We start from the raw sequence: 56,329 nt of genomic DNA, 5'->3' as shown, positions 1-56,329 counted from the left end.
GAACGCAGTTGCTGCGCGACCTGAAAAAGCTGCGCGACGCCACGAAAAAGGCCCAGGCTCCCGCTGAAGAAGGCGTGCTCGGTCTGATCGGCGGCACCCTGTCCAGCTTCGAAAAGCAGTTCTCCGGCGCCGACAGCCCGATCAATCGCTGGTCGAACGAATTCGACCAGGCCAAGGATGAACTGGCAGACCTGATGCTGCCGGCCAGCGAATGGCTGCCGATCATCTTCGCCTTCGCCCTGATCCTGATGGTCTGGAGCCTGCTGGCCGCCGCGCTGATCTGGCTCAGCCACCGCGTCCGCGAGCGTTTCGGCCTCACCGACGAACTGCCGCAACATCCCAAGACCTGGGACCTGCTGCGTTTCGCCCTGCGCAAACTGGGCCCGTGGCTGATCGCGCTGATCATGACCGTGTACATGACCTACAAACTGCCATCGTCCCTGGGCAAGGACCTGGCCATGGTCCTGGCTTATGCGCTGGTGGTCGGCACCTGCTTCTCGGCGATCTGTGTGATCGCCTTTTCCGTGCTGGACGGTCCGAATCGCCACCGCGCGCTGTACATCCTGCGCCGCCAGGCCTTCCGGCCGTTGTGGCTGATCGGCAGTTTCGCCGCCTTCGGCGAGGCCTTGAGCGACCCGCGGCTGATCGCCAGCCTGGGCAGCCACCTGGCGCACACGGCAGCCACCTTCGCCAATGTCATGGCGGCCTTGTCCACCGGGGTCTTCATCCTGCGTTTCCGCCGGCCGATCGCCCACCTGATCCGCAACCAGCCGCTGTCCCGGCGCCTGACCCGCCGCGCCCTGAGCGACACCATCGAAATCATCGGCACCTTCTGGTACCTGCCCGCGCTGGTGCTGGTGGGCATTTCGCTGTTCGCCACCTTCATTTCCGCCGGCGACACCAGCACCGCTCTGCGCCAGTCGCTGATCTGCACGGTGCTGCTGGTGCTGTGCATGGTGATCAACGGCCTGGTGCGCCGCCACGCCCTCAAGCCCCACCGTGGGCACAAGCGCCACGCCCTGTATTCCGAGCGCCTGAAAGGCTTCTTCTATACCCTCGCCCACCTGGCGGTATGGCTGGTGTTCATCGAGCTTGGCCTGCGGGTCTGGGGCATGTCGCTGATCCGTTTCACCGAAGGCGACGGCCACGAAATCAGCGTCAAGCTGTTCGGCCTCGGCGGCACCCTGCTGTTCGCCTGGCTGATCTGGATTCTCAGCGACACCGCGGTGCACCACGCCCTGACCCGCTCGCGCAAAGGCCTGGCCAACGCCCGGGCACAAACCATGATGCCGCTGATCCGCAACGTACTGTTCGTGGCGATCTTCATCATCGGCCTGATCGTCGCCCTGGCGAACATGGGCATGAACGTCACGCCGCTGCTGGCCGGTGCCGGTGTGATCGGCCTGGCCATCGGTTTCGGCGCCCAATCGCTGGTGGCCGACCTGATCACCGGCCTGTTCATCATCATCGAGGACTCCCTGGCCATCGACGACTATGTGGACGTCGGCGGCCACCTGGGCACCGTCGAGGGCCTGACCATCCGCACCGTGCGCCTGCGGGACATCGACGGCATCGTGCACACCATTCCGTTCAGCGAAATCAAGAGCATCAAGAACTACTCCCGGGAGTTCGGCTACGCGATCTTCCGGGTGGCCATTCCGTACAACATGGACATCGACGACGCCATCAAGCTGATGCGCGATGTCGGCCAGAAGATGCGCACCGACCCGCTGCAGCGGCGCAATATCTGGTCGCCGCTGGAGTTCCAGGGGGTCGAGAGCTTCGAGTCCGGCAACGCCATCCTGCGCGCCCGCTTCAAGACCGCGCCGATCAAGCAATGGGAAGTCTCCCGGGCCTTCAACCTGTCCCTCAAGCGCCACCTCGACGAAGCCGGAATGGACCTGGCCACGCCACGCATGAGCGTGCAAGTGGTCACCGCCGGCGGGGGGCCTGAGCAGGAAGCATAAAACGCCCTGGCGGGCGTTATCGCGAGTTCGCCCCTACAAGGAGAACGGGCTCAGACGACATCAACGCCGACATGGATGGCGTCGTGGCGCCAGAACTCCAGGTCGCAGTCGATCAGCCGCTCATGCTGGTCATAATTGACCCGGGCGATCCGCAGCCCGGGACTGCCGGCCGACACCCGCAGCGCCGCCGCGGCCTCCACCGGCAGGGAAGTCGGCACGATCTCGAAGCGCACCCGACCGTAATGCAAGTCGTAGTGCCGCGCATACAGCTCGGTGATCGACTGGTTCAGGTCGAAATCGAGAATGCCCGGGAAGTACTGCGGGTTGAGGTAGTGCTCGACATACAGCACCAGGCGCTCGTCGATACGGCGCACCCGGCAGATCTGGATCACGCTGGACAACGCCGGCAGCTGCAACCAGGCACAGACCGCCGCGGAAGCCGGCTGCAGGCGCGCGGAAATCACCTCGGTCGACGGCACCCGCCCCTGGGCACTGACCATCGCGTGGAAGTGGCTGCGCTGCATCAGGTTGTAGGCCAGCCGTGGCGGCGAGACGAACCAGCCGCGCCGCTCCTCGCGATAGATCTGCCCCTGGGCCTCCAATTGCAGCAAGGCTTCCCGCACGGTAATCCGGGTGGTGCCGAACAATTCACTGAGCTTGCGCTCGGCCGGCAGTTTGCTGCCCGGCGCCAGCAACCCGTGATCGATCTGTTCCTGCAGGACCTGCCCAATGGCTGTCACCGCCTTGACTGCCTCTTCACGCATCAACGTTACCTATCTGGACTAGACCAGCACTGTTTCAGGGCCAAACGCGCCTGAAAAAGGCACCGGCTTTTCAACCGAAAGCCTAGGCAATGCATATGACTGACAGATGACAAAGCCGTCGGATGGCCGTGCCAGGCACCTGCAATTGGCTGGCCAAGTCCTTTCATATCAGCCGTTTAGCCTTGGGCTACGCTTATCTCGCAACCTTTTGCCTGCCGCCTGTAACCGCCCAGCAGGAGCGATACCGACATCAAAGTGTCATCCAGCCGGCTTAAATTGGCTCAGGTATTGCTGACCTAGACCAACCCAACCGCAAACGTTAGATAAAAACGCAGCGTTGAACACGCCCAAAGGAGCTTCGGATGAAACAGCTTTTCCTGGCATCACTGTTAGGCTCGACCATCGCCCTGTGCACCGCCGCCATGGCCGCTGACACCGACTTGAAGACCCTCGAAGCCGCGGCGAAAGCCGAAGGCGCCGTCAACAGCGTCGGCATGCCCGACGACTGGGCCAACTGGAAAGGAACCTGGGAAGACCTGGCCAAGAACTACGGCCTCAAGCACATCGACACCGACATGAGCTCGGCCCAGGAGATCGCCAAGTTCGCCGCCGAGAAAGACAACGCCAGCGCCGACATCGGCGACGTGGGCGCGGCCTTCGGCCCGATCGCGGTCAAGCAGGGCGTGGTCCAGCCGTACAAGCCAAGCACCTGGGCGCAGGTCCCGGACTGGGCCAAGGACAAGGACGGCAACTGGGCCCTGGCCTATACCGGCACCATCGCCTTCATCGTCAACAAGAAGCTGCTGCACGGCTCCGAAGCACCGAAGAGCTGGGCCGACCTGGAGAAAGGCAAGTACAAGGTCTCCATCGGCGACGTGAGCACCGCCGCCCAGGCCGCCAACGGCGTGCTGGCCGCTGCCATCGCCAAGGGCGGCGATGAAAAGAACCTGCAGCCGGCGCTGCTGATGTTCGCCGAGATCGCCAAGCAGGGCCGCCTGTCGCTGGCCAACCCGACCATCGCCACCATGGAAAAGGGTGAAGTGGAAGTCGGTGTGGTCTGGGACTTCAACGGCCTGAGCTACCGCAACAAGATGGTCAACAAGGACGACTACGTCGTGCTGATCCCGTCGGACGGTTCGGTGATCTCCGGCTACACCACTATCATCAACAAATACGCCAAGCACCCGAACGCAGCCAAGCTGGCCCGTGAGTACATCTTCAGCGATGCCGGGCAGATCAACCTGGCGCGTGGCAATGCGCGTCCGATCCGCGCCGAGCACCTGACCCTGCCGGCCGACGTCCAGGCCAACCTGCTGCCCAACGAGCAGTACAAGAAGGTCACCCCGATCAAGGACGCCGACGCCTGGGAGAAAACCTCCAAGGCCCTGCCGCAGAAGTGGCAGGAAGAAGTGATCATCAACATGCAGTAATGCTGCATCCGTAGGAGCGAGGCTTGCCCGCGATCCAGGCGCTGCGGTCTGTACCGGAACCGCAGAGATGCCATCGCGGGCAAGCTCCGCTTCTACGGGATTGTTTTATCTTGCCTTGCGGAGTCACCCGCCCTATGAAGCACAACGTCATCCTTGTGGTGCTCGACGGCCTCAACCACGAGGTCGCGCGGCACGCCATGGGACACCTTCAAGCCTACGTCGGCGCAGGACGCGCAGCGTTGTACAAACTGGAATGTGAACTGCCGGCCCTGTCCCGCCCGCTCTACGAATGCATCCTGACCGGGGTGCCACCGCTCGACAGTGGCATCGTGCACAACCAGGTCTCGCGCCTGTCCAACCAACGCAGCATTTTCCACTACGCCAGCGCCGCCGGGCTCAGCACCGCCGCCGCGGCCTATCACTGGGTCAGCGAGCTGTACAATCGCTCGCCGTTCGAACCGGCCCGGGACCGCCACACCGACGACAAGACACTGCCGATCCAGCACGGGCACTTCTACTGGAACGACCACTATCCTGATTCCCATCTGTTCGCCGACGCCGAACACCTGCGGCGGCGCCACGCCCCGAACTTTCTGCTGGTGCACCCGATGAACATCGACGACGCCGGGCACAAGCACGGCCTCGACAGCCCGCAATACCGCAACAGCGCCCGCACCGCCGACATCATCCTCGCCGACTACCTGCAAGGCTGGCTCGACGCCGGCTACCAGGTGCTGGTGACGGCCGACCACGGCATGAACAACGACCGTTCCCACAACGGCCTGCTGGCCGAGGAGCGGGAGGTGCCGCTGTTCGTCCTGGGCGATGCCTTCAGTTTCAGCCCCGCAGCGACCCCGGAACAGACCGAGCTGTGCGGCACCATCTGCGAGCTGCTCGGCGTGCTCCACGACAAACCCGTCTGCCGGGAGCTGCTCAAGTGAACGCATTCACCCGCGGCAAATGGCTGGCAATCCTGTGCCTGCTGCCCTTCGCCCTGTTCTTCATCGTGTTCCAGATCGCCCCGCTGCTCTGGGTGCTGGTCAACAGCCTGCAATCGGAAGAGTTCGGCTGGGGCCTGGCCAACTTCAACAAGATCTTCAGTTCGAAGTTCTACCTGCAGGCCATCCAATACAGCCTGGAGATCAGTTTCTGGTCGAGCGTGTTCGGCATCGTCATCGCGATTCTCGGCAGCTACTCGCTGCGCCGGATCGACTCGAAGCTGCGCAACTTCGTCAACGCCTTCGCCAACATGACCAGCAACTTCGCCGGCGTGCCCCTGGCGTTCGCCTTCATCATCCTGCTGGGCTTCAACGGCAGCATCACCATCATGCTCAAGCAGGCGGGGATCATCGAGGACTTCAACCTCTACTCCAAGACCGGCCTGATCATCCTCTATACCTACTTCCAGATTCCCCTGGGGGTGCTGTTGCTCTACCCGGCCTTCGACGCCCTGCGCGAAGACTGGCGCGAATCCGCCGCCCTGCTCGGCGCCAGCGGCTGGCAGTTCTGGCGACATATCGGCCTGCCGGTGCTGACCCCGGCGCTGCTCGGGACCTTCGTCATCCTGCTGGCCAACGCCCTGGGCGCCTATGCCACGGTCTACGCGCTGACCACCGGCAACTTCAACGTGCTGCCGATCCGCATCGCCGCCATGGTGTCCGGCGACATCTCCCTGGACCCGAACATGGCCAGCGCCCTGGCCGTGGTGCTGGTGGCGCTGATGACCCTGGTGACCATCGTCCATCAGTTGCTGCTGAAGAGGAGCTACCATGTCTCGCGCTGAACCCGGCTCCGCCGCCCTCTATCACCGCCTCGTGGTGTACCTGCTGTTCGCCATTCTGCTGCTGCCGCTGGCCGGCACCCTGATCTACTCCATCGCCAGCAACTGGTCGGCGACCGTCCTGCCCAGCGGCTTTACCCTGAAGTGGTATATCCAGCTGTGGAGCGACCCACGCTTCCTGCATGCCTTCGGCCAGTCGCTGCTGGTCTGCGTCGGCGCGCTGATCCTGTCCGTGGTGCTGATCCTGCCGCTGCTGTTCGTGGTGCATTACCACTTCCCGCGGCTCGACGCGCTGATGAACATCCTGATCCTGCTGCCGTTCGCGGTGCCGCCGGTGGTGTCCTCGGTGGGCCTGCTGCAACTCTACGGCTCGGGCCCGTTTGCCATGGTCGGCACGCCGTGGATCCTGGTCGGCTGCTACTTCACCGTGGCCCTGCCGTTCATGTACCGGGCGATCACCAACAACCTGCAGGCGATCAACCTGCGCGACCTGATGGACGCCGCCCAACTACTGGGCGCCAGCACTTGGCAGGCAGCGTTCCTGGTGGTGCTGCCGAACCTGCGCAAGGGCCTGATGGTGGCCCTGCTGCTGTCGTTCTCCTTCCTGTTCGGCGAGTTCGTGTTCGCCAACATCCTGGTGGGCACCCGCTACGAAACTCTGCAGGTCTACCTGAACAACATGCGCAACAGCAGCGGCCACTTCACCAGCGCCCTGGTGATCTCCTACTTCTTCTTTGTGCTGGTTCTGACCTGGGCCGCCAACATCTTGAACAAGGACAAAAGCCAATGAGCTTCGTCAGCGTCCAACACTTACAAAAAAACTATGCAGGCACCACGGTGTTCGACGACATCAACTGCGAAATCCGCAAGGGCGAGTTCGTCACCCTGCTCGGCCCGTCCGGCTGCGGCAAGTCCACCCTGTTGCGCTGCATCGCCGGCCTGACCCCGGTGGACGCCGGCAAGATCCTCCTCGACGGCCACGACATCGTGCCCCTGAGCCCCCAGAAACGCGGGATCGGCATGGTGTTCCAGAGCTACGCGCTGTTCCCCAACATGACCGTGGAACAGAACGTCGCCTTCGGCCTGCGCATGCAGAAGGTCAACGCCGACGACAGCCACAAGCGCGTGCTCGAGGTGCTGCGCCTGGTGGAGCTGCACGACTTCGCCAAGCGCTACCCCCATCAGCTGTCCGGCGGCCAGTGCCAGCGCGTGGCCCTGGCCCGTTCGCTGGTCACCCGCCCGCGGCTGTTGCTGCTGGACGAGCCGCTGTCGGCCCTGGATGCGCGGATCCGCAAGCACCTGCGCGAGCAGATCCGGCAGATCCAGCGCGAACTGGGGCTGACCACGATTTTCGTGACCCACGACCAGGAAGAGGCCCTGACTATGTCCGACCGCATCTTCCTGATGAACCAGGGCAAGATCGTCCAGAGCGGCGACGCCGAGACGCTCTACACCGCCCCGGTGGATGTGTTTGCCGCCGGCTTCATCGGCAACTACAACCTGCTGGATGCCGAAAGCGCCAGCAGGCTGCTGCAGCGGCCGGTCAACGGGCGGATCGCGATTCGCCCCGAGGCCATCGAACTGCGCAGGGACGGCGAACCCGACGCGCAGATCCGCAGCCACAGCCTGCTGGGCAACGTGATCCGCTACCGGGTCGAGGCCCGTGGTGTGGAACTGGTGGTGGATGTGCTCAACCGCTCGCCGGAGGATCTGCACTCCGACGGTCAACGCCTGGCACTTTCCATCGATCCGGCGGCCCTCTGTGAGGTAGCCTGATGACTTTGACGCAAACGATTAAGAGAGAGCGGTACTAATGGCCCTGGCAATTTTTGATCTGGACGAAACCCTGATCCACGGCGACTGCGCCACCCTCTGGAGCGAGCAGATGGGGCGCCTGGGCTGGGTCGACAGCGAGTCCTTCATGCGTCGCAACAATGAGCTGATGGACGCCTACAGCCACGGCAAGCTGAAGATGGAGGAGTTCATGGCCTTCAGCCTGGAGCCGATGGCCGGCCGTACCCCGGAAGAGGTCGAGCACCTGGTCGCGCCCTGGGTCGAGGACGTGATCGAGCCGATCATTTTCAGCGACGCCTGCAAGGCCATCGCCGCCCACCGCAAGGCTGGCGACCGGATCCTGGTGATCTCGGCCTCGGGCACCCACCTGGTCAAGCCCATCGCCGAGCGCCTGGGCATCGACGAAGTCCTGGCCATCGAGCTGGAAGTGCTGCACGGGGTCTACAGTGGCAACACCCTCGGCACCCTGACCTACCGCGAAGGCAAGGTCGCCCGCCTGCTGGAATGGCTGGACGCCGAAGAGGAAAACCTCGAAGGCGCGAGCTTCTATTCCGACTCGCGCAACGACCTGCCGCTGCTGCTGCGGGTCGACTATCCGCACGTGGTCAACCCGGACCCGGTGCTGCGCGAACACGCGGCACAGGCCGGCTGGCCGATTCACCAGTGGGCATGAGCTGAACGTTTGTAGCCGCTGCCGCAGGCAGCGGTTACAGGGTTTAGACCAGGGTCTCGTCGATCACCAGCACCAACTTGCCCGACACTTGGTTGCTCGCCAGCTCGGCAAAGGCCGCTTCGGCGTCCTTGATCGGGAAGGTTTTGGCCAGTTGCGGGCTCAGGCGCCCTTCGGCAAACAGCGGCCAGACCTGCTGGCTGAGATCGCTGAACAGATCGGCCTTGAACTGCTCGTCGCGGCTGCGCAGGGTCGAGCCCAGCAACTGGATGCGCTTGCCGAGGATCTGCGCCAGGTCCAGCTGGGCCTCGCGCCCGCCCATCAGCCCGATCAGCACCCAGCGCCCGTCAAGGGCCAGCAGCTTGACGTTGTGCGCCGCATAGTTGGCGCCGACCGGGTCGAGGATCACGTCGAACGGCCCGAAATCCCGCAGGCTGTCCAGACCGTCGGTGCGTACCACGCCGCCTTGGGCGCCCAGCGCTTCACAGTAGGCCAGGCGATCGGCGGAACCGACGCTGACCCAGCACGGGTTGCCAAAGGCCTTGCACAGCTGGATCGCCGCCGAACCGACGCCACTGGCGCCGGCATGCAGCAACACCTTTTCCCCCGGCTTGAGGGCCGCCAGCTGGAACAGGTTCAGCCAGGCGGTGCTGTACACCTCGGGCAGGGCCGCCGCTTCCGCCAGGGACAACCCTTCGGGCACCGGCAGCACATGACGGGCATCGACCACCACTTCCTCGGCCATGCCGCCACCGGCCAGCAACGCGCATACCCGGTCGCCGACCTGCCAGGCCGTCCCCGGTCCCACCTCGCTGATCACTCCCGAACACTCCAGGCCCAGCATCTTGCTGGCGCCCGGTGGCGGTGGATAGAGCCCGGCCCGTTGCAACAGGTCGGCACGGTTCAACCCCGCTGCCGCCACACGAATTCGTACTTGTCCTACGTCGCACGTCGGACTCGGCTCTTCAACCCACTCCACATGACCTTCAACGCCTTGCAATGCTTTCACAGTGCCTCCATAGTGAGTCTGGACTGAGCCCGGAGCTGTAGCACCGGGCTTTTTGCATTATGCGACCGGCCCTTGTGGAACCGGCGACTTCAAAGACGGCCTAATATGCGTTATCAATTGCCCCCGCGTCGAATCAGCATGAAGCATTTGTTCCCCAGCACCGCCCTCGCCCTTTTCATTGGTTTTGGCCTGCTGCCGATGTCGACCAATACGTTCGCAGCCAATAGCTGGGACAAACTTCAGCCTGATCGCGACGAGGTGATTGCCAGCCTCAATGTCGTCGAATTGCTCAAGCGTCATCATTACAGCAAGCCCCCACTGGACGACGCGCGCTCGGCGATCATCTATGACAGCTACCTGAAGCTGCTGGACCCATCGCGCAGCTACTTCATGGCCAGCGACATCGCTGAGTTCGACAAGTGGAAAACCCAGTTCGACGACTTCCTCAAGAGCGGTGACCTGAACGCCGGCTTCGTCATCTACAAGCGCTATCTGGACCGCGTCAAGGCGCGCCTGGACTTCGCCCTGGCCGAGCTGGACAAAGGCGTCGACAAGCTCGACTTCACCACCAAGGAAACCTTGCTGATCGATCGCAAGGACGCGCCCTGGCTCAAGACCAGCGCCGAACTCGACGATCTGTGGCGCAAACGCGTCAAGGACGAAGTCCTGCGCATGAAGATCGCCGGCAAGGAACCCAAGCAGATTCAGGAAACCCTGACCAAGCGCTACAAGAACCAGCTGGCGCGCCTGGACCAGACCCGCGCCGAAGACATCTTCCAGGCGTACATCAACACCTTCGCCATGTCCTACGACCCGCACACCAACTATCTGTCGCCGGATAACGCGGAAAACTTCGACATCAACATGAGCCTGTCGCTGGAAGGCATCGGCGCCGTGCTGCAGAGCGACAACGACCAAGTCAAAGTGGTGCGCCTGGTACCGGCAGGCCCGGCGGACAAGACCAAGCAGGTCGCACCGGCGGACAAGATCATCGGCGTGGCCCAGGGCGACAAGGAAATGGTCGACGTGGTCGGCTGGCGCCTGGACGAAGTGGTCAAGCTGATCCGTGGTCCGAAAGGCTCGGTGGTGCGCCTGGAGATCATTCCGGCGAGCAACGCGCCGAACGACCAGACCAGCAAGATCGTCTCCATCACCCGCGAAGCGGTGAAGCTGGAGGAGCAGGCGGCGAAGAAGTCGATCCTCAACCTCAAGCAGGACGGCAAGGACTACAAGCTCGGGGTGATCGAGATTCCGGCCTTCTACCTCGACTTCAAGGCCTTCCGTGCCGGCGATCCGGATTACAAGAGCACCACCCGCGATGTGAAGAAGCTGCTGACCGAGTTGCAGAAAGACAAGGTCGACGGCGTGGTCATCGACCTGCGCAACAACGGTGGCGGTTCCCTGCAGGAAGCCACCGAGCTGACCAGCCTGTTCATCGACAAGGGCCCTACCGTGCTGGTGCGCAACGCCGACGGCCGGGTCGATGTGCTCGAAGACGAAAACCCCGGCGCCTTCTACAAAGGCCCGATGGCGCTGTTGGTCAACCGCCTCTCGGCGTCGGCCTCGGAGATTTTCGCCGGTGCGATGCAGGACTATCACCGCGCGCTGATCATCGGCGGCCAGACCTTCGGCAAAGGCACCGTGCAGACCATCCAGCCGCTGAACCATGGCGAGCTGAAACTGACCCTGGCCAAGTTCTACCGGGTTTCCGGGCAGAGCACCCAGCATCAGGGCGTGCTGCCGGACATCGATTACCCGTCGATCATCGACACCAAGGAAATCGGCGAAAGCGCCCTGCCCGAAGCCATGCCGTGGGACACCATCCGCCCGGCGATCAAGCCGGCGCTGGATCCGTTCAAGCCGTTCCTCACGCAGCTGAAATCCGAGCATGACCTGCGCTCGGCCAAGGACGCCGAGTTCGTCTTCATCCGCGACAAGCTGGCCCTGGCCAAGAAGCTGATGGCCGAAAAAACCGTCAGCCTCAACGAAGCCGAGCGCCGGGCCCAGCATGCCGACATCGAGGCCAAGCAACTGGCGTTGGAAAACGTCCGCCGCAAGGCCAAGGGCGAAGAGCCGCTCAAGGAGCTGAAGAAAGAAGACGAGGACGCCATCGCGGCCGCCGATCCGGAGAAGACCAAGCCGGAAGACGACGCTTACCTCAGCGAAACCGGGCGCATCCTCCTCGATTACCTGAAGCTCAACACGGCGGTGGCCAAGCACTGAAATGATGGCTATTTAATGCTGCCGCTCCCCGGAGCGTCATCAAACAGTCATCATTCTGTCGTGAAATGAAGGACCGGGCGCTGCTCTTGAATCAAGAGCAGCGCCCGGTCCTTTTTTCATCGACAGAGATCGCCATGACCACGACCGAACAGCTGAGTGCCTTGAGCTCAATCCTGGCTCAAAGCGGTTTGCACAGTCTGTTCCAGCCGATCATCTGTCTCTCCGAACGGCGCATTCTCGGCTATGAAGCCCTGAGCCGCGGCCCGTCCAACAACCCACTGCACTCCCCGGTCGCACTGTTTGCCGTGGCCCGCCAGGCCGGGCGCCTCAGCGAGCTGGAAATCGCTTGCCGCCAGAGCGCCTGCAAGCGCTTCAGCGAGCAGCAGCTGCCCGGCAAGCTGTTCCTCAATGTGTCCCCGGAATCGCTGCTGGAGGCCGCCCACCAGCCCGGCCGCACCCTGCAGCTGCTGCAGGACTTCGGTATCCCGCCGAGCCAGGTGGTGATCGAACTCACCGAGCAGACACCGATCGATGACTTCCAGCTGCTGCAAAACGCACTGCATCATTATCGCGACATGGGGTTCTCGATCGCCCTGGACGACCTCGGCGCCGGCTATTCGAGCCTGCGCCTGTGGTCCGAACTGCGCCCGGACTACGTGAAGATCGATCGGCATTTTATCGACGGCATTCACCAGGACGCCCTCAAGCGCGAGTTCGTCGGCTCGATCCTGCAAATTGCCAAGGCCTCCCGTGCCCAGGTGATCGCCGAGGGCATCGAACTGGCGGAGGAACTGGCGGTGCTCACGGAGATGGGCGTCGACCTGCTGCAGGGTTACCTGCTCGGCCGCCCCCAGGAACATCCGCCTCGCGACGGCCGCAACCTGCTACCCAAGCGCGACAACAGCACCACGACCCTCAATGACGAAGGCAGCGACCTCAGCGCCCTGCTCAACGAACAACCGGCGGTGGCGCGCAACGTCCCCACGGCCACGGTACTGGAAGCCTTCCGCCGCCAGGCCAACCTCAACTCGCTGGCGGTGCTCGACGAACAGGACCAGCCCTGCGGCATCGTGCATCGCCATTCGTTGTCCGACGCCCTGCTCAAACCCTTCGCCACCGACCTGTTTGCCCGCAAGCCCATCAGCCGCCTGATGAACGATGACTTCCTGGCGGTGGAGCTCAACCAGTCGCTGCAACAGGTCAGCCGCTTGATCACCAGCCGCGCCCGGCAACGGATCGAAGAGGATTTCATCATCACCCTCAACGGCCGCTACCTGGGCCTGGGGCGGGTGATCGATGTGCTCAAGCTGATTACCGAGCTGAAGATCCAGCAGGCGCGCTACGCCAACCCACTGACTCTGCTGCCTGGCAACGTGCCAATCCAGCAGTGCCTGACTCATTTGCTGCAACAAGGGCGGGAATCGCTGATCTGCTACGTGGACATCGACAGCTTCAAGCCCTTCAACGATATCTATGGCTACGGGCGTGGCGATGAAGTGCTGTTGTGCCTGGCGCAATGCCTGAACGACCGGGTGGACCCGAGCCGCGATTTCGTCGGCCATATCGGTGGCGACGACTTTCTCCTGGTGCTGGGCCCCGAAGACTGGCAACGGCGCCTGAACCAGCTGCTGGACGACTTCCATAGCCAGTGCCGGCGCTTCTACCGCAGCGAACACCTGGAAGCCGGCTGCTTCATCGCCCCCAACCGCCAGGGCATTCGCCAGGAGTTCGCCCTGCTGTCACTGTCCATTGGCGTGGTGCATCTGTATCCACAGGCCTGCGGGCAACTCGATGCCAGTCAGTTGGCCGAGCTGGCCTCGCAAGCCAAGCACCACGCCAAGAACATGCCGGGCTACAGCATTCATGTGATCGACAGCCGGGAAATGACCGCCGGTTTTACTGCGGATGCGACCCAGAATCCGGCGTACCCGGCTGACTCAGCTGCGCCAGCTTGATCTCGGCCAGGGGGTGCCCGGCCTTTGCCGCCAGCGCCCACCAACGGGCCGCCTCTGCCGCATCCGCCGCCTTGGTGGGCGAGCCAGCCAGGCTGATGACGCCCATCTGATAGGCCGCCTTGCCATCCCCCGCCAACCCGGCAAGACGCAACAGGCGTATGCCCTCCTCACGAGCCCCCAGACCCTGGCCGCGGAAGGTCAGGATATGGCCATAGAAGCTCTGCGCGCCGACGTCCCCCAGGTTCGCCATGCGCGCCAGTTGCCCTTCCAGCCAGTGCCAGCCCCGGGGTTGCCGCACAAACCAGGACCAATGAAACAACCGGCGGGCCAGCCAGTAACCGGCCCGCGCCTTGAGGCGCCAGTACACTCAGGCCTCCGCCGATTCGGGGTATTCGTACTCGAATACACGGACCACTTCCGAGGCATGCCACGAAGCGGCCGCCACCCCGTCGGAAGGCCCGGAAAACCGCCCAAGGCGCTCCACACACTCGAAAAAACCGGTACGCGGCAAACGGCTTGCCCCCTGGCTGATCACCAGCGAACTGCGCAGCGGCTGCTCCGCGCGCGCATCCAGCGCGGCCAGATGCTCGAGGGCCGCGGTCAGGGTCTGCATGGCGGGGCTGGGTAACTGCAAGCGCTCGAGCAGAGCGCGGTAGGTCAAAAGATGGCGTTGCCGACGGGCCTGGTCGAGTTCACTCAACAGGCCATCCCAATGTTGACGACTGATCCTTACGCTCACGATTCATCCCTCCAACCCGGAACCGTCAATTCCCAGGCCAGGCTGCGGCGTATAGCGGCGTCCGGCTGACGCTCACCGCTTTCGATCATGGCCAGATAAGACGGACTGATACCTACCGTACGGGCAAGCGCCTCGATGGCGACGCCCTTGGCTTCACGCAAACTGCGGAGTTGATCCAGACCTGGAAGCGCCTGGTCGGCTGCGGTCGCGGCAGGTTCCCTGGTCTGTCGCGGAGTTTGATCGGTGATCCCTGCTGCTTTTAACAAAGCTTGATACTGAGCCCATGGCAGCACCGCGTACTCGGGCTCGCCATCGCGTGCAATTATCTGAATATCCATTACTACCCCGTAGGACATCGACACATAACGAGTCGGACTTTTCCTTATGAAGTGTAATCCTATCAGTCACCAAGGTCGCGGGGGCATTGTCGTGTTGGATCCCGATTTATTTCAGTTGCTTTTCGGGCCTTCCAGTTGCAATTGCTCCGGGGTATCGGGCAAGCGCTCCACCACCGCCAGCTTCTCCGGGGCCTGACGATTGCGCCAGGCGCGAAATGCACTGAGTTCGTCGTCCAGGGTCTTCATGAGCCAGGCCAGGACGGCGATATCGTCGAGCATGCCGAATACGGGCAGGAAGTCCGGAATCGCATCCACCGGACTGAGGAAGTACATCAGGCCCGCGACCACCGACACCAGCGCCTTGGGGCTGATGGCACGGTACTCGCCACGCCAGTAAGCCAGGCACAGGGCCTGCAGCAGGCGCAAGTCGTCCTTGAGCTTGCCGAGCCGGCCCCCTTGCAAGGCGCCTTTGCTGGCCACGGCGAACAATAAGGTCGGCAGCCGACCGCGGCTGAGCAAACGACCGGCCAGGGGCAGGAAACGGGCAAAATTCCAGGGTGCTTTCATCGTCACTCCCACTGAAATGTTATCCACACAAATTGTGGATAACCTTGTGAACAGAGCCGCTTTTCACAGCTGAGAGCCCCGTTCTACAAGGGCCCGGCTCAGATCGGGCGTTTTTTACTCACATAAAAAACCCATTATTTCATTGACTTGGCCGCCTCGGGCGGCTACCCGCAGCGTACCCTGTTAAGACTATGCCCTATGTCGTCGGTTCGCATTTTTTCCCGGACCAACGACCAGATACGACAACGCCCCGTGAGAACGGGGCGTTGTCGTTGAACCAGCCGTAAATTACTTGGCGGCGTCTTGTTTCGCTGGATCCTTGATACCCAGCAGTTCCAGCTCGAACACCAGGACCGAGTTGGCCGGAATCGCCGGGCTCGGGCTCTGCGCGCCGTAGGCCAGGTCGCTCGGGATGTACAGCTTGTACTTCTCGCCGACGTGCATCAGTTGCAGGCCTTCGACCCAACCCGGAATCACGCCGCTGACCGGCAGATCGATCGGGCTGCCACGCTCGACCGAGCTGTCGAACACAGTGCCGTTGGTCAGGGTGCCGGTGTAGTGAACGGTCACCACGTCGGTCGGCTTAGGCTGGGCGCCATCGGCCTTTTTCAGGACTTCGTACTGCAGACCGGAGGCGGTAGTGGTCACGCCAGCCTTCTTGCCGTTTTCCTCGAGGAATTTCTTGCCGGCGGCGGCCGACTCCTCGCTGATCTTGGCCATGCGCTCTTCGGCACGCTTCTGCAGCGCCGCGAAGGCTTCGACCAGTTCGTCGTCTTTCAGCTTCTGTTCTTTCTTGCCGATGGCATCTTCGATGCCCTGGGCTACCGCTTTGGAATCCAGGTCATCCATACCTTCCTGGGCAAGGCTTTTGCCCATGTTCAGGCCGATACCATAGGAAGCTTTCTGCGCCGGGGTTTTCAGCTCCACGCTGGTCTGCGAGTCACAACCCGCGAGTACCAGGCCAACCAGGGCTACCGCCGCCGCTAACCGATGCTGTTTCATGCTATTTCCTTGTTCATGCGCCAAAAGGGCAATCGAGTAAAAGCCGCGAGCTTATCAGGCGGCCACGACCAATGGCTACCGGCATGAGAGCCGTATTAATCCGATAAGTTCACGTGTTTAAAAGCATTTCGCCAGCCATTGCCTTGAGTACGGGAAAGAACGACACCCGGCTGCCCCCAACATAATGGCTACTTGCCCAGCAGTTTAGCCTGAGGCATAAGAGAGCCCAAATTCGACAAGGATTTAAATCTTGCGCCTGTTTTCCCGTGCCTTGCTGCTGGTGCTCGCCCTGATCGGCACCGCCCTGGCTGTACTCCTGTACTACGTCGCCAACCCGAAACTGCCCGACTACCTACCCGCCCAACAGGTGCACTACCAGGATCAATGGAGCGCCGTCGACCGCCAGACCTATTACTTCACGCCCCAGGGCACTCAGGTGAAAGGCCTGCGCTACGAGTGGTTCGCCGCACTGGAACTGCCCTTCTCCAGCCAACGCTTCGCCGCGCCGGAATACCTGGCCCGCTTCGGTTTCCTGGTCGACCCGGCGCAGCAGGCCAGCGCCGCCAATCCGGCGAACCTGCCGGTCGGCTTCAGCCGCCATCAGAACCCCGGCAACCCGCAACAGTACCTGGACATCACCTGCGCCGCCTGCCACACCGGCGAACTGCGCTATAACCAGCAAGCACTGCGGGTCGACGGCGGCTCGGCGCAGCATGTACTGCCGTCGAGCGTGCCCACCCTGCGCGGTGGCAGTTTTGGCCAGGCCCTGGTGGCCAGCCTGGTGTCGACCTATTACAACCCGTGGAAATTCGAGCGTTTCGCCCGCAACGTGCTGGGCCAGGGCTACGATGCCAAGCATGATCAGTTGCGCAAGGATTTCAAAAAGTCGCTGGACACCTTCTTGCGTGTCGCCTGGAACGACACCCACCGGGGCCTCTACCCCACCGAGGAAGGCCCCGGGCGCACCGATGCCTTTGGCCGGATCGCCAACGCCAGCTTCGGCGACGCCATTTCCCCCGATAACTACCGGATCGCCAATGCGCCGGTGGATTATCCCCAGCTGTGGGATATCTGGAGCTTCGACTGGGTGCAGTGGAACGGCTCGGCCCAGCAGCCCATGGCCCGCAATATCGGCGAGGCGCTGGGCGTCGGCGCCACCCTGAGCTTCTTCGATGCCCAGGGCCAGCCGCTCAAGGGCGATGCCCGCTATCCGTCGAGCGTCCGGGTGCGCGACCTCAATCGCATCGAAGAAACCCTGCAACGACTGAAGCCGCCGAGCTGGCCCGAAGAACTGTTCGGCAACATCGACAAACCTCTGGCCGCCAAAGGCCGCGCACTGTTCGCCGAAAACTGCGCGGGCTGCCATGTCCCGCCAGTCACCATGGTCAACGGGCGCCCGGTGCAGAAACTGAAGATGCTGCCGGTCGCGGTGATCGGCACCGATCCCAATACGGCCAACAACATTGCCGATCAGCGCTACGACCTGAGCGCGTTGCAGTGGGATAGCGCCGAGCTGGCACCCTCCAATGTCGAGCTGCACCCCACTCCCGGCGAGCCGCTGGACATGCGTCAACTGTCAGCCGCCAAAGGCCTGGCCTATATCACCGCCTTCGTCGAGGAGCGCGCCTACCGGGACGCCCAGGTGAGCCCAGCCGAGCGTCCGCGGCTCGACGGCTACGGCTTGCCGATCGGCGTGCGCGAACTGCGCGCCTACAAGGCCCGCCCCCTGGCAGGCGTCTGGGCCACCCCGCCCTTCCTGCACAACGGTTCGGTACCCAACCTCTATCAATTGCTTTCGCCTCAGGACGAACGCGCCAGTACCTTCTATAAAGGCACCTTCGAATACGATCCGAAGTACCTGGGCTACCGCACCGAGCCGTTCAAGAACGGCTTCCTGTTCGATACTCGGATCAGCGGCAACCACAACAGCGGCCATGAATTCCGTTCCGGCCAGCGCGGCAACGGGGTAATCGGCCGTCTGCTGCAACCCGAGGAGCGCTGGGCACTGCTGGAATACCTGAAAGTGCTGGGCGGCCCACTGGAGGCGCAACTGCCATGACCTGGGCATCGAGCAAAAGGAGCGCGTCATGCTGATCACCTTATGGCTGCGCCTCGGCGTCCTGTTGCTCAAGGCCCTGGTGCTGCTGGCACTGGTCGCGCTGCTCGGCTGGGCGCTGAGCAGCGCCTGGTCGATCTGGCGCTACCAGGGGCCAGTGGCGACCGAAGAGCAGATCCCGCCCGGCGAAGCCGCCATGACCCAGGACATCATCCAGACCGCCCTGCGCATCGTCGATCAGCACCGGGATAACACCCGCTACCTGCGCGATGCCCATGCCAAGGCCCATGGCTGCGTAAAGGCCGAGGTCCAGGTACTCGAACAACTGCCGTCACCACTGCGCCAGGGCGTGTTCGCCGAACCCGGCAAGACCTGGCAAGCCGTGGCGCGGCTGTCCAACGGCAATGCCTATCCCCAGTTCGACAGCATTCGGGATGCGCGCGGGATGGCAATCAAGTTGCTGAACGTGCCCGGCCCTCAGCTGTTGAAGGAACAACAGGGCCGCGGCGAGCAGGATTTCGTGATGTTCAACCACCCGAACTTCTTCGTCAGCGATGTCGCCGAATACCGGCAGAATGTCGCCGCCCAGGCAGACGGGAAAAAGGTCGGGGCCTTCTTCCCTGGCTGGGACCCACGCACCTGGCAGGTCCGCCACCTGTTCATTGCCCTGGCCACCCTGTCGCCACCACCGCCCAGTCCGACGCGAACCCGCTATTTTTCGGTGTCGCCCTACAAGTTCGGCAGCGCCAACGCCAAATTCCGCGCCGTACCGGACCCGGACAGCTGCCCGACCTACAACCTGCCGCCACAAAACCAGGCGCTGCCCAACTTTCTGCGCAACGCGCTGAATCAACAGTTGTCGATCGATCGCGTGCCGGCCTGCTTTGTGCTGCAGGTGCAACGCCAGGACCCGAGCCGCTACATGCCCATCGAAGACACCAGCATCGAATGGCGAGAGCAGGATGCCCCCTTCGAAACCGTGGCGCGGATCAGGATCCCCGCCCAGGACTTCGATAGCCCGCAACAGAACCTGCACTGCGACAACCTGTCCTTCAACCCCTGGTTCGGGCTGGAGGCACACCGCCCCATCGGCGGCATCAACCGCTTGCGCAAGGCGGTATACGAAGCGGTCAGCGACTACCGCCACAGCCGTAACGCCGAGCCGTGATCCAGAAACGCAAAAAGCGGCCCGCGGGCCGCTTTTTGGGGGAACATTTGCAGACTCCAGACAGCACAAAGCCCGCATTAGCGGGCTTTGTGTGACGAGCTGGCGTTCAGTGTTCCAACTCATCGAATATGGCGCAGCGGACGGGACTCGAACCCGCGACCCCCGGCGTGACAGGCCGGTATTCTAACCGACTGAACTACCGCTGCGCGTAGCGTTGAAAGTGGTGGGTGATGACGGGATCGAACCGCCGACCCTCTGCTTGTAAGGCAGATGCTCTCCCAGCTGAGCTAATCACCCTTTACCTTCGTTGCGGGGCGCATTATTACACAGAAATTCATAACGTGCTGATTTAAATAACAAAATTATGAAAAAAAGCTGAATTTCGATGTATCGGGCGCCTCGCAAGAAACACAGGCACAAAAAAGCCCGCGTTAGCGGGCTTTCTGTGATGACCTGGCGTTCAGTGTTCCAGATCATCGAATATGGCGCAGCGGACGGGACTCGAACCCGCGACCCCCGGCGTGACAGGCCGGTATTCTAACCGACTGAACTACCGCTGCGCGTAACACTGAAAGCGAATGGTGGGTGATGACGGGATCGAACCGCCGACCCTCTGCTTGTAAGGCAGATGCTCTCCCGGCTGAGCTAATCACCCTTCACGTTCGGTGTGGCGCGCATTCTACGGAGCGCCCCCTACTCTGGCAAGCACTTTTTAAAATAATTTTTTCAGGCCTTCCAAAGGCTTAGCGGAGGGTTGGCCTATGGAGCCGCGCAGAGAATAATGCCCCCCTTTGTATAAAGGAGAGACTCACCCCATGTGGTTCAAGAACCTGCTGATCTATCGCCTGACCCAAGATCTGCCTGTTGATGCGCAGGCGCTGGAAACCGCACTGGCCACCAAGCTGGCGCGTCCATGTGCAAGCCAGGAGTTGACCACTTATGGTTTCGTCGCCCCGTTCGGCAAGGGCGAAGATGCGCCGCTGGTCCATGTCAGCCAGGATTTCATGCTGGTCGCCGCACGCAAGGAAGAACGCATCCTGCCCGGTAGCGTGGTGCGTGACGCGGTCAAGGAAAAGGTCGAAGAGATCGAGGCCGAGCAGATGCGCAAGGTCTATAAAAAGGAACGCGACCAGATCAAGGATGAAATCATCCAGGCGTTCCTGCCACGGGCCTTTATCCGCCGCTCTTCGACTTTCGCCGCCATCGCGCCGAAACAGGGCCTGATCCTGGTCAACTCGGCCAGCCCGAAACGCGCCGAAGACCTGCTCTCCACCCTCCGCGAAGTGCTCGGCACCCTGCCGGTGCGCCCGCTGACCGTGAAGACCGCCCCTACCGCGATCATGACCGACTGGGTGAAAACCCAGCAGGCCGCCGACGACTTCTTCGTCCTCGACGAATGCGAACTGCGTGACACCCACGAAGACGGCGGCATCGTCCGTTGCAAGCGCCAGGACCTGACCAGCGAAGAAATCCAGCTTCACCTGAGCACTGGCAAGGTGGTCACCCAGCTGTCCCTGGCCTGGCAGGACAAGCTGTCCTTCATGCTCGACGACAAGATGACGGTCAAGCGCCTGAAGTTCGAAGACCTGCTGCAGGACCAGGCGGAACAGGACGGCGGCGACGAGGCCCTCGGCCAACTGGACGCCAGCTTCACCCTGATGATGCTGACCTTCGGCGATTTCCTGCCGGCGCTGTTCGAAGCCCTGGGCGGCGAAGAGACACCACAGGGCATCTGACGCCTTGGTGTGATCCCAGCTCGCGATACAGACGCCACCGCCTTCGGTGGCGTTTTCATATAAGAAGGAACTGAACCATGCGTGCACTGGCAGCATTGAGTCGTTTTGTCGGCAATACCTTTGCCTACTGGGTACTGATTTTCGCGGTGGTGGCTTTCTTGCAGCCGGGCTGGTTCATCGGCCTCAAGGGCGCCATCGTGCCGCTGCTGGGCCTGGTGATGTTCGGCATGGGCCTGACCCTGAAGCTCGAAGACTTCGCCGAAGTCGCCCGCCATCCGTGGCGCGTGGCCCTGGGCGTGGTCGCGCACTTCGTGATCATGCCGGGCATGGCCTGGTTGCTGTGCCAGGTCTTTCACCTGCCACCGGAAATCGCCGTCGGGGTGATCCTGGTCGGTTGCTGCCCAAGCGGCACTTCGTCCAACGTCATGACCTGGCTGGCCCGCGGCGACCTGGCGCTGTCGGTGGCGATCGCCGCCGTCACCACCCTCCTGGCGCCGCTGCTGACCCCGGCCCTGATCTGGCTGCTGGCCTCGGCCTGGCTGCCGGTTTCGTTCATGGAGCTGTTCTGGTCGATCCTGCAAGTGGTGCTGCTGCCGATCGTGCTCGGCGTGATAGCCCAGCGAGTGCTCGGCGCCCGGGTCCGGCATGCGGTGGACGTATTGCCGCTGGTGTCGGTGGTCAGCATCGTGATCATCGTCACCGCCGTGGTGGCCGCCAGCCAGGCGAAAATCGCCGAATCCGGCCTGCTGATCATGGCCGTGGTCATGTTGCACAACAGCTTCGGTTACCTGCTGGGTTACTTCACCGGCCGCCTGTTCAAGCTGCCGTTGGCGCAACGCAAATCCCTGGCCCTGGAAGTCGGCATGCAGAACTCCGGCCTCGGCGCCGCGCTGGCCAGCGCGCACTTTTCGCCGCTGGCGGCGGTGCCCAGCGCGCTGTTCAGCGTCTGGCACAACATTTCCGGGGCGCTGCTCTCCACCTGGTTCCGCCGCATGAGCGAACAGGACGAACCTGTACCAGCCGCCCAACAGGCGAGCGACTGAGGGAAAGCTTGATCCCCGGATTAATGCTGGGCACTATACTGCGCAACGCGGGGACGACCCCGCGGCTCGATCGAGTCATTAATCTGGGGACGACCCCGTCAACCGATGGAGGTCATCATGTCCTGGATCATTCTGTTTTTCGCCGGCCTGTTCGAAGTGGGCTGGGCTGTCGGCCTCAAGTACACCGACGGTTTCAGTCGCCCCCTCCCTACCGCCCTGACCATCGCCGCCATGGCCATCAGCCTCGGCCTGCTGGGGCTGGCCATGAAGGAACTGCCGCTGGGCACCGCCTATGCGATCTGGACCGGAGTCGGCGCCGTCGGCACGGTGATCGCCGGGATCATTCTGTTCGGTGAATCCATGGCGCTGTTTCGCCTGCTCAGCGTGGCGCTGATCATTACCGGGCTGGTCGGTTTGAAGGTCAGCGCGGCCTGATCGGCCAGACAGAACGCCCCAACAAAAACGCCCACAACTGTGTGGGCGTTTTTGTATCCGCGGAAAACCTAGCGCACCGCGCCCCGCAGCTCGCCCACCAGGGCCTGCAGGCGCGCCGGCTCGGCGCTGTCGGCGGTCACTTGCGGACCGGCCACCAGGGTCACCCGCGACCACAGACGGCGGAACAGCCCCTTGTCCGGATCGCGACTGAAGAAACTGCCCCACAGCCCCTGCAACGCCAGCGGAATCACCGGCACCGGGGTCTCTTCGAGAATTCGCGTCAGCCCGCCCTTGAATTCGTTGATCTCGCCATCGGCCGTCAGCTTGCCTTCCGGGAAGATGCACACCAGTTCGCCGTCCTTGAGGTACTGGGCAATTTTCGTGAACGCCCTTTCGTAGATCTGGATGTCTTCGTTGCGCCCGGCAATCGGGATGGTCCCGGCGGTACGGAAGATGAAGTTGAGCACTGGCAGGTTGTAGATCTTGTAATACATCACGAAACGAATCGGCCGCCGCACCGCACCGCCAATCAGCAAGGCGTCGACGAACGACACGTGATTGCACACCAGCAAGGCCGCGCCCTCATCGGGGATTGCCTCCAGATTGCGGTGCTCGACCCGGTACATGGAATGGCTGAGCAGCCAGATCATGAAGCGCATGCTGAACTCGGGGACAATCTTGAAGATGTAGGCGTTGACCAGCACGTTCAGCAGCGACACCACCAGGAACAGCTGGGGGATCGACAGTTTGGCCAGGCTCAGCAGCACGATCGAGACGATGGCCGACACCACCATGAACAGGGCGTTGAGAATGTTGTTCGCGGCAATCACCCGCGCCCGCTCGTGCTCCGGGGTCCGCGACTGAATCAGCGCATACAGCGGCACTATGTAGAAACCGCCGAAGATCCCCAGGCCGAGAATGTCGATCAGCACCCACCAGGCGTGACCGAAACCCAGCACCTCGATCCAGCCGTAACCCGCGTCGCTCGGTGCAATCCCGCCGGAATGCCACCATAGCAGCAGGCCGAACACCGTCAGGCCGAATGAACCGAAGGGCACCAGGCCGATCTCGACCTTACGTCCCGACAGCTTCTCGCACAGCATGGAGCCGGCGGCTATACCCACCGAGAACACCGTGAGAATCAGCGTGACCACCGTCTCGTCGCCGTGCATCCATTCCTTGGCGTAGGCCGGAATTTGCGTCAGGTAAATCGCCCCGACGAACCAGAACCAGGAGTTGCCGACGATCGAGCGCGACACCGCTGGCGTCTGCCCCAGGCCCAGGCGCAGCGTGGCCCAGGACTGGCTGAAGATATTCCAGTTCAGACGCAGGTCCGGAGTGGCCGCCGCGGCCCGAGGGATACTGCGACTGGCGAGGTAGCCGAGCACCGCGACGCCGATGATCGCCGTCGAGACCACCGGCGCGTACTGGGCGGAGGACATCATGATCCCGGCACCGATGGTGCCGGCGAGAATCGCCAGGAAGGTGCCCATTTCCACCAGGCCGTTGCCGCCGACCAGCTCTTCCTCCCGCAGCGCCTGGGGCAGGATCGAATACTTCACCGGGCCGAACAGCGCCGAGTGGGTGCCCATGGCGAACAGCGCCAGCAGCATCAGCGACAGGTGGTCGAAGACGAACCCCACCGCCCCCACCGCCATGATCGCGATCTCGCCGAGCTTGATCAGACGGATCAAGGCGTCCTTGGCGAACTTTTCGCCGAATTGCCCGGCCAGGGCCGAGAACAGGAAAAACGGCAGGATAAACAGCAAGGCGCAGAGGTTGACCCAGATCGAGCGATCGCCCTCGATGGCCAGCTTGTAGAGGATGGCGAGAATCAGCGACTGCTTGAAAATATTGTCGTTGAACGCGCCGAGGGACTGGGTGATGAAGAACGGCAGGAAACGCCGCGTGCGAAGCAAGGTGAACTGCGAGGGGTGACTCATCTTCCATGTCCCTGAGTGGCTTGGATGCTGTTATTGGAGTATCGATCTTCGATCCAAGCCACAACCTTACCTAAAGTTCGCGGATTATTTCGCTAATCCTGCGATGCAGGGCGAAACGAACAGCTCGCCCCGGTAGGCCCCCAGCAGCGTGCGCTTGCCGACCAGCAGCCACATCAGCGCCAGCGCCAGGACCAGCAGACTGCCGAAGACCGCGAAAAACGTCAGGTGCAAGGTAGCCGCCAGCTTCAGGGTGGTCAGGGAGTAGACCCCCAGCGGGAAGGTGAAGCCCCACCAGCCGAGATTGAACGGAATGCCGTCGCGCAGGTAACGCAAGGTGATCAACAGCGCCACCAACATCCACCACAGGCCGAACCCCCACAGGGTGATGCCGGCCACCAGGCCCAGGCCCTCGGCGATTTCGCCGATACCAGCCAGGCCATTGGCCGCGAAGATCGCCGGAGCGTCCGCCCCCAGCAGCAACATGCCCAACGCCCCCGTGCCAATCGGCCCCAGGGCCAGCCAGCTCGAGGCGGCCATGCTTTCATGGGGCAGCTTATGCAGGGCCATGCGCAGCAGGAGGATGGTCAGGATGCTGAACGCCACCGGCAGCGAGAAGGCCCAGAGCACGTAGCTGGTCACCAGCATCACCAATTGCGAATGGGCGTCCGTCAGGTGCGGCGCCAGCAGCCCGCCACTGGCGGCAGCGACTTCGGCAGCGACTACCGGCAACAGCCAGACCGCGGTCATCTGGTCGATGCGGTGCTCCTGGCGGGTGAACATCATGTAGGGAATCAACACGCCGCAAGCCAGCGACAGCGCCACGTCCAGCCACCACAGCAACTCGGCCAGTTGCACCACGCCGTCGCCCCAACGCGGCACGCCGAACAGCAGGAACCCGTTGATGATGGTGGCCAGTCCCATGGGAATGGTGCCGAAGAACATCGAGACCGTGGAGTGCCCGAAAATCCGTCGTGCTTCGTCGAAGAACAGCACCCAGCGCGCCGCATAGGCCGCGCTGAACAGCACGAACAGCACGATAGTGAACAGCCACAAGCCTTCGGCCAGCAGATGCAGACCGGGGATCCGCAGCGGCAACTGGGCCAACGCCAGGGCCAGGACGCCAGTGCCCATGGTGGCGGCGAACCAGTTGGGGGTGAACTGGCGGATGGCTTCGCGAGGATGTTGCAGATGGCTCAAGGGCCGTCCGGTTCTGAGGGTGTTGGGGCATGTCATGGTGCGTTCTCCTGTCCTCCGATGAGGTTGAGCCCATGATAGAACCGGATCGAATATCTATATAACGGGTAATTTCTCTATCTGTTATCTATTTTATAAATATAAAAGCCGACGCGACGCTCAACTCCCTTGGGCGGCACAGACCTTGGCGCCTCGCTGACGTAAAAGCCCCAGCAAGGCGCCAAGGGACAGCAGGATCAGTATCGCGCCATAGCCATCGGTGGTAGCGACCAGACCGAAGCTGCGGGTCAGGTTTCCCGCCAACAGGGACGGCAGACAGAACGCCAGATAACTCAACACATAGAACGCCGACATCAACCCCGCCCGCTCATGGGGCAAGGCCAGCGGCATCACGCTGCGCAAGGCGCCGAGGAAGCCCGAACCGAAACCACCGCCGGTGACCAGGGTGCCGAGGAAGAACAGCAGCAGGCTGGCCGTATGCACGGCGATGAGGATCAGGCCCAGGCCAGCCGCCAGCAGGCTCGCCCCCAGGCGCAGCACTTTGTCGGCCGGGCGCTGGCGCAAGGAAAAAATCATCACGGCGCCGCTCAGGGTCAGCACCGCCACCAGGCCGCCGCCAATCAGGTTCGAGGTCGAGCCGGTAGCGGTGCGCACCAGCGAGGGCGCCAGGGACAGAAAGAAACCGCCCACCGCCCAGACCGCCACATCCACCGGCAACGCCAGCCACAGCGCCCGCCGCGCCTGGGGTGGCACATGCAGCGTGGGCCGCAGGGAAGACCAGGCACCCGGCTGGGCGCTGACTGTCTCCGGCAGCTGCCAGACGTACAGCGCCTGGAGGACAAACAACCCGAGCAGCAGCCAATAGGCCAGTTGCAACGGCAGCGGCGCGTACTCCACCAGCAAGCCACTGCCCATCGCCCCGCACGCCATGCCCAGCAACGGCGCGACGCTGTTGACCAGCGGCCCCTGCTGACGGTCGGTGTCCAGCAGCGCCGCCCCCAGCACGCTGGTGGCCATGCCGGTGGCGAAACCCTGCATCACCCGAGCAGCGATCAGCCAGGCCACGCTGTCAGCCTGGATGAATAGCAGCATCGCCAGGATGTCCAGCAGCAGCGCGACGAAGATCACCGGCTTGCGCCCCAGGTAATCCGACAGCGAACCCACGGTCAGCAGCGCCGCCAACAGGCTCAAGGCGTAGACGCCGAAAATCAGGGTCAAGGTCGCCGACGAGAACCGCAGGGCTTCCTGGTACAGGTAGTACATCGGCGTCGGCACACTGGAAGCAGCGAGAAAACTGAGTAAGGTGATCGCCAGAAACAGCAGTCTGGAATGGTTCGACAGTGAAGAGTCGACAGAACTGGACATGGGCACGCTCCGCTAAAGCTAACCTTTTGCTTTTGCGGAGTGTGCTACCGCTTTGCGCTTAAAGCAAATTCTTTGTGTTAAGGTTCGATCCATGGCTATTAAAGAAGGTTTACGCCCAGGCGGACGCAGCGCCCGGGTGCAGGAATCCATCCACACGGCAGTCCGTGAACTCCTCGAAGAACAGGAACGCTCGACCCTGACCGTGCCGCAAATCGCCGTCCGCGCCGGCGTCACGCCTTCCACCATCTACCGGCGCTGGGGCGACCTGTCGGCCCTGCTGGCGGATGTCGCCCTGGCGCGCATGCGCCCGGACAGCGACCCCGTCGCCACCGGCAGCCTGCGCGGCGATCTGCTGGCCTGGGCCGAGCAATACCTCGACGAAATGAGCTCCGAGCCCGGGCGCAACATGCTGCGCGATGTGCAATGCAGCGCCACGCCGGGCTATTGCGTGAGTATTCTCAGCGGGCAATTGCAGATCATCCTCGACCGCCATCGGCACAGCGCAGCGGTGCTGCCCAGCATCGACCGGCTGCTGAACCTGCTGGTAGCGCCGACGGTGTTCCGCATCCTGTTTGCCGCGGCACCGCTTGAGGCGCAGGAGCTGCACGAGCTGGTCGATATCGCGCTGCGGTCGTAAGGCCGCATCCCCGGCCAGCGCCCTGCGACACCTGGCCGCGCCAAGACCTTGGTCGACACTGACGAACCCCGAACATCGTGCGAGACTGTCCCACCGGGCTGAAGCACCCGGCGCGTCTTTATGTTCGGAGTTCCCATGTCGCTGTCCAGCGGGCTGATCGCCATTGTCGCCCTGGCCTATATGGCCATCATGTTCGCCATTGCCTTCTACGGCGACCGTCGCAGCACGCCCCTGCCGCCACGGGTGCGGGCCTGGGTGTACAGCCTGTCGCTGGCGGTGTACTGCACCAGTTGGACCTTCTTCGGCGCCGTCGGCCAGGCCGCCGAGCAACTCTGGTCGTTCCTGCCGATCTATCTGGGGCCGATCCTGCTGCTGGTGCTGGCGCCCTGGGTCCTGCAGAAGATGGTGATGATCAGCAAGCAGGAGAACATCACCTCCATCGCCGACTTCATCGCCGCGCGCTACGGCAAATCCCAGACCCTGGCGGTGGTGGTGGCGCTGATCTGCCTGGTCGGCGTGCTTCCTTATATTGCCCTGCAGCTCAAGGGCATCGTGCTCGGCGTGGACCTGCTGATCGGCGCCGGCGCCGACACCATGGGCACCCGCGCCCAGGACACGGCGCTGATCGTGTCGCTGATCCTGGCCCTGTTCACGATCGTCTTCGGTACCCGCAACCTCGATGTCACCGAGCACCACCGTGGCATGGTGCTGGCGATTGCCTTCGAATCCCTGGTCAAGCTGCTGGCCTTTCTCGCGGTCGGCGCCTTTGTCACCTATGGCCTGTACGACGGCTTCGACGACCTGTTCGACCAGGCCATGCTCGCCCCGCGCCTGGAGCGCTACTGGCAGGAAACCATCAACTGGCCGTCGATGGTGGTGCAGACCGGCGTCGCCATGATGGCGATCATTTGCCTACCGCGGCAGTTCCACGTGACCGTGGTGGAGAACATCGAGCCCCAGGACCTGCGCCTGGCCAAGTGGGTGTTTCCCGCCTACCTGGCCCTGGCCGCGCTGTTCGTGGTGCCGATCGCCCTGGCCGGGCAGATGATGCTGCCCAGCTCGGTCCTGCCGGACTCGTTCGTCATCAGCCTGCCCCTGGCCCAGTCGCATCCGGCCCTGGCCGTACTGGCGTTCATCGGCGGCGCCTCGGCCGCCACCGGCATGGTGATCGTCGCCAGCGTGGCGCTGTCGACCATGGTCTCCAACGACATGCTGCTGCCCTGGCTGCTGCGGCGGCAGAATGCCGAGCGGCCGTTCGAAGTGTTCCGCCACTGGATGCTGTCGGTGCGCCGGATCAGCATCGTGGTCATTCTGCTGTTGGCCTATGTCAGCTACCGCCTGCTGGGCTCCACCGCGAGCCTGGCGACCATCGGCCAGATCGCCTTCGCCGCCGTGACCCAACTGGCCCCGGCCATGCTCGGCGCGCTGTACTGGAAGCAGGCCAACCGCCGCGGCGTATTCGCCGGGCTCGCAGCCGGCACCTTCCTGTGGTTCTACACCCTGATCCTGCCGATTGCAGCCCACAGCCTGGGCTGGTCGCTGAGCAGCTTTCCGGGCCTGGCCTGGCTGCACAGCAACCCGCTGCACCTGCCGATCACGCCCCTGACCCAGGGTGTGGTGCTGTCCCTGGCCGGCAACTTCACCCTGTTCGCCTGGGTCTCGGTGCTGTCGCGCACCCGGGTGTCGGAACACTGGCAGGCCGGGCGCTTCATCGGCCAGGAAATCAGCGCCCGGCCCAACGGTCGCTCGATGCTCTCGGTGCAGATCGACGACCTGCTCAAACTCGCGGCGCGCTTTGTCGGGGAAGAGCGGGCCCGCCAGAGCTTTATCCGCTTCGCCTACCGCCAGGGCAAAGGCTTCAACCCCAACCAGAACGCCGACGGCGAATGGATCGCCCATACCGAACGCCTGCTGGCCGGCGTACTGGGCGCCTCCTCCACCCGCGCGGTGGTCAAGGCCGCCATCGAAGGCCGGGAAATGCAACTCGAAGACGTGGTGCGCATCGCCGACGAAGCCTCGGAAGTGCTGCAGTTCAACCGTGCCCTGCTGCAAGGCGCGATCGAGAACATCAGCCAGGGCATCAGCGTGGTGGATCAGTCCCTGCGGCTGGTGGCCTGGAACCGGCGCTACCTGGAACTGTTCAACTACCCGGACGGGCTGATCAGCGTCGGCCGGCCGATCGCCGACATCATTCGCCACAACGCCGAGCGCGGCCTGTGCGGACCGGGCGAGGCCGAAGTGCATGTCGCCCGCCGCCTGCACTGGATGCGCCAGGGCCGCGCCCATACCTCTGAACGGCTGTTTCCCAATGGCCGGGTGATCGAACTGATCGGCAACCCGATGCCCGGCGGCGGGTTTGTCATGAGCTTCACCGACATCACCCCGTTCCGCGAGGCCGAACAGGCCCTTACCGCCGCCAACGAAGGCCTGGAACAACGGGTGGCCGAACGGACCCAGGAACTGTCGCAACTGAACGCTGCCCTGACCGAGGCCAAGGGCACCGCCGAGGCCGCCAACCAGTCCAAGACCCGCTTCCTGGCAGCCGTCAGCCACGACCTGATGCAACCCTTGAACGCCGCCCGGCTGTTCTCCGCCGCCCTCTCCCACCAGGACGACGGCCTGTCCGCCGAAGCCCAGCAGCTGGTCCAGCACCTGGACAGCTCCCTGCGCTCCGCCGAAGACCTGATCAGTGACTTGCTGGATATCTCGCGCCTGGAAAACGGCAAGATCAATCCGGAACGCAAGCCCTTCGTGCTCAACGAGCTGTTCGACACCCTGGGCGCCGAATTCAAGGCCCTGGCCCAGGAACAGGGCCTGACATTCCGCCTGCGCGGCAGCCGCCTCAGGGTCGACAGCGACATCAAGCTGTTGCGCAGGGTCCTGCAGAACTTCCTGACCAATGCCTTCCGTTATGCCAAGGGGCCTGTACTGCTGGGTGTGCGGCGCCGGGGCGAACAATTGTGCCTGGAGGTCTGGGACCGCGGGCCGGGCATTCCGCTGGACAAGCAGCAGGTGATCTTCGAGGAGTTCAAGCGCCTCGACAGCCACCAGACCCGCGCCGAAAAAGGCCTGGGCCTGGGGCTGGCGATCGCCGACGGGTTGTGTCGCGTCCTCGGCCATGGCCTGCAGGTCCGCTCCTGGCCGGGCAAGGGCAGTGTCTTCAGCGTCAGCGTGCCCCTGGCCAAGGCCGCCGCCAGCGCGCCGGGCCAGGTGGCCGAAGTCAACGGCCACCTGCTGTCCGGGGCCCAGGTGCTGTGCGTCGATAATGAAGACAGCATCCTGATCGGCATGAACAGCCTGCTCACGCGCTGGGGCTGCCAGGTCTGGACGGCGCGCAACCGGGAAGAATGCGCGGCGCTGCTGGGCAGCGGCGTACGCCCACAACTGGCGCTGGTGGACTATCACCTGGACGATGGCGAAACCGGCACCGAGGTCATGGCCTGGTTACGCACCCAACTGAGCGATCCGGTGCCAGGCGTGGTGATCAGCGCCGATGGGCGCCCCGAGATGGTCGCCGCCGTACACGCCGCAGGGCTGGATTACCTGGCCAAGCCGGTGAAGCCGGCGGCGTTGCGGGCGCTGTTGAGCCGCCACCTGCCGCTGTAGCCGCTGCCGATCAATCCGGCAGTTCGAGCAAGGCACCGTCGGCTTCGGTCATCGCCCGCTCCAGCAGGTCCGCCGGCAGGCTCTTGCTGGCGCGCGCCCCCAGCAAACGCAGCTGCTCGCTGCGGCTGACCAAGTTGCCTCGGCCCTCGGTCAGTTTATTGCGCGCGGCACTGTAGGCCTTGTCCAGTTGCTGCAGGCGATTGCCGACCTCGTCCAGATCCTGAATGAACAGCACGAACTTGTCGTACAGCCAGCCGGCACGCTCGGCAATCTCCCGAGCATTCTGGCTTTGCCGCTCCTGCTTCCACAGGCTGTCGATCACCCGCAGCGTCGCCAGCAGAGTCGTCGGGCTGACGATCACGATATTTCGGTCGAAGGCTTCCTGGAACAGGTTGGGCTCAGCTTGCAAGGCCGCGGAAAAAGCCGCCTCGATGGGCACGAAGAGCAACACGAAATCCAGGCTGTGCAAGCCTTCCAGACGCTTGTAATCCTTGCTGGCCAAGCCTTTGACATGATTACGCAAGGACAGGACATGCTGTTTCAGCGCCGCCTGGCCGATCACTTCGTCGTCTGCCGCGACAAATTGCTGGTAGGCGGTCAGGCTGACCTTGGAATCCACCACCACCTGCTTGTCGCCAGGTAGCAGGATCAATACGTCGGGCTGGAAACGCTCGCCATCGGGCCCCTTGAGGCTGACCTGGGTCTGGTACTCGCGCCCCTTCTCCAGGCCGGCATGTTCCAGCACCCGCTCGAGAATCAGCTCGCCCCAGTTGCCCTGGGTTTTCTGGCCCTTGAGGGCCCGGGTCAGGTTGGTCGCCTCGTCGCTCAAACGCAGGTTCAGCTGTTGCAGGCGCTCAAGTTCCTTGCCCAGGGAGAAACGCTCCCGCGCCTCTGCCTGGTAACTGTCCTCGACCCGCTTTTCGAAGGCCTGGATGCGCTCCTTGAGCGGGTCGAGCAATTGGCCGAGCCGCTGCTGGCTGTTCTCGGCAAAACGCTGCTCGCGCTCGTCGAAGATCTTGCCCGCCAGCTCGGCGAACTGTGCCCGCAGCTCGTCCCGGGAACCTTGCAGATCGCTCAGGCGCTGCTGATGGCTTTCCTGTTGCTCGCGCAGCTCGGCATTGAGCGACGCGGCCTGGGCGTCCAGGCGCCGCAACTCAGCTTCTTTATTGGCCCGTTCGAGGTTCCAGGCATGGGAGGCATCGCGGGCGTTGTCGCGTTCGATCTGCAACAACTCGACTTCCCGGCGCATCGCCGCCAGGTCGGCCTGCTTCACGGTATTGGCCTGGCCCAGGTCGCTGATCTCGTCGCGACAGGCATCCAGCTGGGCATTCAAGCCGTCCTGCGCCAGCAGCGCCGTGGCCAGGCGCTCTTCCAGCAGGGACAGTTCGGTTTGTCGGGAGCTCAGACGGCGCTGCAATTGCCAGGCGAGCACCGTCAAAGGCAATGCCGCGCCTGCCAGCCCCAGCAGCACGCCGGTCAAGTCCATAGCCATAGCCACTCCAGGCAGGGAAATAAAGCTTGAAGGTTAACCAAGCGACCGGAGCTTGGACAGCTCAGTCTTCGATCTGGCCAAGCTCCAGCTGGGCCCGGCGGTCGCCGGCCCGGGCGGCCTGGCGCAGCAGATCATGCCCGATCCGCCGGTCCCGGGCGTTGCCGCATTCGCGACACATCAGTTGGCCAAGACGGCTCTGTGCCGCCACCACCCCTTCCCGGGCAGGCTGCTTGAGCAAACGCCCGGCAAAATGCTTGACGTTCCGGTTATCGCCCAGGCGCGGGTTATCGAGCAGCCACATGGCCACACGCAAGGAAAAACGCTTGGGTTCGGTAACACTGGAAGAAGTAGCGGTAACAGAAGGTGATACTGAGCGAAACTTCATAAAGCACTGTAGGGCAGATCGGAAGGCGCGCCACTCTACTCCTTTTTTCGCATGCGTAAAGTCGAAAAAAACTCGGCACGCCCGTGCTAGAGCAAGCGCTCGGGACAATCCACAGAAGCTGTGGATAACTCAGTGGACAACCGCCCCGCAAGCTGCCGAAAGCCCCATGGGACGTGGCCTGCAGTCAAACTGACGATTTTTTCACCAGTAAAAAAAACCGATGTTTTTCATTGACTTAAATTTTTATCGCAGGCAATGGAGGGCGCTGCGGATGAGGTGACAGGCGGGTGACAGGCTGCGCAACTATTGTGCACAAGTACCCTTGATCCAGTTATATCGGCGCACCTTTTTCGCCCATTCGCAGGAAAACAGGCTCAGACGCCAGGGCTCCAGTAACAAACTGCCGACCGTTCGAAGCCAGATCCCTGCACTCCGTCGCTCAAGCAGATTCGCCCGGAAGCGCTCATAACCTTTTCGCCTAACGCACTTGCATCAAAGAATTCAATCCGTTAGCATCCACAGCGTTAGTACCAAGCTGAAAGTCAATTCTGGTCGAACAACTCCCCTTCGGTTCACCTTCCCTCAAGAGAAGCCTCTACCGATCACACGGGATCGACCACCTGGTTTCCAGGTAAAGCGTTCGCCGACACCGCCTTTGAACACACTGCAAAGGATGTCGCGAAGCCCTTCTACTCTGACCGAACCAACCTGCAATTGATCAGGATCTTCACCTGGGGCCCAGAACCTTAACCCCCGCCGTGATTGCCTGCCCTCCTAAGTACCTACCTGCCAGCCCTAGCGCGCACTTAACTAAAGCGCTTCCAACTGGCTGCCTTGTTCCAGTCGGGTTCTTCGTTCGACCAATGGTGGTTGGCGTTACTGGAACGTTTTAACGTTGCACGGTTCTTAACCGTGTCATTTGTAGGAACACCCAATAACTATGTCTACTCAAATCCAGACTCAGGATGCCATTCGCACCCTCACCAACGCTTTCGCTCCAATGAACTGCCTGATCATGGCCGCTCGCAACGGTTGCTTCAGCTTCACCCTGGTCAACGAACACGGAATCGCCCGCCATAGCGAGCGCCTGTATCCCGATCAGTACTCCAGCGCCGAGCCGCTGCAGGCGGTGATCGATCGCACCCGCCAGGCCCTCACGGCCTGAAACGCCAAAGCGTTGAAAACCCGAAGCCTCGCCTGAACCGCGGGGCTTTTTATTGCCTGTTGTTTCGGTTTTATCGGCGCAGGCTAAAGCACGATCCGATATAACGGTTATAACTGGACGCTGGAAATATTTTAAAAACAGTCCTTTACGGCAGGGATATGACACTACACTTCAACTCAAGCGGCATGACCCGCTTCCGGCGGGCCTGACCGATCCACCGCTGCCAAGCTCCCCCATCAGGCTCTGCCGGCCACTTTCACGCTTCGAGGGCTTTATGGGTATCGCCGCCAGCGAACTGTGCCGCTACGTGATCCGCCCAACCCTGATCTATCTGGGCAGTCACAGCCGCACCGCGGAATCCCTGCTGCTGGGCATCGCCGCCAGCCAATCCGCCCTCGGCTCCGCCCTCCACGACCGCCGCGGCCATGGCCTCTACCGCATCGCGGAACCCCGTCACCAGGCCCTCTGGGACCACTATCTGGCCCTGGATCCGGACCGCGCCAGCCTGGTACGCGGACTGGCCAGCCAGCACGCTTTCCTCAGCGGTCCGCACCTGGAACTGACCGTCAACCTGCGTTACGCCACCGCCATCGCCTGGCTGCTGGTCGAAGAACAGAACACCCCACTCCCCCAGGCCAACGACCTTATCGGCATGGCCCGCATCTGGCGTCAGATCTTCCAGCCACAGGGACGCTTGCGGGACTTCACCGACGCCTGGCAAGCCTGTGTTGCCCCACGCCATGAAGTCGCCTACTGAGCGGGATTTTTGCAAGATCGTGGAAAGCCCGGCAAATCTGGTCTGATTGTCCTACAAAACCGCTCTATCTCAAGCCATACAGGCTATAGCGCTGAGAAAGAAATGTTGGTAATTTTCGCTCCGGTGATCACCAGGAGTTCTAATAATGAAAAAAGTAATACTCAAAACCAGTCTTAGCCTCGCCGTTGCCATGGCATCCACCCAACTTTTTGCAAGTGGCTTTGCCCTGAACGAACAAAGCATCAGCGGCATGGGCACTGGTTTCGCGGGTCGATCCTCTGCTGCCGATGATGCAAGCACTGTTTTTGGCAACCCTGCCGGTATGTCGCGCCTGAAACGCCAGCAAATCACCGGCGGCGTAGCAGCGATCGACGCCTCCACTGACATCAGCGATGCCAGCGGCAGCCGCAGCGGTACCAACAAAGGCGACATGGTGCCTTTCACCGCCGTGCCAATGGCTTTCTACGTCAAGCCTATCGATGATCAGTGGGCCTTCGGCCTGGGTGTCTATGCCCCATTCGGCCTGATCACCGATTATGAAAACGGCTTCCAGGGCCGTAACTTCGGCAGCAAGAGCGAAGTGAAAGTCATCACTTTCCAGCCAACCGTCAGCTATGCCTTCAACGACCGGGTATCGATCGGTTTCGGCCCGACTATCAACCGCATTTCCGGCACCCTGGAATCCGCACTGACCACCCCTCTGTCGCCCAACGATGGCCGTGTGCAGATCAAGGGTGACGACGTTGGCTACGGCTACAACATTGGTCTGCTGGTCCAGGCGACCGACACCACTCGCGTCGGCCTGACCTACCACTCGAAGGTCAAGTACAAGCTCGAAGGCCACACTGAAGTCAGCCCAGGCGCCGGCACCCCGGGCGCGCTGCTGCGCGACGCTCGCTACGATGCCTCGCTGGACATCACCACCCCTGAATCGGCCGACCTGTCGGTGACCCAGGAACTCAACGATGCCTGGAAACTCTACGCCGGTGCGACCTGGACCCGCTGGAGCCGCCTGAAAGACATCACCGTGCAAAACGAAGGTGTAACTGCCAGCACTGGCGGCCTCCTGGCCCCGAACTCCCTCAGCTCCGTCAAGGAAGAGCAGAACTGGCATGACACCTGGGCCTACGCCATCGGTACTTCCTACCAGCTGAACAAGCAGTGGGTGCTGCGTACCGGCCTGACCTTCGACCAGTCGCCAGCCAACAACAAGAACCGCTCGCCACGCATTCCTACCGGCGACCGGACCATCTTCAGCCTCGGCGCCGGCTGGAGCCCAACCGAAGACCTGACCATCGATGTGGCTTACTCCTACCTCAAGGAAGAGAAAGTCAAGATCAACAACAGCAACCCTCTCGGTCAGTCCTACAGCTCCGAGTACGAAAACAGCGCCAACGGCTTCGGCGTAGGTGCCACCTACCGCTTCTAAAGCCTGAAGGCCCGGCCAGCGAAATGAAAAAGCCCCCGCATCCTGGATGCGGGGGCTTTTTTATCGGTCGCGGATAACCCTCAAGGCCTGGAGGCCAACGCCTGCTCCACCGCTTCGATCAGTTCAGGGCTGTCCGGCTTGGTCGGGCTGGCGAAATAGGCGATGACCTTGCCCTGGCGATCGACCACATACTTGTAGAAATTCCACTTCGGCGCAGCACTCTGCTCGGCCAGGACCTTGAACAGATGCACCGCGTCCGGCCCCCTGACCGACTGCGGCTCGGTCATGGTGAAGGTGACGCCGTAGTTCACATAACAGACCTTGGCGGTTTCCGCGCCATCCTTGGACTCCTGCTTGAAGTCATCGGACGGCACGCCCACCAGTTCCAGTCCCTGATCCTTGTAACGCTGGTACAGCGCCTCGAGCCCCTTGAACTGCGGGGCAAAGCCGCAAAAGCTCGCGGTATTGACCACCACCAGCGGCTTGCCGGCAAAACGTTGGCACAGATCGATGGTTTCCTTGGCCCGCAGCTTGGGCAACGAGCCCTGCAACAGCGAAGGACATTCATCCGCCCACGCGGAACCGGCAAACGCCACGAGTACGGCTGGAACAGCCAGCCAACGCATCCACATATTCAGCTCCTTGAAAAGTGTCGTCAGAACGCGAAGGTACTGACTTGGCGGACGCCCTGGCAAGCGCCTCCTAGCACGCGCCCATGCCCAATTGCATCAGCGCCAGCCCGCCCTGATGCCAGCCCCACCAGGCCAGCGCCAGCAGCCCGACAACGAGCGCCAAGCCGGCCCAGCGCAAAGCGGAGCGGCTCATGCCGCGCTGGCCTGCAAGCGCGCGACCGGACGCTCGCGCACCGGCCAGTTCAGGGCCGCGGCCATCAGGCTGAGCAGAATCGCCACCTGCCAGATCAAGTCATAACTCCCGGTTCGATCGTAGACCACGCCGCCGAGCCAGCCGCCGAGGAACGAGCCCAATTGGTGAAACAGAAACACGATGCCACCGAGCATGGACAGGTTACGCACCCCGAACAAGGTCGCCACGGTGCCATTGGTCAGCGGCACCGTCGACAGCCACAGGAAGCCCATCGCCATGCCGAACAGATAGGCGCTGAGTTGCGTTACCGGCATCCACAGGAACAACGCGATGACCACGGCGCGCAGCAGATACAGGCCGGTCAGCAAGCGCGGCTTGGACAGGCGCCCGCCCAGCCAGCCGGCGGTGTAGGTCCCGAAGATATTGAACAGGCCGATCAGCGCCAGCACTGTGGTGCCAACAGTGGCCGGCAAGTGCTGGTCCACCAGATAGGCCGGCAAGTGCACGCCGATGAACACCACCTGGAAACCACAGACGAAAAAGCCGAAGGCCAGCAACCAGAACCCAGAATGGGAACAGGCTTCGCGCAAGGCCTCGGACAGGCTCTGCTCATGGCCCAGGCTTGGCAGCGGCTTGTCCTTGAGCATGCTCACCAGCGGCACGATCAAGGCCACCAGCACGCCCAGCACCAGCAGCGCCGCCGACCAGCCGAGCCAGCCGATCAGCCCCAGGGTGCCCGGCAACATGGCGAACTGGCCGAACGAACCGGCAGCACTGGCGATCCCCATGCCCATGCTGCGTTTTTCTGCCGGCAGGGCGCGCCCCACCACACCCAGAATCACCGAGAACGAGGTGCCCGAGAGCCCGATGCCGATCAGCAAGCCGGCACTCAGCGACAACGACAACGGCGAGTCGGCCAGCCCCATGAACAACAAGCCCAGGGCGTACAGCACGCCGCCGATCAACACCACCCTGGCCGCGCCGAAACGGTCGGCCAGGGCCCCGGTAAAGGGCTGGGCCAGGCCCCAGATCAGGTTCTGCAGGGCTATGGCAAAGGCAAATACCTCGCGCCCCCAGCCGAACTCGGCGCTCATGGGCGGCAGGAACAGCCCGAAACCGTGTCGAACCCCCAGTGACAAGGCCAGGATCAACGCACTCCCGAGAAGAACCCAGCCACTGGTACGCCACATTGAAGTCATCATTATTCTCCGTTTGCGGGTATGTACCCGCTTATCATCGAACGAACGGCGCTCACGCCAGTTCGCTCAGCAAGGCCAGCAAGGTTTCGCGCTTCTCTGCCCCCAGACGATCGATCAGGCGCTGTTGCGCCGCTTCCCAGGCCGGCAAGGCCGCCAGCAGTCGTTGCCGGCCTTCCTCGGTCAGCTGGACGATGCGGTTGCGTTGATCCTCGCCTTCGGCCAGCCGCACCAGCCCCTCGCCTTCCAGCACCCGCAGATTGCGGCCCAGGGTGCTGCGATCCAGGCCCATGGCCTCGGCCAGGCTGGAAATGCTGGGTTGATCCAGGCGCTGCAGGTTGCTCAGCAGAGAATACTGGGCGACGTTGATCCCAAAGCCGTCGAGGGCGCCGTCGTAGAACCTGCTGACACCGCGGGCGGCGCGACGCAGGTTGATGCACAAACATTGAGAAGGAAGCATGGTGCGTGTATATACCCGCGATTAAGGGAATGCAAGAAATTTGCAGGGTCCGACACAAACCGGGGCCCCGGCTAACGCCAGCACCCCGTCCTTTTCTAGAACAACGCCAGCCCCACCAGCACCGCCATCTCCAGCAGCTCCAACAGAGCGCCCGCGGTGTCTCCAGTGGTACCGCCCAGCCGCCGCATCATCAGCCGACGCAAGCCGGCAAACACCACCACCGCCAGCAGCAACGCGAACACCGCGCCATAACCACCCAGCAACACACAGAGCAGCGCAGCGAACGCCAGCACCTGCTTGCCAGCCTGTCGCGGCAGATGCTCGGCCAGCGCCTGCCCCAGGCCGCCAGCCCGCACATAGGGCGTACTCAGGAACAGCCCCAGCAAGGCTCCACGGCCGATCAGCGGCGCCAGCAACAAGGCGACGCCAGCCTGTTGCTCGATCAGCGCCACCAGCGCACTGAACTTGAGCAGCAGCACCAGCCCCAGGGTGACCACGGCGATCGGCCCGCTGCGCGGGTCCTTCATGATCGTCAGCGTGCGCTCGCGGTCACCGAAGCCGCCAAGCCAGGCGTCGGCGCTGTCGGCCAGCCCATCCAGATGCAAGGCACCGCTGAGCAGTACCCAGACCGTCAGCAACAAGGCCGCGTGCAACAGCACCGGCGCGCCCATCAGCAACTGGTTCAGGCCCCAGAGCAGCACCCCGAACAGCAGGCCGACCAGCGGATAAAACAGCAACGAGCGCCCCATCTCCTGGGGCGCCGGCATACCCGGCAGGCGCACCGGAAAGCTGCTGAGAAACTGCAGGGCGATCCAGAATGGCAGCACGCTCAGACTCCTTCGCTCAACACCGAGCCCGCCTCGACGGTCAGGCTGAACAGCCCGCCGTGAGCGACCTCGACATTCAATAACTGCTCCCGCGGCAAACCACGGGCCCGGGCCAGCAACAGGCGCATCACCCCGCCATGGCTGACCAGCAGCACCCGCTCGCCGGCGTAACACTGATGCAGGCGCTCGACCGCCCCCAGCACCCGCGCGGAAAACGCCAGCACCGGTTCGCCCTGTGGCGGCGTGAATGCATAGGGATCGGACCAGAACCGCCCCAGCGCTTCGGCGTCGGCGGTCATCAGGGCCGCCGCGCTCTGCCCTTCCCAGGCGCCGAAATGCAACTCCTGCAGGTCCGGCTCCAGGGTCACCGGCAGCGCCAACTGCGCGCCCAGTTCCTCGGTGAAACGCGCACAGCGCTGTAGGGGCGAACTCACCAGCCGATCCCAGGGCCCCTGGCCAGCAACCGCAGCACGCATCTGCCGCCATCCAGTGTCGGTCAGGGCATCGTCGAGGCTGCCGCGCAGGCCGCCACCGAGCTCGGTTTCGCCATGGCGCAGCAGGTCCAGGCGCAAGGTCATGCCGGACGATCCGACACCGCCGCCTCGGCGAAGGTCGCCATCTGTCCGTGCAGGTCGCAGGCCAGGCGCAGCAAGGGCACCGCCAGCGCCGCGCCGCTGCCCTCGCCCAGGCGTAGGCCGAGGTCCAGCAGCGGCTCGGCCTCGAGGGTGTGCAGGATATGCCGATGCCCAGGCTCGGCTCCGCGGTGGCCGAACAGCAGCCACTGGCGGCACCCAGGGTTCAGCCGCACCGCCACCAGGGCCGCCACGCTGCAGATGAAACCGTCCACCAGCACCGCCACGCCTTCCTGGGCGCAGGCCAGGTAAGCCCCCACCAACGCGGCGATCTCGAAACCGCCGAGGTTGAACAAGGTCTGCAAGGCATCGCCGCGCTGAGCAGCGTGCAGGCCCAGGGCGCGCTCGATCACCCGTGCCTTGTGGCTGACCCCTGCCGCATCCAGCCCGGTCCCCGGCCCCGCGAGAAGCGCCACCGGGATATCCAGCAAGGCACAGGCCACAGCGCTGGCCGTGGTGGTGTTGCCGATGCCCATCTCGCCACCAATGAACAGCTCGCTGCCCTGGGCGACGGCCCGCAGCACGCTGTCCCGTCCGGCCTGCAGGGCCTGCTCGCCCTGGGCCTGGGTCATCGCCGGCCCTTCGACGAAGTTGCAGGTCCCCGCCCCCAGGTTCAAATGACGCACACCAGGCAGGCTCAAGCCGGGCGTCACTGTCCCCAGGTCGACCACCTCCAGCTGTGCTCGCAACTGCCGCGCCAGCACGCTGATAGCCGCGCCGCCGCTGACGAAGTTGAGCAGCATCTGCCCCGTGACCTCCTGCGGATAAGCCGAAACACCTTCGGCCACCACCCCGTGGTCGCCGGCGAAAATCGCGATCCACAGCTGCTCCAGGCCAGGCTTGACCCGCCCCTGCAGGCCGGCCAGTTGCACCGCCACCCGTTCCAGTTGCCCCAACGAACCCGCGGGCTTGGTTAGTTGCTGCTGACGCGCCTGCGCCGCTGCCAGCGCTTGAGTGTCCAGCGCCTTGCACGGCCGCTGCCACCAGAAGTCATTCATAACGCAGTTCCTTTCAAAGTCAGGGGCAGGCCGGCCACCGTCAGCACCACGCGCTGACAACGTTCGGCCAGGGCTTGATGCAACCAACCGGCTTCATCGACATAGCGGCGAGTCAATTCGCCCAGCGGCACGACACCCATTCCGGTCTCGTTGCTGACAAAAATGATTTCTCCCGGCAGCGACGCCAGGCTGTCCAGCAGCGCTTCGCGCTCTTGGGCGAGCTGCTCGGGATCGCCCAGCAGCAACAGGTTGGTCAGCCATAACGTCAGGCAATCCACCAGCAGGCAGCGCTCGGTGCTCGCGGCTTCGCGCAGCACCCGCGCCAGTTCCAGCGGTTCCTCGATCAAACCCCAGTCGGCCGGACGCCGCTCGCGGTGATGCTCGATGCGCTGGTTCATTTCACCGTCCAGCGCCTGGCTGGTGGCGATATAGGTCACGGCCAGGCCGCTCTCGCCGGCCAGCTTTTCAGCCAAGCGACTCTTGCCGGAACGGGCGCCGCCGAGGATCAGTTGCAACATGCTTGGAAACCCTTGAAGTGAATACCGCCACAACGGCGCCGCACTGCCGGCGCCGACCTTCTAAAGCCCGCAGAGTTGACGCAGACGCCCAGTGTCCAGATGCTGCTCCACCAGGTCGGCCAGGCGTTCGATGTCGCGCTCGCGCAGGGCGTGGTAGTCGACCTCCTGCACCTCGCGCAACCCCGCCCAGCGCAACAGCGCGCTACAGGCCGCCGGTGTCTCGAACAGGCCGTGCAGGTAGGTCCCGAGAATCTGCCCGTCGGCGCTGCGCGCGCCGTCGCAACGCCCGTCGTCCAGGGTCACCGCCGGCAGCTCCAGGGCGGGCCCCGTGGTGACTCCGGCATGGATCTCGTAACCGCTGACACTGGCCTCTTCCAACAGCAGACGCCCCCGCACATTGCGCAGTTGCTTCTCTTGCTCCAGCACCGTCTCGAACGCCAGCAACCCCAGCCCCGGGCTCGACCCCGGCGCCCCTTCCAGCCCCAGAGGGTCGTGCATCTGTTCGCCCAGCATCTGCAGACCACCGCAGATGCCCAGCACCTTGCCGCCGTAGCGCAGATGCCGGGCGATGGCGCTGTCCCAGCCCTGGGCACGCAGATACGCCAGGTCGCCGCGCACGCTTTTCGAGCCGGGCAGGATGATCAGATCGGCCGGCCCAATCGCCTGCCCAGGGCCGATGAATTGCAGGTCCACCTGAGGATGCAGGCGCAGCGGGTCGAAGTCGGTGTGATTGCTGATGCGCGGCAACACCGGCACCAGCACTTTCAGCACCTGCTCGGCCTTGCCGGCCTGACGGGGGTCGATGCCGTCCTCGGCTTCCAGGTGCAAGTCCAGCACATAGGGCAACACGCCGATCACCGGTTTGCCGGTACGTGCCTCGAGCCAGTCGAGGCCCGGTTGCAGCAAGGCGAGATCGCCGCGAAAGCGGTTGATGATGAAACCTTTGACCCGCGCCTGCTCGCTGGGGGACAGCAGCTCGAGGGTGCCCACCAGGTGGGCGAAAACCCCACCGCGGTTGATGTCGGCGATCAGCACCACCGGACAGTCCACCGCTTCGGCAAACCCCATGTTGGCGATATCGCCGGCGCGCAGATTGATCTCCGCCGGCGAGCCTGCGCCTTCCACCATCACCACCGGATAGGCCGCGCTCAGGCGTTGATGGGAAGCCAGCACCGCCTGCATGGCGATAGCCTTGTAGTCGTGGTAGGCCACGGCATTCATGGTCGTCACGGCGCGGCCGTGAATGATCACCTGGGCGCCGGTGTCGCTGTTGGGCTTGAGCAGCACCGGGTTCATGTCGGTGTGCGGTTCCAGGTACGCGGCCTGGGCCTGTACCGCCTGGGCCCGGCCGATCTCGCCGCCGTCGGCGGTCACCGCGCTGTTGAGGGCCATGTTCTGCGGCTTGAAGGGGACGACGCTCACGCCCTGACGCGTCAGCCAGCGGCAGAGCGCCGTCACCAGGGTACTTTTACCGGCATCGGAGGTGGTGCCCTGCACCATCAGGGTGGTCATGGATGCTCCTTGGCATAGGCGACCAGCGCCTGTTCGAGACGCGCCCAGTCGGCCTCGTCGGCCGGCAGGCCGAAACGCAGGCTGCTGTTGTGGACGAACAGCCGCAGCAGGATGCCGCGCAGCGCCATGAACTCATGCACTCGCTCGGCACGCTCGGTGATCAGCCATTGGAACAACGCGCAGCCGCCCTGGGGTTTCAGGCCATAACGCTCAAGCAGCAGCGCCAGACGCAGGCTCGCCGCTTCGCTGCGTACCCGTTGTCGCGCATGGCCTTCGCTGTCGCGCAGGCATACCTGCCCCAGCACCCGGGTCGGCCCGCTGACGGCCCAGGGCCCGACCTGTTCGGCCAGCAACCGCAGCAGTTTGCGCTCGGCCAGCACGAACCCCAGGCGCACACCGGCCAGGCCGAAAAACTTGCCGAAGGAGCGCAGCACGATCAACCCCACCTGATCGGCCTGGGCCGCCAGGCTCAACTGCGGGGTGTTGTCCATGAAGGCTTCGTCCACCACCAGCCAGCCACCGCGCTGGGCCAGACGCGCATGCCAGTCCAACAGGCGCTCCGGGGTCAGGCTCAGGCCCGTGGGGTTGTTCGGGTTGACCACCACCAGCACGTCCAGGCTGTCGAGGAAGAAGTCCACTTCCTGCTCCAGCACCTCACGCACGATGTAGCCGCTGCGACGCCAGGCTTCGGCGTGCTCGGCATAACAGGGCGACAACACGCCGACCTTGCCGGCACGGCGTAAACGCGGAAGCAACTGGATCGCCGCCTGGGAGCCGGGCACCGGCAACACATGGGTCGCGCCGTAGTAGTCGCAGGCTGCCTGCTCCAGGCCGTCGTCGGTTTCCGGCAGGCGCGCCCAGGCGCGAATCCCTATCTCGGGAATGGGCCAGGGCCAGGGCGCCAGGCCGCTGGACAGGTCCAGCCAGTCGGCCTCGGCGATGCCGTACTGCTCGGCCGCCTTGCGCAGGCGACCACCGTGCTCAAGCATAGAATTGTGCCCCCACACAGAGAATCAGCAGCCACAACCAGACCCCACGCTGCACCAGCTGCCAGCCGCGATCGATGGAACCGGCATCGGCCGCCGGACCTTCGCCCAGCTGCGGCCGCTGGTGCAGCTCGCCGTGATAGATCGCCGCGCCGCCCAACTCGACGCCCAGGGCCCCGGCCCCGGCCGCCATCACCGGTCCGGCGTTCGGGCTGTCCCAGGTCGGCCCCTGGCGGCGCCAGCACTTCAGGGCCAGGCGGGTCTTGCCCAGCAGCGCGTAAGTCAGGGCCACCAGCCGGGCCGGAATGTAGTTGAGCAGGTCGTCGATCTTCGCCGCCGCCCAGCCGAAACGCTCGAACCGTTCATTACGATAGCCCCACATGGCATCCAGAGTATTGCTCAGACGATAGAGCACCACCCCCGGAACGCCGGCCACGGCAAACCAGAACAAGGCGGCGAACACCGCGTCGCTGCCGTTTTCCAGCACCGATTCGGTGGCGGCGCGGGCGACTTCGGTGGCGTCCAGTTCGCTGGTCTGGCGGCTGACGAGATAGCTGACCCGTTGCCGCGCCTGATCCAGGTCGTCGCTGCGCAAGGCCTGGGCCACCGGCTCGACATGCTCGCCGAGGCTGCGCAGGCCCAGGGCGCAGTACAACGCCAGGATCTCGACTATCCAACCGACCAAGGGCAGCCAGGAAAACAGCGTTACCAGCAGCGTCAGCGGCAGCACCGCGATGACCCAGGCGGTGACGCCATGACTGCGCCAGCCGCGACCACCGGAGTTGAAACGTTGCTCGATGCGATCGGCAAAACGACCGAACGCCACCAGCGGATGCCAGCGCTTGGGTTCGCCCAGCAACGCATCCAGCGCCACTGCGGCGACACTCAGCAACGCCACGCTCATTGACTCACTCCCCAATAATTTTCATACAGCAACTCACTCAGCGGGCGCTCTCGCGCCCAGCCTTCGAGCACCAGCATCGGTGCCGGATAAAATTCGCCGACCGGCCCCAGGCACAACACCGCCAACGGCTTGGCCCCGGCCGGCAAGCCCAGCAGTCGGGCCAAGGCAACAGGCTCGAACAGCGACACCCAGCCCATGCCCAGCCCTTCGGCCCGGGCCGCCAGCCACAGGTTCTGGATCGCGCAGGACAGCGAGGCCAGATCCATTTCCGGCAAGGTCCGGCGACCGAAAATATGCCGCTCGCGGTCGTCCATCAGCGCCGCCACCAGCACCTCGGCGCAATCGTGGATGCCTTCGACCTTGAGCTTCATGAACTCGTCGGAGCGTTCGCCCAGGGCCTCGGCCGTGCGCACCCGCTCCTCTTCCACCAGTTGCCGGATCTGCCCACGCAACGCCCGATCGCTGATGCGGATGAAACGCCAGGGCTGCATCAGGCCGACACTCGGCGCCTGGTGCGCGGCCTCCAGCAAACGGCGCAGGACCTGTGGCTCGACCGTGCCGCCGGTGAAGTGGCGCATGTCCCTGCGCTCGGCGATCGCGCGGTAGACCGCGTCGCGCTCGGCCGCGGAAAAAGCGTTGTCGGTCATGGGTGCTTCGCGCCTTCAGGCGCCAGCAGCGCCGCCACCGCTCCAGGGTTGGACGGAAAATAGAAATGCACGTAAGAGGCGGTCATTCGCCCCGCGCGATACACCGCTTCCGCGCCACGCCCGCCATTCGGGCTCAGGCCCCGGGCGATCGGCACCAGCTCGGTAGTGGTCAACGAGTGGTGGTAGGTGTGGCCGCGCAACGCGCCTTCCGGCAACTCCACCGCCTGCAGGGCCAACGCCGCCAGGCGCTTTTGCATCACCGCGTCGCCGGGCAGCAGGCCCAGCAGTTCGGCGCGCTCGCCGTCGACGTCGGTCAGCGAGTCCAGCAGATACAACATGCCGCCGCACTCGGCGAGCAAGGGCTTGCCCATGGCGTGATGCTCTCGGATCGCGCTGAGCATCGAGCCATTCGCCGCCAGCGCCCGGTGATGCAGCTCCGGGTAACCGCCCGGCAGGTAAAGGCTGTCCGCCTCGGGCAGCGTGGTGTCATGGATCGGCGAGAAAAAGCGCAGCTCGGCGCCCATGGCCCGCAGCAGATCCAGGCTCGCGCCATAGGTAAAGGCAAAGGCTTCGTCCCGGGCCACGGCAATGCGCACGCCGGCCAGCAGCGGCTCGACGGCCACCACCTGGGGCGCGGCAAACTCGACGGCCGGGGGCAAGGCCACTTCGCAACTGTCGGCCAGGGCCGCTGCCGCTGCGTCGAGCCGCAGGTCCAGGTCGTTGAGTTCGCTGGCCTGCACCAAGCCCAGGTGGCGGCTCGGCAGTTCGATCCCGGTTTCCCGGGACAAGGCGCCGTACCAGCGCAGCCCCTCAGTCAGGCTGCCTTCGAGCAACTGCGCATGGCGCAGGGTGCCGACTCGGTTGGCCAGCACCCCGGCGAACGGCAGGTCCGGCTGATAACGCGCCAGCCCCAACGCCAGGGCGCCGAAGGTCTGGGCCATGGCCGTGCCATCGATCACCCCCAGCACCGGCACCCCGAAATGCCGCGCCAGATCGGCGCTGGACGGGGTGCCGTCGAACAACCCCATCACGCCTTCGATCAGAATCAGGTCCGCCTCGCCCGCGGCTTCCCACAACAGGCGTCGGCTCTCCTGCTCGCCGACCATCCACATGTCCAGTTGATACACCGGCGCGCCGCTGGCGCGCTCGAGAATCATCGGGTCGAGGAAGTCCGGGCCGCACTTGAACACGCGTACCTTGCGTCCCTGATTGCGATGCAAGCGGGCCAGCGCGGCGGTCACGGTGGTCTTGCCCTGGCCGGAGGCCGGGGCGGCAATCAGTACCGCCGGACAATGACGGGCATCACTCACAGTTCGACGCCTTTCTGCGCTTTGATCCCGGCCTGGAAGGCATGCTTGAGCATGCCCATCTCGGTGACGGTGTCGGCCATTTCGATCATTTCCGGCTTGGCGCCGCGCCCGGTGACCACCACATGCTGCATCGGCGGTCGGGCCTGCAGGTCGCTGAGCACCTGATCCAGGTCGAGGTAACCGTGCTTGAGGGCGATGTTCAGCTCATCGAGCACCACCAGGCCGATATTCGGATCGCGCAGCAGTTCGCGGGACACCGCCCAGGCGGCTTCGGCCGCGGCGATGTCGCGCTGGCGGTCCTGGGTCTCCCAGGTAAAGCCCTCGCCCATCACGTGGAAGCGCACCTGCTCCGGGAAGCGGCGGAAAAACAACTCCTCGCCGGTGCTGTTGCGGCCCTTGATGAACTGCACCACACCGCATTGCATGCCGTGGCCCATGGCCCGCGCGAGCATGCCGAAGGCCGAGCTGCTCTTGCCTTTGCCGTTGCCGGTCAGCACCAGCAGCAAGCCGCACTCGTTCGGCGAGTTGGCGATACGTTCATCGATCACGGCCTTTTTGCGTTGCATGCGCGCCAGATGGCGTTCGTCACGATCGGGGGATTCAGTCATGGGGCAGCTCTCCGTTGGGGCTGGATAACGGGGGGCAGGCATAGGAATAGACGGCGCAAGCCTGGCATCGCCCACCGTGATGCCGTTGGATGGATCAGGCCGGTCTCCGGGCTTGTGAGTGGCGGATGCCCAACTGCGCGCCTTCCCATGTCGACACTCGACACAGTGGCATCAGGCGCAGTCTTGACTCATTTACCGTTGCGGGGGCAGCGCCGGAATCGTCAGGGGTGCCCTGTCGGCACGGGGACTCACCGGCTTCCCTGTTTCACTCTGTCGACCAGCGGGTCACAGAGCACCTGAAACAAGTCGCGAAGGTTAGAGGGTTGGGGGTGGAGCGTCAATGAAAGCCAGGGCCTGACGGATGGGCGAAATGCTGCCTATCGGAAACGTGGCGCCAATCTTGTGCCACACTCAGTGCAGTGATATCAAATAGCCATAATCTCGTTAAAAAATTCCACAATCTCAAAAAGAATAGGAAAAGTCCGATGCAAGGCATGATCATCAGCAATCCGAAACTGGAGTTCCTGCGCCCTGCCCTGGAACGCTGGTTCGATTGCATCGACCGCTACAACACCGTGCGCGGCGATAACGAAAGCCCGTACTGGTTCGACGAACAAGCCAACCTGGGGTTGCTCTCATCCGCGGCCTGGATGGCGGAAATGGTCACCCTGGAACACACCCCGAGCAAAAAACAGCTCGAAGAAGGCAACCGTAACGGGCGCACCGACCTGTATATCGCCACGCCGGAGGAACGGGTCTATATCCAGGCCACCCAGCGCTGGCCCCGGGTCAACAGCCTGCGCCTGACCCAGCCGCTGCTGGACGCCGCCAGCGACGCGAAAAAGGCCAGCTACCCCAGCGACCTGAAGCTCGGCTGCCTGTTCGTCACGCCGCAGAAGAGCCAGCACAGCGCCACTCCGGAAGAACTGCAGGACATGGTCGACGACCTGCAGAAGGAACATTGCTGCGCCGTGGCCTGGTACTTCCCCTACGCCTACCGCAAATTGCACAACGAGGCCGGCAACTATCACCCTGGCGTCGCCGTGCTGTTCAAGGAAGCCCACTGAATGGTTTGAACCATTGCCAGCCTGTGCTTCTCTATGACGACACCGACTCGTGCATTCATAGGGAAATCAGCATGCTCAAGCTTCGATACGCCATCCTCATCAGTGTCGCCACAGGCCTGGTCGCCTGTGGCGAGAGCTCCAGCCTCCAGGTATCCGACGGCACCGGCCCCTCGCCAAAACTGCCTGAACCGAACCCGACCCTGATCCCGACCGTGAACATCGCCCCGGCGATCGGCTGGTCCGCTGGCGCCAAACCCGTGGCCGCCGCCGGCACCCAGGTGGCCGCGTTCGCCGAAGGCCTGGACCACCCACGCTGGCTGTACGTGCTGCCCAACGGCGATGTACTGGTGGCAGAGACCAACGCCCCGGCCAAACCCGATGACGACAGGGGCTTTCGTGGCTGGATCGCAGGCAAGATCATGAGCCGCGCCGGTGCAGGCGTGCCCAGCCCGAACCGCATCACCCTGCTGCGGGACAAGGACCACGACGGCGTGGCGGAAACCCGCACGGTCTTCCTGGAAAACCTCAACTCACCGTTCGGCATGACGCTGGTGGGCAACGACTTGTATGTCGCCGATACCGATCGGCTGCTGCGCTTCCCCTATCGGGACGGTGACACGAAGATCACCGCCCAACCGACCAAAGTGGTCGACCTGCCGGGCGGTACGCTGAACCACCACTGGACCAAAAACGTGATTGCCAGCAAGGACGGCAGCAAGCTGTATGTCACGGTTGGCTCCAACAGCAACGTGGGCGAGAACGGCCTGGACCAGGAACAAGGTCGCGCCGCTATCTGGGAAGTCGATCGCGCCAGCGGCCAGCAGCGGATTTTCGCCTCCGGCCTGCGCAACCCCAACGGTATGGCCTGGGAGCCGCACAGCGGGCAACTGTGGACCGCGGTCAACGAACGCGACGAGATCGGCAGCGACCTGGTGCCGGACTACATCACCTCGGTCAAGGACGGCGCCTTCTATGGCTGGCCCTACAGCTACTACGGCCAGCATGTGGACGTACGAGTCACACCGCAGAACCCGGAGCTGGTAGCCAAGGCCATCGCCCCCGACTACGCCATCGGCCCGCACACCGCCTCCCTGGGCCTGGCCTTCGCCGAAGGCAGCAAGCTGCCGGCGCCGTTCACCCAGGGCGTGTTCATCGGCCAGCACGGCTCATGGAACCGCAAGCCCCATAGCGGCTACAAGGTGATCTTCGTGCCCTTCGCCAATGGCAAGCCAGTGGGTCAACCGGTGGATGTGCTGACCGGCTTCTTGAGTGCCGACGAAAAAGCCATGGGCCGCCCGGTCGGGGTGGTGATCGACAAGCAAGGGGATCTGTTGGTGGCCGACGATGTCGGCAACAAGGTCTGGCGCGTTTCAGCCGCCAAGGCGCAATAGGTTCAACGCTTGCGGCACAGGCTCAAACCATCCCCCAGGGGGAGCAGCGACAGGTCGACACGCGGGTCATCCTTCAAGGCACGGTTGAGTGCCTGGATGGCCCGGGTGTCTTCGCTCTGGGGATTGCTCTCCAGCACCCGGCCGCTCCATAGGGTGTTATCGAATACCGCCAGGCCACCCACCCGCAGCAGGCGCAGGGCACTTTCCAAGTAGGCGGGGTAATTGGCTTTGTCGGCGTCGATGAAGACCAGGTCGAAACCCGCTTCGCCTTCCTCGCGCTCGATCCGCGCCAGCGTCTCGAGTGCCGGCGCCAGACGCAGCTCGATGCGCCCGGCGACACCTGCTTCCTGCCAGTAGCGGTGCGCGGTGGCGTTGTAGTCACCCGGGATGTCGCAGCAGATCAACTGACCGTCCTCGGGCAAGGCCATGGCCATGCACAGGGCGCTGTAACCCGTGAAAGTCCCGACTTCCAGCACCCGCCTGGCGCCGACCAGCCTGACCAGCAATGCCAGGAACTGCCCCTGTTCAGGCGCCACCTGCCAACGCGCCATGGGCAGCGCCTGGGTTTCGTCGCGCAGACGGCGCAGCAGCGGCGTTTCGCGCAGGGAAACGTCGAGCAGGTAGTGATAGAGGGCGTCGTCGAGGTTGAGGGTACGAGCGGTCATGACCACCTCGACGCAGAAAAGAACCTAAGGGTTGTGCGCCAGGTGCTCTGGCTGCAGCACACGTTTGGCGCTCAGGTAGGCTTTTTGCCAATAGGCCTTGGACAGGCTGTCCAGCTTCACCGTGCCGCCCGTGGCCGGCGCATGCACGAAGCGGCCTTCGCCGACATAGATGCCGGCATGGCTGACCTGGGAACCGCCATTGGTAGCAAAAAATATCAGGTCGCCGGTCTGCAAGGCATTCTTGCCGACATCCGGCGCCTGCATGCCAATCATTTCTCGGGTCGAACGGGGCAGCGAGATACCGGCGGCATCGCGGTAGACATAACCGATCAGGCCGCTGCAATCGAAACCGGAGTCCGGCGTATTGCCACCCCAGCGATAAGGCGTGCCCACCAGGCCCAACGCACGGAACAGCACGTCTTCGGCAGCTGGCGAGAAGGTCTGGGGAGAATTGAAAACCGGAGCACGTACCACAGGCGCGGGTGGCGGGGTACGGCTGGCACACGCGCTGAGCAGCGCGGCGAGAACGATCAATGCGAGGCGGGCCGACGTCGACATATACAGAACAATCCTGATCTGGATGCGGCTTTCTCTGCCGTGAGGCCGAAAACAAAACCGCGTAAGCAGGGCTTACGCGGTTAGTTTTCAACAATAGATCAGGATTCTAGCGACTACGCACCAAACTTCAAGTAAGACTTTAAGTTTGCCTTACAAAAAGTCCGCTTATTTACGTGCGGTGACCACGGTCGGGGCCATGGCGAGGGCGCGTTTGGCTTCGATGAAGCTCTTGCTCCAGTAGCTGTCGCCCAGGCTGTCCACCCGGACACCACCGCTGCGGCGGCTGCTGGAATGGATGAACTGGTCGTCGCCCAGGTAGATGCCAGCGTGGCTGACACGACCGCGGCGGCCATTGGTGGCGAAGAACAACAGATCGCCCGGCTGCAGCTTGTTGCGCGCAACCAGAGGAGCATCCACGTTGATCATTTCGCGAGTGGAGCGCGGCAGATTCATGCCGGCTTCTTCACGGAACAGGTAGCCGATGAAACCGCTGCAATCGAAGCCGGCTTCTGAGGTACCGCCGAAACGGTAACGGGTACCGATCAGGGAGCGGCCACGCTCGAGAATGCTGTCAGCCAGGACCGGCAGCTGGTAAGGCTTGCTGCCTGCGAACTCGGCAAGTTCTTTTTCGGTTGCCAGTTCTTCCTGGAAAAGAGCAGAAGACTGGGCTTTTGAAGAGTATTGAGCCTGTTGTTGCTGTTCTTGTTGGCTCACCGGAGAGTGGGTGGCGCAACCATACAACAGGGTGACGAGTGCAAGAGGCACGAGGGGTGCGAAGCGCTTCAGCATGGGCACGACCGTGGCTTAAAGTTATAAAGAAGCCGCGACTATGCCCTCTATCGCTCTTATTTGCAAATTCAATCGATTATTTTGTGACTTATCGGTTTCTCGCTTACATCTAAGGCCTTAAGCCCATTTTAAACCCACACGCCTCTGGAAGCGCTTCCGGATGCGGGTTTTCTGGCGCCTGAAATATACCGAAAATCCCCTGCGGGCCGCTGTTTTACCAGCCCAGGGTTTCCTTGAGGAAGGGAATGGTGAGCTTGCGCTGGGCTTGCAGGGAAGCCTGGTCGAGGCGCTCCAGCAGCTCGAACAGGGCGCTCATGCTGCGGGTACCGCGAGTCAGGATAAAGTGCCCGACTTCGTCGGTCAGGTGCAGCCCGCGACGGGAAGCACGCAATTGCAACGCCCGCAGTTTGTCTTCATCGGAGAGTGGGCGCATCTGGAAGATCAGCGCCAGGGTCAGGCGCGATTTGAGGTCCGCCAGCTTTACCGGCAGCTCCCGCGGAGAAGTCGAAGCAGCGATCAGCAAGCGCCGACCGCTGTCACGCAGACGGTTGAACAGATGGAACAGCGCCTCTTCCCAGTCAGCCTTGCCCGCCACCGCTTGCAAGTCGTCCAGGCAAACCAGTTCGTACTGTTCCAGGTTGTCGAGGATTTCGATGCCGCGATCCAGCAACTCCGCCAGGGGCAGATAGACCGCCGGCTCCCCCAACTGCTCGAAGCGCAGGCAGGCCGCCTGCAGCAAGTGCGTGCGCCCTACCCCATCCTTACCCCAGAGGTAGATCAGGCTTTCGGTCCAGCCAGCGTCGGCTTCGCAAAGCCGCTCGACATAGCCGAGTGCAGCGGCATTGGCGCCTGGGTAGTAGTTGATGAAGGTGGCGTCATCCCGCAGACGCACACCTAGGGGCAGCTGAATCGGTTTCATGCTGACTGAACAGTTCCAAACGAACCGTTAGTGGCCTCTGTGTAAAGTTTGCAAAGTTTATACCCGTGACGCCGGGCGCACAATGTAGCAGACCACGAGCAAAATCAAAGGTTTGCGTCAGCTTGAAGAAATCCCGAGGGTTTCTTTGACGCTGGATGTGACAGCTGCAAAGGCCTTCGGAGCCACCCGCCCATACCCGGGCGCCTCGAAAGCCCAGGCAAGGCCCGTTACTGCCCGGACTCCTCGCCACCACTGTAGATATCCGAATCCTTGTACAGGTCGTGTACATGGCGCACCAGTACCATGATCACCGCCGCCACCGGCAAAGCCAGCAGGACGCCGGTGAAACCGAACAGCTCTCCCCCCGCAAGAATCGCGAAGATCACCGCCACCGGGTGCAGGCCGATCCGGTCACCCACCAGCAAGGGCGTCAGCACCATGCCTTCCAGGGCCTGGCCGACCATGAACACCGCAACGATGCCAATCATGGGGTACAGGTCGCCGCCGAACTGGAACAAGCCGGCAATCAGCGCCGCGCCGATGCCGATGACGAAGCCCATGTACGGCACGATCGCCGCCAGGCCGGCAATCAGACCGATCAACAACCCCAGCTCCAGGCCGACCAGCATCAGGCCGGCGGCATAGATCCCGCCGAGAGCGACCATCACCAGCAACTGGCCACGGACGAAGGCCCCCAGCACTTCATGACATTCCCCGGCCAGCGCCACCGCGCGCGCTTCGCGATCCCGGGGCAACAGACTGCGGATCTTCGCCATCATCAGGTCCCAGTCGCGCAGCAGGTAAAAGCTGACTACCGGAATCAGCACCAGGTTGGCCAGCCAGCCGATCAGCGCCAGGCTGGAAGCCGTTGCCTGACTGAGGATCACACCGACGATATCGGTGGTCTGCCCCATGTGTTCGCTGATCGCCGCCTTGACCTTGTCGAACTTCCAGAAGCCATCGGCCAGACCGAGCTTGGACTGGGCCCAGGGCATCGCCGTGTGCTGCAACCAGTCAAGCATCTGCGGCGCCAGCTCATACAGGCGCAGCAACTGCTTGGCGAGCATCGGCACCAGCACCAGCAACAACGCCATGACGATCAGGGTGAACAGCGCGAATACCGCCACCACGCCCCAGGTCCGCGACAAGCCGAACCTTTCCAGGCGGTCCACCAGCGGATCGAACAGATAGGCCAGCAGCAAGGCCACCAGGAACGGTGTCAGGATCGGGTGCAACAGGTAGACAAACCCACACAGCAGGACCAGCCCACCCAACCAGACCCAACGACGCGTATCAGCCATGAACCACTCCATTGCTTCTATATAAAGAAAGAAAATCTACCAGCGAAAATGCAGCTGCGCGGCAGGCGCAGGTACAGGGACCGAGCCTTGGACGGTCGGCTGGGCAGGCGCGGCACTCGCCTGGACTTCCTGCAAACGCGCCAGGCTCAATTGCGCCCGCAATTGCTCGGCACTGCCGCTGACCCGATAAACCGAACGATCGCCATCGACGCTCTGCAAACGCCCCCCGAAAGGCTCGAGCAAATGCCCCAGCGCCGCGTAATGTTCCAGGTTCATGCCCTGCACTTCCAGCAGCTGTTCGCTGGAGGCACCCGGCCTGGTCACGAAACGGGGCGCCAGGCGCTGACTGACCGCAAGCAGCACCGCATCGGCCAGGGCCGGCACATCGGCGCCCTGGACGCTGCCCTGCTCCTTCTGGCCTCCCAGCCACAGACGCCATTTGGCCTGCCACTGGCCGCCCTCTTCGCGGGCGTGCACCGCCAGCAGCGCGTCCGTTCCGTAGCGCTCCGAGGCAGCCTGCAATGGCGCCGGATCGGCACCTTCGAGATTCGGCGCCGTGGCGACAATCTGCTCGCTCAGGTCGGCCAGCGGCAAACGCAGCGGCAAACCGCGATGCTGGGCCGCGCGGCGCAGCGGCGCGGCACTGGCCTGGCCGTCGCCGACCAGGCTGGAACCTTCGGTGGAATCGGTCAGCCACCAACCCAGGATCGACGGACGATTGCTGCCCCACAGCGACAGGCCGGCCTGACGCAGTGCACGGTCGGTGCTGACCGGATCGAAATCGACCTGCAGGCTTTCGGGCGGACCGGCGTCGTAGCCGTACTGGCTGATGATCTGCTGCGGGTCCTTGCGGATCGCTGCCAGCCCCGGGCCCTGCAAGGCCTTGCTGTCGCCGGTCAGGCGCAGCACCAGGGTTTCCAGGGCACGCTGGGTGGCCTGGTCCCGCTCGCCGGGAGTCTGGTTGGCGACCGGTTCGTGAACCTGATACAGGCCATTGAGGGTTTCGGCATGACTCGCCAGGCTGATCAACGACAAACAGCCCACAAAAAGAAATTTACGCAAACGCATGGAAGATTCCCGACGGCAAAAAGCGGCTGGAACTGACCGCGTGAACAGGGTTGAGCCAGGCTGTGACCACAAAGCCCGGGCAAACATTCACCCGATCGCTGGAAGTTTTGGCGCTGTCATAATGACAGCCGGTACAAGGCTATACCTTATACAGACCCGAGCGACGGGATCGACACGTGCCGTCACGGTTTTTTTTAAGCGGATGTGCCCTGCCCGTCGGCCCGAGGATGGCCGCTACACCTCAAGCCTGATAAAATCGCGCGCCTTCGCAGACCGGCAACAGCCGGGGTCGTTGAAATGATCGTGCGGCAGTGCCGCCGCGACGTTTTCAATGGCCTCCCTGGACTCGGTCCATACCCCCTGAATCCCCCCTAAAGGCCTGGATCATGAGCAAGCAACCCTCCCTGAGCTACAAAGACGCCGGTGTAGACATCGACGCCGGTGAAGCATTGGTCGAACGCATCAAGAGCGTCGCCAAGCGCACCGCGCGCCCGGATGC

General features: G+C 63.4%; 53 protein-coding genes, 4 tRNA genes, 1 pseudogene and 1 riboswitch (1 of these 59 cut by a window edge). Of the genes and pseudogenes, 22 read left to right on the top strand and 36 right to left on the bottom strand.

Going from position 1 to position 56,329, the window contains the following annotated elements:
- Positions 1-1,967, top strand: the 3' portion of a protein-coding gene (locus ACQKQA_RS11615; protein WP_427557021.1) for a mechanosensitive ion channel family protein. 190 nt of this gene lie to the left of the window's left edge; 1,967 of the gene's 2,157 nt are visible here — the last part of the coding sequence; the start codon falls outside the window, past its left edge; its stop codon occupies positions 1,965-1,967.
- Positions 1,968-2,017: 50 nt separating this feature from the next.
- On the opposite strand, the gene phnR is transcribed toward ACQKQA_RS11615, so the two are convergent.
- Positions 2,018-2,731 carry a phosphonate utilization transcriptional regulator PhnR gene (gene phnR / locus ACQKQA_RS11610; protein WP_427557018.1) on the bottom strand — a complete coding sequence of 238 codons (714 nt, stop codon included), beginning with the start codon at positions 2,729-2,731 and terminating at the stop codon, positions 2,018-2,020.
- A gap of 362 nt (positions 2,732-3,093) precedes the next feature.
- On the opposite strand from phnR, the gene ACQKQA_RS11605 reads away from it, so the two are divergent.
- The 6 genes from ACQKQA_RS11605 (at position 3,094) to ACQKQA_RS11580 (ending at position 8,408) form a co-directional block, all read left to right on the top strand.
- Entirely contained in the window at positions 3,094-4,161 is a 1,068-nt protein-coding gene (locus tag ACQKQA_RS11605) for an ABC transporter substrate-binding protein (protein WP_427557016.1), read from the top strand.
- A gap of 134 nt (positions 4,162-4,295) precedes the next feature.
- The gene (locus ACQKQA_RS11600; protein ID WP_427557014.1) at positions 4,296-5,102 is read left to right on the top strand and encodes an alkaline phosphatase family protein; all 807 of its coding nucleotides are present in this window, start codon (positions 4,296-4,298) and stop codon (positions 5,100-5,102) included.
- Positions 5,099-5,944 carry an ABC transporter permease gene (locus ACQKQA_RS11595; RefSeq protein WP_427557012.1) on the top strand — a complete coding sequence of 282 codons (846 nt, stop codon included), beginning with the start codon at positions 5,099-5,101 and terminating at the stop codon, positions 5,942-5,944. Before ACQKQA_RS11600 ends, ACQKQA_RS11595 begins: the two co-directional genes overlap by 4 nt.
- Positions 5,931-6,731 carry an ABC transporter permease gene (locus ACQKQA_RS11590; RefSeq protein ID WP_427557010.1) on the top strand — a complete coding sequence of 267 codons (801 nt, stop codon included), beginning with the start codon at positions 5,931-5,933 and terminating at the stop codon, positions 6,729-6,731. Before ACQKQA_RS11595 ends, ACQKQA_RS11590 begins: the two co-directional genes overlap by 14 nt.
- Positions 6,728-7,717 (top strand): ABC transporter ATP-binding protein, encoded by a 990-nt coding sequence (locus ACQKQA_RS11585; RefSeq protein WP_427557007.1) that lies wholly within the window; start codon positions 6,728-6,730, stop codon positions 7,715-7,717. The genes ACQKQA_RS11590 and ACQKQA_RS11585 overlap by 4 nt, the downstream gene beginning before the upstream one ends.
- A gap of 37 nt (positions 7,718-7,754) precedes the next feature.
- The gene (locus ACQKQA_RS11580) at positions 7,755-8,408 is read left to right on the top strand and encodes an HAD family hydrolase (RefSeq protein ID WP_427557005.1); all 654 of its coding nucleotides are present in this window, start codon (positions 7,755-7,757) and stop codon (positions 8,406-8,408) included.
- Between the two features lie 43 nt (positions 8,409-8,451).
- Here ACQKQA_RS11580 and ACQKQA_RS11575 read toward each other — a convergent pair whose 3' ends face one another.
- On the bottom strand, positions 8,452-9,414 hold the full coding sequence (locus ACQKQA_RS11575) for a zinc-binding dehydrogenase (RefSeq protein WP_427557002.1): 963 nt from the start codon (positions 9,412-9,414) through the stop codon (positions 8,452-8,454).
- Positions 9,415-9,552: 138 nt separating this feature from the next.
- On the opposite strand from ACQKQA_RS11575, the gene ACQKQA_RS11570 reads away from it, so the two are divergent.
- A complete protein-coding gene (locus tag ACQKQA_RS11570) occupies positions 9,553-11,637 on the top strand; it encodes a carboxy terminal-processing peptidase (protein WP_427557000.1) in 2,085 nt (694 codons plus the stop codon).
- Positions 11,638-11,771: 134 nt separating this feature from the next.
- Positions 11,772-13,592, top strand: coding sequence for a bifunctional diguanylate cyclase/phosphodiesterase (locus tag ACQKQA_RS11565; RefSeq protein ID WP_427556998.1), 1,821 nt, complete (start codon positions 11,772-11,774; stop codon positions 13,590-13,592).
- Here ACQKQA_RS11565 and ACQKQA_RS11560 read toward each other — a convergent pair.
- The 5 genes from ACQKQA_RS11560 to ACQKQA_RS11540 all read right to left on the bottom strand — a co-directional run bounded on the left by ACQKQA_RS11560 (position 13,534) and on the right by ACQKQA_RS11540 (position 16,238).
- Positions 13,534-13,959 (bottom strand): sel1 repeat family protein, encoded by a 426-nt coding sequence (locus ACQKQA_RS11560; RefSeq protein ID WP_427556996.1) that lies wholly within the window; start codon positions 13,957-13,959, stop codon positions 13,534-13,536. The two genes, ACQKQA_RS11565 and ACQKQA_RS11560, sit on opposite strands and share 59 nt — an antisense overlap.
- Entirely contained in the window at positions 13,960-14,331 is a 372-nt protein-coding gene (locus ACQKQA_RS11555) for a hypothetical protein (RefSeq protein ID WP_150805270.1), read from the bottom strand.
- Positions 14,328-14,669 carry a helix-turn-helix domain-containing protein gene (locus ACQKQA_RS11550; RefSeq protein ID WP_427556994.1) on the bottom strand — a complete coding sequence of 114 codons (342 nt, stop codon included), beginning with the start codon at positions 14,667-14,669 and terminating at the stop codon, positions 14,328-14,330. Before ACQKQA_RS11550 ends, ACQKQA_RS11555 begins: the two co-directional genes overlap by 4 nt.
- 111 nt (positions 14,670-14,780) lie before the next feature.
- Positions 14,781-15,236: a YkvA family protein gene (locus ACQKQA_RS11545; protein ID WP_427556991.1), complete on the bottom strand. Its 456-nt coding sequence runs from the start codon at positions 15,234-15,236 to the stop codon at positions 14,781-14,783.
- Positions 15,237-15,524: 288 nt separating this feature from the next.
- Positions 15,525-16,238 carry an FKBP-type peptidyl-prolyl cis-trans isomerase gene (locus ACQKQA_RS11540; RefSeq protein WP_427556988.1) on the bottom strand — a complete coding sequence of 238 codons (714 nt, stop codon included), beginning with the start codon at positions 16,236-16,238 and terminating at the stop codon, positions 15,525-15,527.
- Between the two features lie 250 nt (positions 16,239-16,488).
- Here ACQKQA_RS11540 and ACQKQA_RS11535 point away from each other — a divergent pair, with 250 nt between their 5' ends.
- Positions 16,489-18,297: a di-heme-cytochrome C peroxidase gene (locus ACQKQA_RS11535; protein ID WP_427556986.1), complete on the top strand. Its 1,809-nt coding sequence runs from the start codon at positions 16,489-16,491 to the stop codon at positions 18,295-18,297.
- 28 nt (positions 18,298-18,325) lie between these two features.
- A complete protein-coding gene (locus ACQKQA_RS11530) occupies positions 18,326-19,462 on the top strand; it encodes a catalase family protein (protein ID WP_427556984.1) in 1,137 nt (378 codons plus the stop codon).
- A gap of 129 nt (positions 19,463-19,591) precedes the next feature.
- Here the strand turns inward: ACQKQA_RS11530 and ACQKQA_RS11525 are convergent.
- The 4 genes from ACQKQA_RS11525 to ACQKQA_RS11510 form a co-directional block, all read right to left on the bottom strand.
- Positions 19,592-19,668, bottom strand: a tRNA-Asp gene (locus ACQKQA_RS11525).
- Positions 19,669-19,683: 15 nt separating this feature from the next.
- A tRNA-Val gene (locus tag ACQKQA_RS11520) sits at positions 19,684-19,759 on the bottom strand.
- A gap of 186 nt (positions 19,760-19,945) precedes the next feature.
- Positions 19,946-20,022, bottom strand: a tRNA-Asp gene (locus tag ACQKQA_RS11515).
- A gap of 19 nt (positions 20,023-20,041) precedes the next feature.
- Positions 20,042-20,117: transfer RNA gene (locus ACQKQA_RS11510), tRNA-Val, on the bottom strand.
- 160 nt (positions 20,118-20,277) lie between these two features.
- On the opposite strand from ACQKQA_RS11510, the gene rdgC reads away from it, so the two are divergent.
- From rdgC to sugE, 3 genes are all read left to right on the top strand, one after another.
- A complete protein-coding gene (gene rdgC / locus ACQKQA_RS11505; RefSeq protein ID WP_427556982.1) occupies positions 20,278-21,198 on the top strand; it encodes a recombination-associated protein RdgC in 921 nt (306 codons plus the stop codon).
- 77 nt (positions 21,199-21,275) lie between these two features.
- Positions 21,276-22,241, top strand: coding sequence for a bile acid:sodium symporter family protein (locus ACQKQA_RS11500; RefSeq protein ID WP_427556980.1), 966 nt, complete (start codon positions 21,276-21,278; stop codon positions 22,239-22,241).
- 117 nt (positions 22,242-22,358) lie between these two features.
- Positions 22,359-22,676, top strand: coding sequence for a quaternary ammonium compound efflux SMR transporter SugE (gene sugE, locus ACQKQA_RS11495; protein ID WP_427556977.1), 318 nt, complete (start codon positions 22,359-22,361; stop codon positions 22,674-22,676).
- 68 nt (positions 22,677-22,744) lie between these two features.
- Here sugE and ACQKQA_RS11490 read toward each other — a convergent pair whose 3' ends face one another.
- From ACQKQA_RS11490 to ACQKQA_RS11480, 3 genes are all read right to left on the bottom strand, one after another.
- On the bottom strand, positions 22,745-24,619 hold the full coding sequence (locus ACQKQA_RS11490) for an MFS transporter (protein ID WP_427556974.1): 1,875 nt from the start codon (positions 24,617-24,619) through the stop codon (positions 22,745-22,747).
- Positions 24,620-24,703: 84 nt separating this feature from the next.
- Positions 24,704-25,852, bottom strand: a complete 1,149-nt coding sequence (locus ACQKQA_RS11485) for a TDT family transporter (RefSeq protein ID WP_427556971.1) — start codon at positions 25,850-25,852, stop codon at positions 24,704-24,706.
- A 120-nt stretch (positions 25,853-25,972) separates the two neighbouring features.
- Entirely contained in the window at positions 25,973-27,178 is a 1,206-nt protein-coding gene (locus ACQKQA_RS11480) for an MFS transporter (RefSeq protein WP_427556968.1), read from the bottom strand.
- A 91-nt stretch (positions 27,179-27,269) separates the two neighbouring features.
- Between ACQKQA_RS11480 and ACQKQA_RS11475 the strand changes: the two genes are divergently transcribed.
- Positions 27,270-27,815 carry a TetR/AcrR family transcriptional regulator gene (locus ACQKQA_RS11475; RefSeq protein ID WP_427556965.1) on the top strand — a complete coding sequence of 182 codons (546 nt, stop codon included), beginning with the start codon at positions 27,270-27,272 and terminating at the stop codon, positions 27,813-27,815.
- Positions 27,816-27,950: 135 nt separating this feature from the next.
- Entirely contained in the window at positions 27,951-31,421 is a 3,471-nt protein-coding gene (locus ACQKQA_RS11470; protein ID WP_427556962.1) for a hybrid sensor histidine kinase/response regulator, read from the top strand.
- Positions 31,422-31,431: 10 nt separating this feature from the next.
- On the opposite strand, the gene rmuC is transcribed toward ACQKQA_RS11470, so the two are convergent.
- Together rmuC and ACQKQA_RS11460 are read right to left on the bottom strand one after the other, a co-directional pair.
- Complete coding sequence (rmuC, locus tag ACQKQA_RS11465; RefSeq protein WP_427557066.1) at positions 31,432-32,799, bottom strand: DNA recombination protein RmuC; 1,368 nt, start codon at positions 32,797-32,799, stop codon at positions 31,432-31,434.
- A gap of 175 nt (positions 32,800-32,974) precedes the next feature.
- Positions 32,975-33,298, bottom strand: coding sequence for a sel1 repeat family protein (locus ACQKQA_RS11460; protein WP_427556959.1), 324 nt, complete (start codon positions 33,296-33,298; stop codon positions 32,975-32,977).
- A gap of 940 nt (positions 33,299-34,238) precedes the next feature.
- Here ACQKQA_RS11460 and ACQKQA_RS11455 point away from each other — a divergent pair.
- From ACQKQA_RS11455 to ACQKQA_RS11445, 3 genes are all read left to right on the top strand, one after another.
- Positions 34,239-34,463 carry a hypothetical protein gene (locus ACQKQA_RS11455; protein ID WP_427556956.1) on the top strand — a complete coding sequence of 75 codons (225 nt, stop codon included), beginning with the start codon at positions 34,239-34,241 and terminating at the stop codon, positions 34,461-34,463.
- A gap of 274 nt (positions 34,464-34,737) precedes the next feature.
- Positions 34,738-35,220, top strand: coding sequence for a hypothetical protein (locus ACQKQA_RS11450; protein WP_427556953.1), 483 nt, complete (start codon positions 34,738-34,740; stop codon positions 35,218-35,220).
- Positions 35,221-35,365: 145 nt separating this feature from the next.
- Complete coding sequence (locus tag ACQKQA_RS11445; protein ID WP_427556950.1) at positions 35,366-36,649, top strand: OmpP1/FadL family transporter; 1,284 nt, start codon at positions 35,366-35,368, stop codon at positions 36,647-36,649.
- A gap of 80 nt (positions 36,650-36,729) precedes the next feature.
- Here the strand turns inward: ACQKQA_RS11445 and ACQKQA_RS11440 are convergent, their stop codons facing one another.
- The 14 genes from ACQKQA_RS11440 to cobO all read right to left on the bottom strand — a co-directional run bounded on the left by ACQKQA_RS11440 (position 36,730) and on the right by cobO (position 48,072).
- The gene (locus ACQKQA_RS11440) at positions 36,730-37,281 is read right to left on the bottom strand and encodes a glutathione peroxidase (protein WP_427556947.1); all 552 of its coding nucleotides are present in this window, start codon (positions 37,279-37,281) and stop codon (positions 36,730-36,732) included.
- Between the two features lie 70 nt (positions 37,282-37,351).
- Complete coding sequence (locus ACQKQA_RS11435; RefSeq protein ID WP_427556944.1) at positions 37,352-37,474, bottom strand: hypothetical protein; 123 nt, start codon at positions 37,472-37,474, stop codon at positions 37,352-37,354.
- Positions 37,471-38,673 (bottom strand): MFS transporter, encoded by a 1,203-nt coding sequence (locus tag ACQKQA_RS11430; protein WP_427556941.1) that lies wholly within the window; start codon positions 38,671-38,673, stop codon positions 37,471-37,473. Before ACQKQA_RS11430 ends, ACQKQA_RS11435 begins: the two co-directional genes overlap by 4 nt.
- A gap of 52 nt (positions 38,674-38,725) precedes the next feature.
- Complete coding sequence (locus tag ACQKQA_RS11425) at positions 38,726-39,130, bottom strand: MarR family winged helix-turn-helix transcriptional regulator (RefSeq protein ID WP_427556938.1); 405 nt, start codon at positions 39,128-39,130, stop codon at positions 38,726-38,728.
- Between the two features lie 95 nt (positions 39,131-39,225).
- A complete protein-coding gene (locus ACQKQA_RS11420; protein WP_427556936.1) occupies positions 39,226-39,957 on the bottom strand; it encodes an adenosylcobinamide-GDP ribazoletransferase in 732 nt (243 codons plus the stop codon).
- Between the two features lie 2 nt (positions 39,958-39,959).
- Entirely contained in the window at positions 39,960-40,535 is a 576-nt protein-coding gene (gene cobC / locus ACQKQA_RS11415) for an alpha-ribazole phosphatase family protein (RefSeq protein ID WP_427556933.1), read from the bottom strand.
- On the bottom strand, positions 40,532-41,587 hold the full coding sequence (gene cobT / locus ACQKQA_RS11410) for a nicotinate-nucleotide--dimethylbenzimidazole phosphoribosyltransferase (RefSeq protein WP_427556931.1): 1,056 nt from the start codon (positions 41,585-41,587) through the stop codon (positions 40,532-40,534). The genes cobC and cobT overlap by 4 nt, the downstream gene beginning before the upstream one ends.
- Positions 41,584-42,105 (bottom strand): bifunctional adenosylcobinamide kinase/adenosylcobinamide-phosphate guanylyltransferase, encoded by a 522-nt coding sequence (cobU, locus tag ACQKQA_RS11405; RefSeq protein WP_427556928.1) that lies wholly within the window; start codon positions 42,103-42,105, stop codon positions 41,584-41,586. The genes cobT and cobU overlap by 4 nt, the downstream gene beginning before the upstream one ends.
- Before the next feature lie 60 nt (positions 42,106-42,165).
- Positions 42,166-43,617 (bottom strand): cobyric acid synthase, encoded by a 1,452-nt coding sequence (locus tag ACQKQA_RS11400; RefSeq protein WP_427556925.1) that lies wholly within the window; start codon positions 43,615-43,617, stop codon positions 42,166-42,168.
- Entirely contained in the window at positions 43,614-44,606 is a 993-nt protein-coding gene (cobD, locus tag ACQKQA_RS11395) for a threonine-phosphate decarboxylase CobD (protein WP_427556922.1), read from the bottom strand. Before cobD ends, ACQKQA_RS11400 begins: the two co-directional genes overlap by 4 nt.
- On the bottom strand, positions 44,599-45,507 hold the full coding sequence (gene cbiB / locus ACQKQA_RS11390) for an adenosylcobinamide-phosphate synthase CbiB (protein WP_427556919.1): 909 nt from the start codon (positions 45,505-45,507) through the stop codon (positions 44,599-44,601). Before cbiB ends, cobD begins: the two co-directional genes overlap by 8 nt.
- Complete coding sequence (gene bluB, locus ACQKQA_RS11385) at positions 45,504-46,154, bottom strand: 5,6-dimethylbenzimidazole synthase (protein WP_427556916.1); 651 nt, start codon at positions 46,152-46,154, stop codon at positions 45,504-45,506. The genes cbiB and bluB overlap by 4 nt, the downstream gene beginning before the upstream one ends.
- Positions 46,151-47,464 (bottom strand): cobyrinate a,c-diamide synthase, encoded by a 1,314-nt coding sequence (locus tag ACQKQA_RS11380; RefSeq protein ID WP_427556913.1) that lies wholly within the window; start codon positions 47,462-47,464, stop codon positions 46,151-46,153. The genes bluB and ACQKQA_RS11380 overlap by 4 nt, the downstream gene beginning before the upstream one ends.
- Positions 47,461-48,072 (bottom strand): cob(I)yrinic acid a,c-diamide adenosyltransferase, encoded by a 612-nt coding sequence (cobO, locus tag ACQKQA_RS11375; protein WP_427556910.1) that lies wholly within the window; start codon positions 48,070-48,072, stop codon positions 47,461-47,463. The genes ACQKQA_RS11380 and cobO overlap by 4 nt, the downstream gene beginning before the upstream one ends.
- Before the next feature lie 80 nt (positions 48,073-48,152).
- Positions 48,153-48,387: riboswitch (cobalamin riboswitch) on the bottom strand.
- Between the two features lie 170 nt (positions 48,388-48,557).
- Here cobO and ACQKQA_RS11370 point away from each other — a divergent pair.
- A complete protein-coding gene (locus ACQKQA_RS11370; protein ID WP_427556907.1) occupies positions 48,558-49,139 on the top strand; it encodes a hypothetical protein in 582 nt (193 codons plus the stop codon).
- 71 nt (positions 49,140-49,210) lie between these two features.
- On the top strand, positions 49,211-50,530 hold the full coding sequence (locus tag ACQKQA_RS11365) for a PQQ-dependent sugar dehydrogenase (protein WP_427556904.1): 1,320 nt from the start codon (positions 49,211-49,213) through the stop codon (positions 50,528-50,530).
- Positions 50,531-50,532: 2 nt separating this feature from the next.
- Here ACQKQA_RS11365 and ACQKQA_RS11360 read toward each other — a convergent pair whose 3' ends face one another.
- The 6 genes from ACQKQA_RS11360 to ACQKQA_RS11335 all read right to left on the bottom strand — a co-directional run bounded on the left by ACQKQA_RS11360 (position 50,533) and on the right by ACQKQA_RS11335 (position 55,830).
- Complete coding sequence (locus tag ACQKQA_RS11360; protein WP_427556901.1) at positions 50,533-51,195, bottom strand: class I SAM-dependent methyltransferase; 663 nt, start codon at positions 51,193-51,195, stop codon at positions 50,533-50,535.
- Positions 51,196-51,219: 24 nt separating this feature from the next.
- Complete coding sequence (locus tag ACQKQA_RS11355; RefSeq protein WP_427556898.1) at positions 51,220-51,753, bottom strand: C40 family peptidase; 534 nt, start codon at positions 51,751-51,753, stop codon at positions 51,220-51,222.
- A gap of 165 nt (positions 51,754-51,918) precedes the next feature.
- Positions 51,919-52,542 (bottom strand): C40 family peptidase, encoded by a 624-nt coding sequence (locus ACQKQA_RS11350; protein ID WP_427556895.1) that lies wholly within the window; start codon positions 52,540-52,542, stop codon positions 51,919-51,921.
- Between the two features lie 214 nt (positions 52,543-52,756).
- The gene (gene hda, locus ACQKQA_RS11345) at positions 52,757-53,461 is read right to left on the bottom strand and encodes a DnaA regulatory inactivator Hda (RefSeq protein ID WP_007898944.1); all 705 of its coding nucleotides are present in this window, start codon (positions 53,459-53,461) and stop codon (positions 52,757-52,759) included.
- A 227-nt stretch (positions 53,462-53,688) separates the two neighbouring features.
- Entirely contained in the window at positions 53,689-54,762 is a 1,074-nt protein-coding gene (locus tag ACQKQA_RS11340) for an AI-2E family transporter (RefSeq protein WP_427556890.1), read from the bottom strand.
- A gap of 36 nt (positions 54,763-54,798) precedes the next feature.
- The gene (locus ACQKQA_RS11335) at positions 54,799-55,830 is read right to left on the bottom strand and encodes a DUF2066 domain-containing protein (protein ID WP_427556888.1); all 1,032 of its coding nucleotides are present in this window, start codon (positions 55,828-55,830) and stop codon (positions 54,799-54,801) included.
- A gap of 386 nt (positions 55,831-56,216) precedes the next feature.
- Between ACQKQA_RS11335 and ACQKQA_RS11330 the strand changes: the two are divergent.
- Positions 56,217-56,329, top strand: a pseudogene (locus tag ACQKQA_RS11330) (phosphoribosylformylglycinamidine cyclo-ligase); the annotation flags it as partial.

The sequence above is a fragment of the Pseudomonas sp. NPDC089530 genome, assembly GCF_050280705.1.
GTDB lineage: Bacteria > Pseudomonadota > Gammaproteobacteria > Pseudomonadales > Pseudomonadaceae > Aquipseudomonas.
Note: the sequence above shows the minus strand (reverse complement) of the source record. Positions and strands in the feature narration are given on the sequence as shown.

Coding starts and splice junctions, on each gene's coding strand:
- rdgC (WP_427556982.1), top strand. CDS start 20,278: ATGTGGTTCAAGAACCTGCTGATCTATCGCCTGACCCAAGATCTGCCT.
- ACQKQA_RS11425 (WP_427556938.1), bottom strand. CDS start 39,130: ATGCTTCCTTCTCAATGTTTGTGCATCAACCTGCGTCGCGCCGCCCGC.
- cobD (WP_427556922.1), bottom strand. CDS start 44,606: ATGCTTGAGCACGGTGGTCGCCTGCGCAAGGCGGCCGAGCAGTACGGC.
- ACQKQA_RS11590 (WP_427557010.1), top strand. CDS start 5,931: ATGTCTCGCGCTGAACCCGGCTCCGCCGCCCTCTATCACCGCCTCGTG.
- ACQKQA_RS11530 (WP_427556984.1), top strand. CDS start 18,326: ATGCTGATCACCTTATGGCTGCGCCTCGGCGTCCTGTTGCTCAAGGCC.
- ACQKQA_RS11435 (WP_427556944.1), bottom strand. CDS start 37,474: ATGAGCCGCTCCGCTTTGCGCTGGGCCGGCTTGGCGCTCGTTGTCGGG.
- ACQKQA_RS11485 (WP_427556971.1), bottom strand. CDS start 25,852: ATGACATGCCCCAACACCCTCAGAACCGGACGGCCCTTGAGCCATCTG.
- phnR (WP_427557018.1), bottom strand. CDS start 2,731: ATGCGTGAAGAGGCAGTCAAGGCGGTGACAGCCATTGGGCAGGTCCTG.
- ACQKQA_RS11565 (WP_427556998.1), top strand. CDS start 11,772: ATGACCACGACCGAACAGCTGAGTGCCTTGAGCTCAATCCTGGCTCAA.
- cobU (WP_427556928.1), bottom strand. CDS start 42,105: ATGTTGCAACTGATCCTCGGCGGCGCCCGTTCCGGCAAGAGTCGCTTG.
- ACQKQA_RS11490 (WP_427556974.1), bottom strand. CDS start 24,619: ATGAGTCACCCCTCGCAGTTCACCTTGCTTCGCACGCGGCGTTTCCTG.
- ACQKQA_RS11460 (WP_427556959.1), bottom strand. CDS start 33,298: ATGAAGTTTCGCTCAGTATCACCTTCTGTTACCGCTACTTCTTCCAGT.
- ACQKQA_RS11480 (WP_427556968.1), bottom strand. CDS start 27,178: ATGTCCAGTTCTGTCGACTCTTCACTGTCGAACCATTCCAGACTGCTG.
- ACQKQA_RS11360 (WP_427556901.1), bottom strand. CDS start 51,195: ATGACCGCTCGTACCCTCAACCTCGACGACGCCCTCTATCACTACCTG.
- cobC (WP_427556933.1), bottom strand. CDS start 40,535: ATGACCTTGCGCCTGGACCTGCTGCGCCATGGCGAAACCGAGCTCGGT.
- ACQKQA_RS11550 (WP_427556994.1), bottom strand. CDS start 14,669: ATGGATATTCAGATAATTGCACGCGATGGCGAGCCCGAGTACGCGGTG.
- ACQKQA_RS11545 (WP_427556991.1), bottom strand. CDS start 15,236: ATGAAAGCACCCTGGAATTTTGCCCGTTTCCTGCCCCTGGCCGGTCGT.
- sugE (WP_427556977.1), top strand. CDS start 22,359: ATGTCCTGGATCATTCTGTTTTTCGCCGGCCTGTTCGAAGTGGGCTGG.
- ACQKQA_RS11370 (WP_427556907.1), top strand. CDS start 48,558: ATGCAAGGCATGATCATCAGCAATCCGAAACTGGAGTTCCTGCGCCCT.
- ACQKQA_RS11475 (WP_427556965.1), top strand. CDS start 27,270: ATGGCTATTAAAGAAGGTTTACGCCCAGGCGGACGCAGCGCCCGGGTG.
- ACQKQA_RS11350 (WP_427556895.1), bottom strand. CDS start 52,542: ATGCTGAAGCGCTTCGCACCCCTCGTGCCTCTTGCACTCGTCACCCTG.
- cobO (WP_427556910.1), bottom strand. CDS start 48,072: ATGACTGAATCCCCCGATCGTGACGAACGCCATCTGGCGCGCATGCAA.
- ACQKQA_RS11340 (WP_427556890.1), bottom strand. CDS start 54,762: ATGGCTGATACGCGTCGTTGGGTCTGGTTGGGTGGGCTGGTCCTGCTG.
- ACQKQA_RS11585 (WP_427557007.1), top strand. CDS start 6,728: ATGAGCTTCGTCAGCGTCCAACACTTACAAAAAAACTATGCAGGCACC.
- ACQKQA_RS11580 (WP_427557005.1), top strand. CDS start 7,755: ATGGCCCTGGCAATTTTTGATCTGGACGAAACCCTGATCCACGGCGAC.
- ACQKQA_RS11355 (WP_427556898.1), bottom strand. CDS start 51,753: ATGTCGACGTCGGCCCGCCTCGCATTGATCGTTCTCGCCGCGCTGCTC.
- ACQKQA_RS11455 (WP_427556956.1), top strand. CDS start 34,239: ATGTCTACTCAAATCCAGACTCAGGATGCCATTCGCACCCTCACCAAC.
- ACQKQA_RS11600 (WP_427557014.1), top strand. CDS start 4,296: ATGAAGCACAACGTCATCCTTGTGGTGCTCGACGGCCTCAACCACGAG.
- cbiB (WP_427556919.1), bottom strand. CDS start 45,507: ATGAGCGTGGCGTTGCTGAGTGTCGCCGCAGTGGCGCTGGATGCGTTG.
- ACQKQA_RS11540 (WP_427556988.1), bottom strand. CDS start 16,238: ATGAAACAGCATCGGTTAGCGGCGGCGGTAGCCCTGGTTGGCCTGGTA.
- ACQKQA_RS11605 (WP_427557016.1), top strand. CDS start 3,094: ATGAAACAGCTTTTCCTGGCATCACTGTTAGGCTCGACCATCGCCCTG.
- ACQKQA_RS11430 (WP_427556941.1), bottom strand. CDS start 38,673: ATGACTTCAATGTGGCGTACCAGTGGCTGGGTTCTTCTCGGGAGTGCG.
- ACQKQA_RS11335 (WP_427556888.1), bottom strand. CDS start 55,830: ATGCGTTTGCGTAAATTTCTTTTTGTGGGCTGTTTGTCGTTGATCAGC.
- hda (WP_007898944.1), bottom strand. CDS start 53,461: ATGAAACCGATTCAGCTGCCCCTAGGTGTGCGTCTGCGGGATGACGCC.
- ACQKQA_RS11450 (WP_427556953.1), top strand. CDS start 34,738: ATGGGTATCGCCGCCAGCGAACTGTGCCGCTACGTGATCCGCCCAACC.
- ACQKQA_RS11470 (WP_427556962.1), top strand. CDS start 27,951: ATGTCGCTGTCCAGCGGGCTGATCGCCATTGTCGCCCTGGCCTATATG.
- ACQKQA_RS11440 (WP_427556947.1), bottom strand. CDS start 37,281: ATGTGGATGCGTTGGCTGGCTGTTCCAGCCGTACTCGTGGCGTTTGCC.
- ACQKQA_RS11500 (WP_427556980.1), top strand. CDS start 21,276: ATGCGTGCACTGGCAGCATTGAGTCGTTTTGTCGGCAATACCTTTGCC.
- bluB (WP_427556916.1), bottom strand. CDS start 46,154: ATGACCGACAACGCTTTTTCCGCGGCCGAGCGCGACGCGGTCTACCGC.
- ACQKQA_RS11445 (WP_427556950.1), top strand. CDS start 35,366: ATGAAAAAAGTAATACTCAAAACCAGTCTTAGCCTCGCCGTTGCCATG.
- cobT (WP_427556931.1), bottom strand. CDS start 41,587: ATGAATGACTTCTGGTGGCAGCGGCCGTGCAAGGCGCTGGACACTCAA.
- ACQKQA_RS11365 (WP_427556904.1), top strand. CDS start 49,211: ATGCTCAAGCTTCGATACGCCATCCTCATCAGTGTCGCCACAGGCCTG.
- ACQKQA_RS11570 (WP_427557000.1), top strand. CDS start 9,553: ATGAAGCATTTGTTCCCCAGCACCGCCCTCGCCCTTTTCATTGGTTTT.
- ACQKQA_RS11400 (WP_427556925.1), bottom strand. CDS start 43,617: ATGACCACCCTGATGGTGCAGGGCACCACCTCCGATGCCGGTAAAAGT.